The organism is Pseudomonas cichorii (assembly GCF_003700275.1).
Taxonomy (GTDB): domain Bacteria; phylum Pseudomonadota; class Gammaproteobacteria; order Pseudomonadales; family Pseudomonadaceae; genus Aquipseudomonas; species Aquipseudomonas cichorii_B.
Map to the genome: position 1 here is coordinate 115,343 of NZ_RBRE01000014.1, position 45,495 is coordinate 160,837.

Here is a 45,495-nt window from a genome sequence, read left to right on the forward strand (position 1 = left end):
GGTGAAAGTTGAATACCCGCTGGGCCTTGTCCGGCACCACCAGGGCGCGTTGGCGCAAGGCATCCTGGGTCGCGACGCCGGTCGGGCATTTATTGGTGTGGCAGCTCTGCGACTGGATACAGCCGATGGCGAACATGAAGCCGCGTGCCGAGTTGGCCCAGTCGGCACCGATGGCCAGTACACTGGCGATGTCGAAGGCGCTGACGATCTTGCCACTGGCGCCGAGCTTGATCTTGTCCCGCAGATTCAGGCCCACCAGGGTGTTGTGCACGAACAGCAGGCCTTCGCGCATCGGCGAACCCATGTGGTCGGTGAACTCTACCGGTGCGGCACCTGTGCCACCTTCGGCGCCGTCAATGACTATGAAGTCGGGATAGATGCCGGTTTCCAGCATGGCCTTGGCGATGCCCATGAATTCCCAGGGATGACCCAGGCAGAACTTGAAGCCTACCGGCTTGCCGCCGGACAGCTCGCGCAGTTGAGCGATGAACTGCATCAATTCATACGGGGTCGAAAAGGCGCTGTGCCGCGACGGTGAAATGCAGTCCTCGCCCATCATGATCCCACGGGTTTCGGCGATTTCCTGAGTCACTTTGTGTTTGGGCAGGATCCCGCCATGGCCTGGCTTGGCGCCCTGGCTCATCTTGATTTCGATCATGCGCACCTGCGGATCCCGGGCTTGCACCGCGAAGCGCTCCGGGTCGAAGCGGCCATCGGCTGTGCGGCAGCCGAAGTAGCCGCTGCCCAGTTCCCAGGTCAGGTCGCCGCCGTGTTCGCGGTGATAAGGGCTGATGCTGCCTTCGCCGGTGTCATGGGCGAAATTGCCAAGTCTGGCACCCTGGTTCAAGGCGCGAATCGCATTGGCGCTGAGTGAACCAAAGCTCATGGCCGAGATATTGAAGATCGATGCCGAATACGGCTGGGTACATTGCGGGCCGCCGATCAACACACGAAACGAATTGGGATCGCTCAGCGGCGCCGGACGCATGGAATGGCCGATGAACTCGAAACCGGCTTGATAAACATCGATCAACGTGCCGAACGGTTTGTCAGCCGTTTCGTTCTTGGCCCGCGAATACACCAGCGAGCGCTGTGCCCGGGAAAAGGGCAGGGCGTCGCTGTCGGATTCCAGCAGGTACTGGCGAATTTCCGGGCGGATGGCTTCCACGGCGTAACGAATGTTGCCCAGGATCGGGTAATTGCGGCGTACCGAGTGTGGCGATTGCAGTAGATCGATGACACCGACCACGCTCAGCACAGCAGTCAGCAGGGTGAACGGCCATAGCCATTCGTGATGCCAGAACGGCAGGCTGAACAGGGTGAACAGCACACAACCAACGAAGACTGCATAGCGACTGAGTAGCGAGAGACTCATACGACATCCTTGGACTAATGGCGGTTTTCTACACAGGCGCCCTGTCTTTTTGCCGCATCGGGCCGCAGGGCTGCCTATACATCGATTGCCGGCTAACGAGCCGTTGCATGAGAAATGTAGCAGGCGGGCGATAAATGAATAAGGGCGAAGACCGCTATGTTGCGGTTCTTCGCCCTTGATCGGGGGGTATTGTCAGTTGGCAGGGTTGGTCGGCTGGTACTGGAAGGTCGGGCCGGTAAAGACTTTAGGGTCCGGTACTCCGGCCATCATTGCCTTGGCCTGGCCCTTCAGCGACATCATCAGGCCCATTGCGGTATTCATTCTGCTGGCACTCGAATCACCGTTGAACAAGGCATGCAGCGACTGCAACAGGCTGGTGTAGGTGTAGTTGAAATTGTCGTTGGCGAAGGATTGCACCGTGCCCGGCTTGTAAGGGCCCGGATCGGTGGCGACCGGGTAGACGCCCTTGTGGTCGAGGGTTATCGGGTCACCGGCATAGGCGTATTTATCCTCAGGCGTCGGGCCGCCATCAGGGGTTGGGACCAACCGCTTCCCTTTCTGGATCTGCATGAAACGATAGTAGTGCGCGTAGCCTGGACCGACTTTTTCGAGTGGTGAAAGCGAAGTGCCTTCACCCTGGTCGATGATGGTCCGAATGGCTTGTCTGGCTGTGGCCACATTATGGACCACCACCGACTCCCGCATCAGATCAGGGCCGACCTGATTGGGCGAGGGATTGAGAAAGACGTCTTCGCCAAGCTGTTCTATGGCGTCCGCGATGGCGGTATAGAACTGTCCGATGGTGAGATATTTTTGTGCGGCGAGCAGTTTGAAGTCGAGAGCATGTTCAGGCTCCTCGATCTGCAGGAAGGTCTTGAGTTGTTTCTGTGAGAACGGAGCCAGATGCACGGTCAGGTCCGATTGCACGCCACCGGGCAGCGGGCCCGGGTAGTTGGGGATAAAGCCCGGTGAGTCGATGACAGGCGAGCCGCCGAGGGCGTTCATCACATTGCTCGCCAGGGTCATGTGTAGCATTTCTTCGACGACCACCGAGGAAACGATGGCGGCGATTTCCGCATTCTTGCTGGCATCAAGCGAGTAGAGCGCATACAGGTAAGGCGGGATTGTCGAGTGCTCCAGCTCGATGGCCTGTTGAAGCGCTTCAAGCACCGCTTGTACCGTTACGGTCGGACCTTGCAGGCCCGCAATGGTCGAAAGTTGAAGACGAATCATGGGCATTACCCCCTTGGGGATTGGTTGATCAGACGACGAGCAACCGCTGCGGCTTTACCACCTCGAGCGGCGTTTACCGGGGCGGCTTCTTCCGGGGGCGTGGAGGAGGTTGTTTCACGGGTCAGGTGTGCCGCTTCGGGTTCTGTCCTTGTGCCCGGCAACGGGTTCTTGAGCCAGGCAAGAATCGCCTGACGCTTGGCGGGAGAAAGGTCCCGGGTTACGGGCATCGAGTTGGCGTCGTGGATATCCAGGCTGAACGCGAGGGTCAGCAATCCGGCTGTTTTCACGACCGAGTCGAAATCGGCCATGTTCAGGAAACGCAGCATGACCGGGTAGAGGTTGGCGTATTGCTGGAAGATCGGCTGGATATCGTCCCAGGTCGGTGCTGCGGGAATGCGGTAGCCGCTCCAGAGCAGAAAGCTGATGAAGTCCCACTGGTTGACAGGGCCTGCATTCATGCCTGCATCTGTGAAAGCCGGGCGAATGCCGTAGACCTGACCGTCGATTGCCGAGTTGCTGTTTTTGAAGCTGCGAGGGACGCCCGGATCGCTTGTGCCGAGTGACAGCACGGCTTTGCCGTTGACGTCTGTGACTGCCGTTTCGGCGAATTGCAGCGCGTTTTCCGGTTTCCCTACCGGCGGTGGCTTCATGACCAGGATTGGGTCGGGTGATGCTTGTAGCTGAGAAGGGTCAAGCGTGAATGACACCGAAATCCCTGCCAATGGCTGGCCATACTGCATTGCGTAGACAGGGATATCGACTTTTTCGTCAGGACTCAGGCGATAGACAAATTTGTCGGCACGTATGAATGCTGCATTGGCCCATTCGTTGATGACGATGCCCTTGTTACCCGACAAGACCAGCACATTGGTCCGGGCAATCTGAAGCTGCTGCGCCGACAGCGGCAATACCACGATGCCAGCGGTCTTTGCATACCAGTCGGCATTGCTCGAATAGCCATCAATGCCCTGCGACGCAACGGTGCCGAGAGGAATGATGGTGCCCGTCGGACGTGTCGGCGTCAGAAGCGGCTCATAAGCGCCGAGCTTCAGATCACCGAGGTCATTGAGGCCTGCACCCGGAGCTGTTGTGGAGAGCGCATTACCCAGATCGAGGTAAATGCAACTCGCTCCTGTGTCGATGACGGCGGGGAAGAAGTTGATACCGCCCACGGGGGTGAAGAAGTTTCCCTGAGGTGAGGCAGAGGCCATGAAGTGGCGGCCAATCACCAGATGTCGAGGCTCGTCGGCCAGATAAGGCCCTATCGTGCCTGCGATGCGACCGCACATGAAGTCCGGCGATGTATTGGTCATGTTCAGGCCGTCAACATTGAACTTGATTGACAGCAGTCCTGTAGTTTCGGTGGTTTGTTTCAACTGGCTCAGAAATGTTGAGCCTGAAACATCGCCCCATTGCAGGTTGTTCAACACCGATTGATACGTTGCACCCGCACCGATGTCTCCCGAGCCCGAGCCGGTTGCGCGATCCCATATATCGATGAAGGCAGCAGGCAGGAATTGCCCGCTAAGAAGCGTATCCCCATTGATATCCGCGATTCGCACCTCCAGGCCCCATATTTCCGATACCAGTTGCTGTTCGGGGTCAAGGTCGACCATCTTTGCCGGCACCCGGCTGTTGGCGTCGGCGATGATGTAGCGCAGTACGGGATCTGACTGATTCACTGCTCCCGCCGGGGTCCATGCCGAGTTTATGGTGCAGCCCAGTAAACGGAAGGCTGCATCACCCTGCGGATTGAACCACCCGTTAGGTGGCTTCATGTGCGGGCCTTCCAGTTGTTGATAGCTGGATTTGAACGCAGCATTGTCATAGTGGCCGGCATCGTTGTTTACCGTCGATACATTCGCCTGGAATTTCCCGGCAAAGTGCAGCCTGAGGGAGTTCAGATAACTCACGTCGAATACCTCCTTGTTGCGTCCATGTTGCGAAAGGTTGTGTCCGTACTGCGTCCTGCTAAAAAGCGTGCTCAGGTGTTGAAGTGTTCAATCAAGCCGACCGGATTGCCTTCCGGGTCCTTGAACATCGCGAAGCGGTAGCCATCGATAGCGGTGGGCGACATCAACGCCGATCCGCCAGCAGCAAGCGCAGCTTCGAGTACCGGTTCCAGTGCATCGACCAGCAGGTAGAAGTTATGTCCGGGTTCAAAACCGGGAAGGTCAGGGTCAGCCTGTCCGATGCCGCCGAGCAGCGGCGGAGTGCCGGCCGGGAAGTGGATATAGGAAAAGCCGCCTGTTCCGCTCTGATACTGCCAGCCGAACACCTGTTGATAGAAAGCCCTGGCGGCTGCGGAGTCCTTTGCGATGATTTCAAACATCACCGCTGGATGCCGGTTGCCGACTTCATCCGCAGCTCCTTGAACATTGCGTCCGGCGAAACCGGCCAGCGTGTCGAGAAACTGCACGGTGGTGTAGGGCTTGCCATTGGCCGACACAAAGCAGTGGCCGTGCTGCGCCACAAAATTGCTGAAGAGAGGGCCGTTCACATGGGCGAGAAATGCATCGGGGCTGGCATAGCTCTCGAAGAACAGAACCAGTAACGGCTCTGCGGGCGGCAGCGATTGCAATCGGTCATCGGCGCCGAAAGGCGTATGCACCAGATAAGTGAGAGTTCCGGGTTCGTTGGCTTGCACATCGAGAGCCAGTTGCATCAGCGCCTGGCGTGCTTCGATTTCCTGGCCTGGCAGGATGAACCAGTGCGAAGTCAGACTGATCGGCATATTTCCTCCTTGGCTTTGTGCGAAAAGTGACTGTGCTCGGTGATGCTGTGTTAAAAACAGGCTCGGAATGCTCATTTACAATTCGTAAAGTCGAGCGCGACTTCGACCGTTCCTAGCCTGTTTTTGCCTTGCCTGACCTTCGCTCGCCGACTTTTCGTAAAGAGCCTTGGGTACGAACGTAGAAAGCAGCCACGGCAATACAGAACGCACCACTTCATCGGTACAGAATGACAATTAACTTGCCCGATAGAATGCGCGCGCGACAAGGACTGCAGCCCAATGCAGTGCGGGGTATCTTCAATGATCAAACAGTGTCAGGTGGATAAAGGCCAAATGCCAAGCAGTTGTGCGGCTTATGAAATTTTCTGTTGTTTACGGTGCGTGAAGGCAGTTTCAACATAGATGACTTCATGTTTAATTCCATGCCGATAATGAAAAATATATTTATCGGAAATGGCATGCCGATATAAAAAACACTATCCTACTCAATGGAATGTTTCTCATTTCCAATGAGGGGTTTTAATTCGGCCACACTGTTTTATGACGCGCGTCGTGGTGAGATTCATATCAATTATTCAAGAGGCTGATAACTATCAGATTGTCAGCACACGTCTTAACTTTCCAACACCCAAGGCTTGAGATGCCGCAGCCGTTCGGCCATTGCATAAATATCATCCCGTCCCTCCAGGTTGGTCCAGCGCAGATGCTGAATCAATGCCTGTTCTTTCGGATTGAGCGCGACAAAGCCCAGTTCATCTGCCTTGCGCATGAAGCTATCGCGTGGCTCACCCGGGCTGCTGGCGGTAATCACGTCCTGCAAGGCGTTTTGCAGCATCGAGACGTAACCGACCAGCATCGAAGGGTTGCAGAGCACATCGGTCTTGTTGACGTAACCATCGAGCAGACGCAACGAATCACGGGCTTCGATCAGGCGCTCGTAGGCAGATTGAGGAAGGTCATAGTGGGTGATATCAGGCATGAGAAATCCTACTGACTTGTTATTTCGTCCGCAGCTCAAGACCCGTCGAAGGATAGATCCGTGCGGTTGTGAGTAGTAGGCGCTGGCGTGCCCACGGCTCGCCCTTGACTGGCTACCAGTAAGCCGGGAGACCCACCCGGGCCGCTGATTTGGCAGAGGCGGGGCGAACCATAGCTTCAAGCGCCTGCCCGATCAAGTTCAGGTGCTGGCCGTCAAACCGCATTGATTATCATTAATCAAAAGTATTATGTTATTGTATAACAATATTGTGACGACTCACCTGGAGGCCCCATGAAACCTGATATCCATCCTGCCTATCGCACCGTGCTGTTTCACGACACGGCTGCCGACGTGTATTTCCTGATCGGCTCCACGGTCGATACGGATCGCACGCACCAACACACCGACGGCAATACCTATCCTTATGTGGCGCTCGACGTCTCCAGCGCTTCGCACCCGATGTACACCGGCCAGCAGCGCAAGACCACCACCGAAGGTCGCATCGCGGGCTTCAACAAGCGTTTCGCAGGCTTCGGTTCCGCCAGCAAGCCCGGCACTCCGGCTGCCTGACGCACTGCCGTATTCCCCGATTCAGGACGATCTGTGCAGGATTGTTCTGAGCCGGGGATTTTTTTTGCCTGCTTTTCAGACCTGCGACCTCTCATCCTCTGGACTAATGCCAGGCATTGCTTTTATCTTCGCGGCCTGAAAAACAGGAGTACCCGCGTTGAAAAAATCAGTCGCCATCGTTTTCGGTGGGCAATCCAGCGAGCATGAGGTTTCGTTGCAGTCAGCACGCAACGTAATCAATGCAATCGATCGTGAAAGCTACGAGCTGACCTTGATCGGTATCGACAAGCTGGGCCGTTGGCTGCGCTTCGAGGAAAGCGATTACCTGCTCAATGCGAACGACCCTGCAAGCATCAGCCTGAGTCCTTCGGGCACGCTGCTGGCCTTGCTGCCCGGCAGTGCGGGTGGCCAGTTCGTCGAAGTCGAGTCCGGCGAGCGACTCAATCGTATCGACGTCGTGTTCCCGCTGATCCACGGTGCCTATGGCGAAGACGGTTCGCTGCAAGGCCTGCTGCGCCTGCTGGCAATTCCTTTTGTCGGACCTGATGTGCTGAGTTCTGCGGCCTGCATGGACAAGGACGTGACCAAGCGCCTGCTGCGCGATGCCGACATCAGCGTGGCACCGTTCGTGGTGCTGATGCGCGGCCAGACTGCACAGTTCAGTGAGGTGGCCGGGCAACTGGGCCTGCCGATGTTCGTCAAGCCGGCAAGCCAGGGATCTTCGGTGGGCGTCAGCAAGGTGAATGACGAAGCCGGTTTTGTCGCGGCACTGGCACTGGCTTTCGAGTTCGATCACAAGGTTCTGATCGAGCAGGGCATTGTCGGCCGTGAAGTGGAGTGTGCGGTGCTGGGCAACCGCGAGCCGCAGGTCAGTGTCTGTGGTGAAGTCATCGCCAATGACGAGTTCTACGCCTACGACACCAAATACCTCAACGGCGATCAGGCGCGCATCGCCATTCCGGCCGAGCTGGCGCCGGACCTCGGCGAGCAGGTCCGCGAAGTTGCGCTGCAGGCTTATCGGGTTCTGGGTTGTGCGGGGCTGGCGCGGGTCGATTTCTTCGTCACCGAGTCGCGGGAGATCATCATCAACGAGATCAACACAATCCCGGGTTTCACCTCCATCAGCATGTACCCCAAGCTCTGGCAGGCCAGCGGTCTGTCCTATGCCGGTTTGATCGATCGCTTGATCGGACTGGCGCTGGAGCGCGATGATGAAGCTCGTTTGCTGAAGACGGATATCTTTGCATGAAGATCATCAGTATCGCCGCAGCCCTGTTGATTGCCCCGGATGGCCAGACGTTGCTGGTTCGCAAGCGCGGTACTGAGGCTTTCATGCAACCGGGCGGCAAGATTGAAGCCGGCGAGCCAGCGGCGAATGCCCTGGTTCGCGAGCTGCAAGAAGAACTGGGGCTGGTGATTGATCCGCAGCAGGCCATTTTCCTTGGTGAGTTCAGCGCACCTGCGGCCAACGAACCGGGCTTTGAAGTGCACTGCCAGTTGTTCGGGGTACGTACCGATGCTCAGGTAGTGCCAGCGGCCGAGATCGAGGAAGTCATCTGGATCGGGCCTGAAGAGCGTCCCGATCTGCTGCTGGCGCCGCTGACCCGCGATCTGATTCTGCCGCTGTATCGCGAGATGCGCGAAGAAGCCTGATCTGGCATTTTCCGGTGGGAGGATTCATCCGCGAAGGCAGCCGGTTCGCGAATGAATTCGCTCCCCCAGAGTTGAACTGCCCCCAGGAAACTGGACTTGGGGGGAGTCCGATTCAGCGCACTGCACTGACCCCGTCCAGCGTCGAGAACGACGTATCCTTGGCCGTCAGCAGGAAGTCCCGCATGTAGGGCGCATCCAGCATGTCGGCGCGAATTCCTGCATAGAGAGTCGCGAACAAACCCTTTTCTCCCAGACGCTTGGCTTTCACGTAGCCCCGCGAACTGTATTCATGCAGCGCCCAGTGCGGCATACCGCACACGCCGCGTCCGCTGGCTACCAGTTGCATCATCATCACCGTCAACTCGGAGGTCCGGACCTGCGCCGGTTCGATGTCGGCCGGCTCCAGGAAACGGGTGAAAATGTCCAGTCGGTCCCGCTCCACGGGATAAGTGATCAGCGTTTCAGTGACCAGGTCTTCCGGCACGATATACGGCTTGCTCGCCAGCGCATGCTGGTTGGCCACGGCCAGCATCGCCTCGTAGGTGAACAGCGGCACATAGGTGATGCCGGGAATTTCCAGCGGGTCCGAAGTGACCACCAGATCCAGATCGCCACGGGCCAATGCCGGTAATGGCGCAAACGAAAACCCCGAAGACAGGTCCAGCTCGACCTCCGGCCATGAGTCACGGAACTGATCGATGGTCGGCATCAGCCACTGGAAGCAACTGTGGCATTCGATGGCCATATGCAGGCGGCCAGCGGTCCCGCCTGCCAGTCGAGCGATATCACGTTCGGCACTGCGCAATTGCGGCAGTACTGAGTCGGCCAGTTGCAGCAAGCGCAGGCCCGCGCTGGTGAAGCGCACCGGTTTGGTCTTGCGCACAAACAATTGCATGCCCATGCGCTCCTCCAGCTCCTTGAACTGGTGGGAGAGGGCGGACTGGGTCAGGTGCAGGCGCTCGGCAGCCTCCACAAGGCTATCGGCCTCACGCAAGGCGTGCAGGGTTTTGAGATGGCGTATTTCAAGCACCTGGGCGCTCCATGAATAAAATTTGTGACCAACAAGAAAACAATGAGTTTGTCTCATGTTTGCCTGGCTGTCGACAATAGCGCCATCTTTTAGGGAGAACGCAGCATGGCTTTGGCACACAACCTCGGGTTTCCGCGCATTGGCGCGGATCGTGAATTGAAGAAAGCTCTGGAAGCCTACTGGAAGGGCGATCTGGATCAGGACGGGCTGCGTGCCGTGGGCCGTGAATTGCGGGCGGCGCATTGGCAACTGCAGAAAGAGGCCGGAATCGAACTGCTGCCGGTTGGCGACTTTGCCTGGTACGACCAGGTCCTGACTCACTCGCTGACCTTCGGTGTGATTCCCGAACGCTTTGCCGAGGTGAAAAGCCCGGCAGGCCTGCCGACCCTCGATACGCTGTTTGCCATGGCCCGTGGCGCCAGTGCTTGCTGTGGCGCCCAGGCGAAAACCCGATATGCCCAGGAACTGACCAAGTGGTTCGATACCAACTATCACTATCTGGTCCCGGAGTTCTCACGGGAGCAACGCTTCAGCTTGAGCTGGGAACAACTGTTTGAAGAGGTCGACGAAGCTCTGGCTCTGGGCCACAAGGTCAAGCCGGTGCTGATTGGCCCGCTGACCTATCTGTGGCTGGGCAAGGCCAAGGGCGACAGTTTCGACAAGCTCGACCTGCTGGAGCGTTTGCTGCCGCTGTATGGCGAAATCTTCGGGCGTCTGGCCGCGCAAGGCGTCGAGTGGGTGCAGATCGACGAGCCGATCCTGACCCTCGACCTGCCGCAGGACTGGAAGAACGCTTTCGAGCGGACCTATCACAGCCTGCAATATTCCCCGCTGAAAAAACTGATCGCCACCTACTTCAGTGGCCTGGAAGACAACCTCGGGCTGGCGGTTTCCCTGCCGGTCGATGGCCTGCATATCGATCTGGTGCGGGCCCCGGAACAACTGGCGATAGTGCTTGACCGCCTGCCGAGCTACAAAGTGTTGTCGCTGGGCGTGGTCAACGGGCGTAACGTCTGGCGCTGCGATCTGGACAAGGCCCTGGAAAGCCTGCAGCAGGCGCAGGCGCGCTTTGGCGACAACCTGTGGGTCGCGGCTTCGTCTTCACTGCTGCACAGCCCGGTCAATCTGGATCGTGAAGAGCAACTGGATGCCGAGTTGAAAAGCTGGCTGGCGTTTGCCGTGCAGAAGTGCGGGGAAATCGCTGTGCTCAGTCAGGCGCTGAATGATCCACAACATCCCGAAGTGCTTGCCGCACTGACGCAAAGCCGTGCAGTACAGGCCAGTCGCGCGCAATCGCCGCGTATTCATAAACCTGCGGTGCAGGCGCGCCTGGCATCGATCACGGCTGCCGATAGCCAGCGTCAGTCAGCCTTCGCCAAGCGTATTGAAGCGCAACGCGCCCGTTTGCAATTGCCGGCCTTTCCGACAACAACCATTGGTTCATTCCCGCAGACTTCTTCGATCCGTCTGGCGCGTCAGTCTTACAGACAAGGCAAGCTGACGATCAATGACTACACCGATGCCATGCGCCATGAAATCCGCCATGCCGTGCAGATCCAGGAACGTCTGGGGCTGGACGTGCTGGTGCACGGCGAGGCCGAGCGCAACGACATGGTCGAGTACTTTGCCGAGCAACTGGATGGTTACGTGTTCAGCCGTTTTGGCTGGGTGCAGAGCTACGGCTCGCGTTGCGTTAAACCGGCGGTGATCGTGGGCGACCTGAGCCGTCCCGAAGCGATGACGGTGGAATGGATTCGTTATGCCCAGAGCCTGACCGGCAAGGTCATGAAGGGCATGCTGACTGGCCCGGTGACCATGCTGATGTGGTCGTTCCCGCGCGAAGATGTGTCGCGCAAGGTGCAGGCCCGGCAGTTGGCCCTGGCGCTTCGTGATGAAGTGGTGGATCTGGAGCGGGCCGGGATCAGGATCGTGCAGATCGACGAAGCTGCTTTCCGCGAAGGTCTGCCGCTGCGCAAGGCACAATGGCAGGAATATCTGGACTGGGCCGTGGAAGCGTTTCGCCTGTGTGCCTCGGGCGTGCGCGACGAAACCCAGATCCACACTCACATGTGCTACAGCGAATTCAACGACGTGATCGAGTCGATCGCCGCCATGGACGCCGATGTGATCACCATTGAAACCTCGCGTTCGGACATGGAATTGCTGCAAGCGTTCGAGGCCTTCGACTACCCGAACGATATCGGGCCGGGTGTCTACGACATCCACTCGCCACGGGTTCCGGATACTGCCGAGATGGTCAAGCTGATGACCAAGGCCGTGCAGCGGATTCCGGCCGAACGCTTGTGGATCAACCCGGACTGCGGACTCAAGACCCGAGGCTGGCCGGAAACCGAAGCGGCGCTGGTGAATATGGTCGCGGCGGCCCGGCAACTGAGAGCAGAGCTGCTGTAAACCTGCCGTTGATCCCGATTCATCAAATTGTCACGCAACTGTGGCAGCGCGCCCGGAAAAACATCATCAGACTGATTGCCTACTGGGGATCTGTTTTTTGGTGTTTTTCATGCGGGTTTTACTTTTTCTGGCCGCGCTTCTGTGCGGCTTGCCGTCTTTTGCGGCCTCGATATGTGATGTCAGCGTTCCTGTACAAGTTACCGAACTCAAGGAAGTACGGATTGCCTATCAAAGCATCGGCAATGAGTCCGACCCTGCCTTGCTGCTGGTCATGGGCCTTGGCGGACAATTGATCCACTGGCCGGATGAAGTGGTGGTCGCCCTTTGTCAGCAAGGCTATCGGGTGATTCGCTACGACAACCGCGATGTCGGTCTGTCGAGTTGGGTCCAGCCGCCGGCCGAGGCCAACCTCACCTATGAAGTGCTGCGCTACAAGCTCGGCTTGCCGGTGTCTGCGCCTTATTCCCTGACCGACATGGCCGACGATGCGCTGGGCCTGATGGATGCCCTGCACGTTCAGCAATTTCATGTGCTGGGCGCGAGCATGGGCGGGATGATCGCTCAGCATCTGGCCGATCTGGCCCCGCAACGCATCGAAAGCCTGACCCTGATCATGACCAGTTCCGGTGCCCAGGGCTTGCCGATGCCCAATGCTGCCTTGCTGCAATTACTGGCCCGCCGTGGCGCCCCGAACCGCGAGATTGCCATCGAGCAACAGGCGGATCTGCTGGCCGCACTGGGCAGCCCGCAGATCAAGGATGATCGGGCCATGCTCCTGCAGCAGGCAGCTGCCTCTTATGACCGGGCCTTCAATCCCGAGGGCGTGAAACGGCAGATCACCGCGATCCTCGCCGAACCCAGCCGGGTCGAACTGCTCAATCGCTTGCGCCTGCCGGTGCTAGTGGTACACGGCACGGCTGATCCGCTGTTGCCGGTCATGCATGGCGTGCATGTCGCCGCGCACATTCAGGGCAGCAAGCTGCGTCTGATCCCGGGCCTGGCGCATCGTTTTCAGGAAGCGTTCAAGGCGCCGTTACTGGCAGCGGTGTTGCCTTATCTCAAGGCGCAGCACGAAGACGGGCGGCATGTGGCGCAGTTGTAAGCCGGGCGTGTATGGTGATGGTTTTCTGCCAAGTGCGAGCGTCACCATGACCACTCCCCTGAAAATCGATTTCGTTTCCGATGTTTCCTGCCCGTGGTGCGTGATTGGCCTGCGTGCGCTGGAGCAGGCCCTTGAGGCGCTGGGCGATGAAGTGCAGGCGCAGATTCACTTCCAGCCTTTCGAGCTGAACCCGAACATGGTTGCCGAAGGCCAGGAAATTCAGGAACACATTGCCGAGAAATACGGCTCGACGCCCGAGCAGGTGAAGGACATTCACGAGAATATCCGCGCCCGTGGCGCCGAGCTGGGGTTTGTCTTCACCCAAGGCGAGCGGCGCATCTACAACACCTTCGACGCCCATCGCCTGTTGCACTGGGCCGGACTGGAAGGCAAGCAGCAGGCACTGAAGCAAGCCCTGTTTGACGCCTATTTCACTGACCTTGCCGATCCTTCCAGCCAGCAGACACTGGCCAGTGTCGCGCAAAAGGTCGGCCTGGACCGCCTGCGCGCCGAAGCCATCCTGGCTTCGGGCGATTATGCGGCCGAGGTTCGCGAGGCCGAACAGCTCTGGATTTCACGAGGCGTCAGCTCGGTGCCGACCATCGTCTTCAACGATGAGTACGCCGTGTCCGGCGGTCAGCCGGTCGATGTATTTGTCGGTGCCATTCGCCAGATTCTCAATGAGCGCACGGCGTAGATTCTGTGACTCCCGTCGCGGGCAAGCCTCCTTCCACAACTCAATGGCTGTGGGAGGCAGGCTGATTCACAGCTTGAACGTACCGACAACGCTCCTGAGTCGCCCGGCTTCAGAACTCAGTTCGCCACAGGCCTTGAGGGTGGCGCTGAGGTTGTCGGTGGTCTGCTGGTTCAACTGGCTGATTTCATGCACATCCCGGGTCAGTTGATCGACGGCGGTGGTCTGTTCCTCGGTGGCGGCAGCGACTGTCAGGCACACCTCGTCGATTTCGCTGATGCGCGACACCACGCTTAACAGGCTTTCCCCCGCCTCGGACGCTACCCGTACGCTCTGGCTGCCCATTTCATGGCTGAGCAACATGGTCCGGGCTGCCTGGGTAGCGCCTTCCTGCAACGCCTCGATCACTGCCCGGATTTCCTCTGTCGCATTCTGGGTGTGATGGGCAAGGCTGCGGACTTCATCCGCTACCACCGCGAACCCGCGCCCGGCTTCTCCAGCTCTGGCGGCTTCGATGGCTGCGTTCAGGGCCAGCAGGTTGGTCTTGCCGGAAATCGTCGAGATGACTTCCAGGACCTTGCCGATATTGGCGCTTTTGGCGTTGAGTTCTTCGATCTGCGAACGGGTGGTTTCGATATTTTCCTGCAGATGACTCATGGTAATGACCGTTTTTTCGACCAGGGTGCTGGTCCAGTCGATCTGAGCCCTGGCGCTGGATGCACCTCTTGACGCCGCCGAAGCGCTTGAAGCGATTTCCTGAGCAGCGGCTCCCAGCTCTTCGATGGCCGCTGCGACCGTGGTCGTGTAGCCCGATTGATGCTCCGATTTCTCCACCGAGGAGTTGGACGCCGACAGGACTCGACGGGTGGCCTGGTTCAAGGCATTGGTGGTCGATGAAACTTCGCTGATGGAGGCATGGATCCGGTCACCGAAGCGATTGAAACTCTCGGCCAGGTGCCCGAACTCATCGTTCGAGACAATCGACAGACGTCGGGTCAGGTCGCCATCGCCCAGGGCAATGTCTTCCATGGCGTTATTGATCTGGTGCAGGGGTTTCATCAACACCCGAATCAGCAGGCCGAGCAGCAGCAGGGTGATCAGGCCAGCCACGATGGTGGCGATGATCGCCGAATTGCGGAACGCCGCGATACTTGCCAGGGCTGCCTGTTTGTCCAGCACGATGCCGATATACCAGTTCTGCGAAGGCAGGCCCTTGATCGGGGAGAACAGGGTGAATTTGCGGCCATCGACCGATGCGGCCTCGACCAGTCTGTCGCTCAGCGCCAGCGTCTCGCCGGGAAACAGGTCGGCCAGGGTCTTGCCGATGAACGCCTTGTCGGGGTGAACCAGGATCTTGCCCTCCTTGCTGACCAGCAGGGCGTAACCGCCGCCATCGAACTCCTGCGCATTGATGGTTCGGGAAATTGTCTCGATGTTCAGGCTGGCGCCAAGCACGCCCAGTGTTTGCCCGCCGGAACGGATGGCGACTGCCTGAGTGATGATCCGGTAGTCGATACCGGCCCCGACGTAGGGTTCGGTCATTGCCGTGCCGGATTCGATGGCGTCCTTGTACCACTGCCGCTCGCGGCTGTCGTATCCGGCCGGCATCTGTCGTGGCGGATAGATCTGGAAGCCGCCATCACGGGTACCGACATAGGCCGCAATGAACTGCTCCATCAATACCTGGCCCTGCAACTTGGCCAGTATGTTTTCAGCCGAGGGATTCTGGCCGATGAACTCGGCAACGTTCTTGATCAGTACCAGCCGCCCGTCCAGCCAGCTCTGAATGTCATGCGCCATCGAACCTGCCAGTGCGCGGGTGCTTTGTTCGATTCGCTGAGTGTTGTCGTCGCGCAAGCGAACGTCATTCAACACGGAGAACGCGCAAAACACGGTCATGATCACTAACGCAGCGATCAGTAATATCTTCTGGTTGAACCTGAGACGTCTCATCACGGTTTTCTCGGTGTATGAATCGGTTGCACAACAGTTCGTTTGCCTTGTCACTCACGGCTAAAAGCATCCCTGCTATCGATAAACTTCAGGCGTACGAAGTCCTGCACCTGTAAAGACTTACAGATGAAGTTATAACCAGGTAACAGCCTTTATTGATCGAGCCTTGTTGCAACGGTTACCACAGGGCGAGGGTGTAACTCAGGATCAAGCGGGTTTCATCCAGGTCATTGCCGAAGGTCGAACGAACCGTGGCGTTTCTGAGTTTGATGCCAAGGTTCTTCAGCGAACCGCTCTGGATTACATAACCGATATCGGTATTGCGTTCCCACTCCTTGCCCGAGTTGCTGCCGGCTATACGCACATTGTCACCGCTGATATAGCGACTCATGAACGTCAGCCCGGGAATCCCCAGCGCGGCGAAGTTGTAGTCATAGCGCACTTGCCACGAACGTTCGTCGATGTTCGCGAAGTCGTTGATCTGGACGAAGTTGACCAGGTACGGATCGGTGTTGGCGATGTACGGGAACGGGTCTTCACCGCTCATGCGCTGGTAGGCGGCGCTGAACATGCTGGAACCCAGGGTATAGGAAACCATGCCGTTGGCTGCCCGGTTGTCGAGGTTGCGGAAGTTGCCGTCCTCGGTGCTTTTCGAGTAGCGAAGATCAAACTTCAGCGACTGCTGTGCCGCCAGTGGAATCTCGTAGACCACACCACCAAAGTACTGGCGGTAGACGTTTTCCAGATTGCCGTAGTACAGGCTGGTGCTCAGGGTCTTGCTGAAGTTGTAGGTGCCGCCGGCGAAACGGAAGTCGTCACTGACGCCACCGATGCGGTTGCCGGTGAAGTCCTGATAGTTCGAGGAACTGTTGAATTTGATCTGCTCCAGCTTGCCGCCCTGCAACACCAGCCGGTCGATATCCCTGGAGGTCAGCATTGCGCCCTCGAAGGTTGCTGGCAGCAGGCGCGTGTCATTGCTCGACACCACCGGCGTGCGGAAGGCCAGCGAGCCGACCTTGAGCACGGTTTCGGACAGCTTCGCCTTGGCTGTCAGCTCCAGTTTGGAATACTCGCTCTGTGAACCTCGACCATTTCTCGAACTCAGGTCGGCAGGAAGCAGATTGCTGCCACCGGAACCGTCACCGCCGTCAAGCTTGAGGCCGAGCATGCCGGTGGCATCGAGGCCCAGACCGAGGGTGCCGGCGGTATAACCCGACTCGACCCGGAGTATCGCGCCTTGTGCCCATTCCTGAACCGAGTCGCGTCTTGCAGTGGGTGGTCCGTTGCGAAAGTCACGGTTGAAGTAGAAGTTGCGCAGTTCGACGCTGGACTTGCTGTCGGCAATAAAGTCCGCCGAGGCCGTCATGGGAAAAACCAGCGCGCAGGTACTGACCATTGCAAAAGTCTTGTTGATCGACATTTCCGTTATGCTCCGAGTAATGGCAGGTTTAATCGATACAGTTTGTTTTTATAGGTATTGCAACTATTGGCTGAAACATTCCTGCGGGCAGCACGCAGCAACCGGTTGATTAACCGGTTGTGCGTAACGTGTGGACAGTAGAACTATTTAATCAACTTGCAGTTTCGATGCGTGCCACTTTGCTTTTTGCTTCAAAGTAACGACCCGGCTGTTCGGCAATCTGCAGTTGGCCGGCACAAGGCGCCAGAATCGAAGTTTCCATCTTCATCGCTTCCATCACCGCTATGACTTGCCCGGCCTGCACGGATTCGCCGTCAGCCACGACCCAGGCGTGCAGGTTGCCTGCCACCGGGGTGAGAACCGCCTGCGGATCGGCTGCTTCGCTGGCCGTCACACTTTCAGTGCCGGGAGCCGCCGCGTTGAGGCTGACGCCGCGCAGCAGCGCTGCTGGCAGGCCCAGCTCATGGCGCTTGCCGTCGATCTCGACGAAGGTGCGCAAGACACCCGGATCAGCCGCAGCAGCACTACGCGGGGCGATGGTCACGTGTTCGGCGAAATCGGTTTCGATCCAGCGGGTATGCACGGCGAAGGTATCGGCGGCGGTGAAATCGTCATGGTCCATCACCGCACGGTGGAACGGCAGCACTGTGGCCACACCGTCCACATTGAACTCGGCCAGGGCGCGGCGCGCGCGGCGAATGGCTTGTTCGCGGGTCGCGCCAGTGACGATCAGCTTGGCGATCATCGAATCGAAGTTCGGCGACACGCGCGAGCCTTCGACCACGCCGGTGTCCAGCCGGACACCCGGACCGGAAGGTGCCTGGAACCGCTCGATGAGGCCGGGCGTTGGCAGGAAGCCATTGCCGGCATCTTCGGCGTTGATGCGGAACTCAAAGCTGTGGCCGCGAGGCGTCGGTGTGCCCTCGAACGACAGCGGCAAGCCGTCGGCTACCCGCAATTGCTCGATGACCAGGTCGATGCCGCTGGTTTCTTCGGTGACCGGGTGCTCTACCTGCAAGCGGGTGTTGACCTCCAGGAACGACAGGGTGCCATCGCCGCTCAGCAGGAATTCCACAGTGCCCGCACCGACATAGCCTGCTTCGGCGCAGATGTCGCGTGCCGAATCGTGAATGCGCTGGCGCAGGGCATCGTCCAGATAAGGCGCTGGAGCTTCTTCGATCAGTTTCTGGTTGCGCCGCTGCAGCGAACAGTCACGGGTCCCGACCACCACCACCCGACCATGGCGATCAGCGATGATCTGCGCTTCGATATGCCGAGGGCGGTCAAGGAAGCGTTCGACGAAACATTCGCCACGGCCAAAGGCCGAGATCGCTTCACGCACTGCCGACTCGTACAGCTCGGCGACTTCATCGAGTTTCCAGGCCACTTTCAGACCGCGGCCACCACCGCCGAAGGCTGCCTTGATGGCAATCGGCAAGCCATGCTGCTCGGCAAAGGCAATCACTTCGCTGGCATCGTTGACCGGGTCTTCGGTGCCGGCCACCAGTGGCGCGCCGACCTTCAGGGCAATGCGACGGGCCTGGACCTTGTCGCCCAGGGCATCGATGGTGCTCGGGTCCGGGCCGATCCAGGTCAGGCCGGCATCGATCACCGCCCGGGCGAAATCGGCTCGCTCCGAGAGAAACCCGTAACCTGGGTGAACGGCGTCGGCACCGGCACGGGCTGCCACGGCCAGCAGCTTTTCGATATTCAGGTAGCTATCGGCGGGCCGTTCGCCATGCAGCGCATAGGCCTCGTCGGCCTGACGCACATGCAAGGCATCGATATCGGCATCGGCATACACCGCGACCGAGGCGATGCCATAGTCGCGGCAGGCACGGGCGATACGGACGGCAATTTCACCACGGTTGGCAATCAGAACCTTTTTCATTGCTTGTTGGTCTCGTCTGAAAGGGCAGGCCGCACGGGCTCAAAGGCGCCCAGCGGTTTGAAGCGAATACGGGAATTGACCGGAATCTGACCGGCCAGGTCCAGGTGATAAGGTGCAACCACGCCGATCACCGGGTAGCCGCCGGTCAACGGGTGATCGGCCAGAAACAGTACCGGCTGGCCGCTGGGCGGGACCTGGATAGAGCCGACGGTGGTGCCTTCGCTGGGCAACTCACCTGCAATTGCACGTTCCAGTGCCTGATCGCCCGCCAGGCGAATGCCGATACGGTTCGATTGCGGCGTGACCAGCCAGGTCTGCTCGGCCAGCAGCGCCTGAGCTTCTGGTGTAAACCAGTCACTGCGCGGGCCCATGACTACATCCAGAGTGATGATCTGATCGGCGCGCGGCATATCGAACGCCGCTTGCTCATCGACTGATACTGCACGCCCGCCCTGTCTCGGCTGGAAGCCAAGACGGTCGCCGGCCGCCAATGGCGCAGGCCCGACCTGGGCCAGTGTGTCGGTGGACAGGCTGCCCAGCACCGGCGCATGGGTGAAACCGCCACGGATCGCCAGATAATTGCGCAACCCGGCGCGTGGTGCATCGATGCTGACGCGGTCACCTTCCTGCAAGGCGAACGGCGTGTAGAGCGCCGGACGCAGCACCTGACCTTCAGTGCTGTGCACTTCGATTGCGGCGTCAGCGCCCGTAATGGCGATGACTGCATGACCACGACAAATGAACGTCAGGCCGCCCATGAGGATTTCCAGGCAGGCGCTCGCCGGATCGTTACCCACCGCACGGTTGGCGGCACGCAACGCGCCGCGGTCCATGGCGCCGGACGCCGATACGCCTTGTCCGGCGCGGCCAGGACGGCCGAGGTCCTGCAACAGGGTCTGCAGGCCGGGTGAAACAATCTCCAGAGTGTCCCCGGTGACAGGCGACGCCGGTTGGCGATCCGCTACGCTCACCGTGACATTACGGGCAGGCAATGGCCCTGCATCGCAAAAGCGCACGCGATAACCCGGTTGCAGCAAGGCCGGTTCGTCACGCTGCAGATCCCACATTTTGGCTTCGGTCACGCCGATGATCTGCCAGCCGCCAGGGCTGGCTTGCGGATAGACGCCACTGAAACCGCCGGCCAATGCCACGGCACCTGCCGGAATGCGGGTGCGCGGCGTACTGCGGCGCGGCACCACGAATTCGGCGCCGCCGCTGAGGTAAGCGAAGCCCGGTGCAAAACCACAGAAGGCCACGTTGTAATCGCTACCGGTATGGCGGCGGATCACTTCCTCGACACTGATGTCCAGCTCACGGGCGACATCGGCCAGGTCTTCGCCGTTGTAATGCACGGCGATCTCGACCAGCTTGCCGGCTTCGCGAACCGTGCCGTGTACGTTGCGCACGGCAATCCGCGCAGCCAGTGCCTCACGGCTGATGGCAGAGGGACGAAAGTGCACGAGCACCGTGCGCGCGGCAGGAATGATTTCCTGCACGCCGACGATGGGTTCCTGCTGTAGCGAGTCGAACAGGGCAAGAGTCTCGTCCAGGTTCGCCAATTCAACCAGGAGCGCGTCCAGGCTGACCGGATAGAAACGCATGATCCACTCCTATACGTGGTAGTAGCTGTCGGGAATGTCGGTAATGAACATATGGCCCGGTGCATGGGAAATGGCAAACGGTACGCGAGAGGCCATGACCACCGACTGTGGAGTCACGCCACAGGCCCAGAACACCGGAATCTCACCGGGCTTGATGCTGACTGCATCGCCGAAGTCCGGACGCGCAATGTCCTTGATGCCGAGCAGTGCCGGTTCGCCGACATGCACCGGTGCACCATGTACGCCGGGATAGCGCGCGGTAATCTTCGCGGCATCGGCGACCCGGTCGGCAGCGATGGGGCGCATCGACACCACCATTTCGCCTTGCAGACGCCCGGCAGGACGACAGACACGATTGGTGCGATACATCGGCACGTTGCAGCCTTCGCTGATGTGGCGTACATCGATGCCAGCATTCAGCAGGTCGCTTTCAAAGCTGAAGCTGCAGCCGATCAGGAAACTGACCAGATCGGTGTGTTCTGCCCAGAGGTCAGTGACATCGGTCACTTCCTCGGCCAGCTTGCCGTCACGCCAGACCCGATACAGCGGTAAGTCGGTGCGCAGGTCGGCCTGCTCGGCGAGGAACGTGCTGTGGCTGCCTGGCTCGGTAACATCGAGCACCGGACAGGCCTGTGGATTGCGTTGGGCGAACAACAGAAAATCGTAGGCCCATTCCCGGGGCAGGGAAATCATGTTGGCCTGGGTCAGTCCGGGCGCCAGGCCTGCTGTCGGAGCAACAGCGCCAGCACGATAACGGGCGCGGGCGGCAACGGCAGCCTCGCGGGCTTGCTGGAGTGCGTTCATGGTCAGCCTCAGGCGAATGAGCGGATAGTGACGCCTGCATCGAGCAGGCAGGCTTTGAGGTTACGGGCGATGGCGACCGCGTCGTGGTTGTCGCCATGCACACAGATCGAATCGGCCTCCAGCCTGATCAGACTGCCGTCCTCGGCCTCGATGACGCCATCGCGTACCAGGCGCAGCATGCGCTCGGCGATCAGTTGCGGATCGTGCAACACCGCCCCCGGACGCGAACGCGACACCAATGTGCCCGCGGCGGTATAGGCGCGGTCGGCGAAGGCTTCGGCGACACAGGACAGGCCCGCCTCACGGGCCCAGTCGATCAATGGCGAATTGGCCAGGCATACCAGTTTCAACTGAGGATCGATGCGCAGCAGCGCCTGGATAACTGCCGCGGCCTGGCGTGGGTCGCCGGCAATGGTGTTGTACAGCGCGCCATGGGGTTTGACGTAACTCACCCGGGTCCCGACGCTGCGCGCCAGCCCTTGCAAGGCACCGATCTGGTAGATCACATCGGCAGTCAGTTGCTCGGAAGGCACGTCCATGTTTCTCCGCCCGAACCCGACCAGGTCCGGGTAGGCCACATGAGCGCCGATGGCCACGCCACGGGCTGCCGCAGCTTCCAGGGTGCGCAGGATTCCGGCCGGGTCACCGGCGTGAAAGCCGCAGGCGACGTTGGCGCTGCTGACGATTTCGAGAACCGCCGCGTCGTCACCCATGCTCCATGCTCCGAAGCTCTCGCCCAGGTCGCTGTTCAGGTCAATGCTACGCATCTATAGAGTCTCCGTTGAATCAGGCTGCGGTAATGAAGGCAAAGATGGCACCGGCCGACTTGTAGGCCATGAACCACGACAGCAAGCAGGTCAGCACGCCCAGCACCAACAACCAGCGTGGGTAGTGATAGCCCTCCATCAGATCGGAACGGCGCCAGCCAACGTACATGAAAATGCTCAGGCCGAGCGGCAGAATCAGGCCGTTGAAGCCGCCGGCGAAGATCAGCAACGCCGCAGGTGGTTTGCCTATCACCATATACACCGTCAGGGTTATGACAATAAAACCGACCGTGGCCAGGTTACGTACACGCTCGGTAATCTTTTTCGAGAACACGGTCGTGAAGGACATGGTCGTGTAAGACGCACCGATTACACTGCTGATACCGGCAGCCCACAGCACCAGGCCGAACATCATCATGCCGATATCGCCGGCAGCGGCATGGAAGGCCTGGGCAGCAGGGTTTGCGCCTTTGCCGGACACGTCGATGACGACGCCGCTGGCGACCACTCCGAGGATCGCCAGAAACAGAACATAGCGAGCAATGCCGGTGACCAGAATGCCTGTCAGCGCAGCCTTGGATACCGCCTCGATATTTTCCACTCCGACGGTGCCGCGATCGAGCAGGCGATGAGCACCTGCATAAGTGATGTAGCCCCCGACGGTGCCGCCGACGATGGTGGTGATGGAAGCAAAGTCGATCAAATCGGGCAATACCGTTTGCCGCAATGCTTCACCCAGTGGCGGATGGGTCGCGAAGGCCGCGAACAGGATCAGTCCGACTTTCAGAAGACCCAGCACAATCATGATGCGGTCCATGGCAACGCCCGCGCGATGGGACGAGAAGATCCCGATGGCGAGCAGCGCGCTTAACAGTCCTCCCCATTTGGGATCAAGGCCGGTCAAGGCATTCAATCCCAGTCCCGCACCGGCAATGTTACCCAGCATGAAAACCAGACCGCCGCAAATGACCAATACCGACAGCAGGTAACCGCTGCCCGGAATTGCAGCGTTAGCCAGATCTGCCGCACGCATCCTGGTCAGGGTGACGATACGCCAGACATTCAGTTGAACGACAAAGTCGATCAGGATCGAGGCCAGGATGCCAAAGGCAAACGCGGCACCCAGTGTCGCGGTGAAGGTGGCGGTCTGGGTCAGGAAACCCGGGCCGATGGCGGAGGTCGCCATCATGAAGATCGCGGCGATCAGAGAGGAGCGGCGCGCCTTGGTGAAGTCATGAGCGGTCTGTGTCACGGCATCAATCCTACGGTTAGAGGTTCCTTGCTTGAGCAATGAGCGTGCCAAGGATCATTCAGTACCGCTGCAATGTAGATATATCAAGTCTGCATTGTTGAACAATCATATCGTCTTGAGTGAGTCATTTGCACCAGATTGTTACTCTTTCACTCATGGACGCTACTTAATGAAGCACACGGCATGCTTGTGCCTTGCCACGCACTAAGCTCTCAGGGAACATCTGCCGGTTTTTATCATTCTGGATTGCTCATGAACGACGCTTCTCCCTCCCTTCCTCGTACCCTGGGAGAAACCATCACCCAGGAAATCCGCAGAATGCTGGTCGAAGGCGAACTGGTGCCTGGCCAACGGCTGTCCGAAGCCGCATTGGCCGAGAGCCTGCAGATTTCCCGTAACACCTTGAGAGAAGCGTTCAGGGTCCTGACCCGCGAAGGATTGCTCAAGCACGAACCCAACCGCGGAGTGACCGTCGCCGAGCCGGATATGGCGTCGATCATCGACATTTACCGGGTGCGTCGCTTCATTGAATGCAAGGCCATTGCCCAGGCTTTCCCGCTGCATCCCGGGGCGCTGAAGATGCGCGAAGCGGTCGAGGCCGGCATGCGCGCCCGTGAAGCCAGGGATTGGGTGGCGGTGGGTACTGCCAACATGATGTTCCACAAGGCAATCGTCGAACTGGCCGACAGCCCGCGGCTGGTGGTGTTCTACGGGCAGATATCGGCCGAACTGCGCCTGGCCTTCGGCGTGCTCGACGACCCCGAATTCCTGCACCTGCCGTACCTGGACATGAACGCCGCGATCCTGCGTTGCGTCGAAGAGGGGCGGGTAGACGAAGCGACCGTCATGCTCGAAACCTACCTGGTGCAATCCGAGCGGACCGTGCTGGCAGCGTATGAGCGCAGCATGAAGCGCTAGCTATCCTGGCCGCATGGCGGCGATAAACATGCGGTACTAGGAGCGAATTCATTCGCGAAGAGGCCAGTGAATTCGCAGGAAATGCAGTATCTGAAATCAAGTCTTCGCGGATCAATCCGCGCCTGCGGCGTCAGCCGTGAAAACGCACCCAGACGGTCACCAGCAAACTGGCCGCAACCAGCCAGGCCAGTGCTGCCAGCGCCAGGGACACTTCCAGCCGCCAGCGGTCCACCAGCAGATACAAGGCCGCCAGGTAAACGAAGTAGGGAATGATCGACCACATGCCAAACAGGATGGTGGTCTTCAGGTCATCGAGCGAGCGACCCTTGCCGACGATGTAATGCGCAATCAATGCAAAGGTCGGAAACAGCGGCACCAGCCCTGCGATGTAGTAATTGCGTGTCTTGGCCAGCGCGGCCAGGATGACGACAACCGCTGCGCCCAACAGGGCCTTGAGTAGCAGATCCACTATTTCTTCCTGTGCAATGTCAGGCCTGCAGCCCGTATTTCTTGACCTTGTCGAACAACGTGGTCTTGGCCATGCTCAGCTCCTGGCTGGCCTGGCTGAGATTCCCGCCGCTACGTTGCAAGGCTTCGCGCAGCAGGCTGCGCTCAAAGGCTTCCACCGCTTCGGCAAAGCCCAGACTCTGGCTTTCGGCACTGTCGGACTTCTTGAAGACCGGCAGCCCCAGCGCATAGCGTTCGGCCACGTTGCGCAGTTCACGCACGTTACCCGGCCAGTCGTGGCTCATCAAGGCCGATGCCGTTTGCCGGTCCAGTTGCGGCGGTTCACGGTCGAAGCGCAACGAGGACAACTGCAGGAAATGCTCGAACAACTGCAGAATGTCTTCGCGCCGCTCGCGCAGTGGCGGCAATTCCAGAGTCACCACATTGAGGCGGTAATACAGGTCGCTGCGGAACTGGTTGGCCTTGCTCAGTTCATTGAGGTCGGACTTGGTCGCCGCGATGACCCGGCAATCCACCTCGACGTTCTGGTTCGAGCCCAGGCGTTCCAGAGTGCGCTCCTGCAAGACACGCAACAGCTTGATCTGCAGGTTGATCGGCATGCTCTCCACTTCATCGAGAAACAGCGTGCCGTTGTGCGCATGTTCGATCTTGCCGATCCGGCGCTTGCCTGCGCCGGTGAAGGCATTGGCTTCGTGGCCGAAGATTTCCGACTCGAACAGGCTTTCCGCCAGCCCGCCGCAGTTCAGGGCGACGAACTGATTCTTGGTGCGTCGGCTGAAATCATGCAGGCAGCGAGCGACCAGCTCCTTGCCGGTGCCGGTTTCGCCCTCGATCAACACATTGGCCGAGGTATCGGCAATGTTGGCGATCAGCGCCCGCAGATTCTGCATGGCCGGTGAGCGGCCGATGATCTGGCCTTCCAGCGAATTGCGCTCGGCCAGTTGCTTGCGCAGCGCCCAGACTTCCCGGGCCAGCCCGCGTTGCTCCAGAGCGCGACGCGCGACATCCACCAGCCGTTCCGGCGAGAAGGGTTTTTCCATGAAGTCATAGGCGCCGTCACGCATGGCATTGACCGCCATGGAGATATCGCCGTGCCCGGTAATCAGCACTACCGGCAGGCTGCCGTCGCGGGCCTTGAGACGGCTCAGCAGTTCCAGCCCGTCGATGCCCGGCAGGCGAATGTCACTGATGACGATTCCGGCAAAGTTGTCGCCGATGCGCGCCAGGGCTTCTTCGGCGCTGGATACGCCTTCGCTGGCAATGTCTTCCAGCGCCAGGGCCTGTTGGCAGCCGAGCAACACATGCGGGTCGTCTTCGACGATGAGTACAGTCAGATCAGTGGTCATTTTGGAATTACTCATGGTGATCGCTCAGGTCCTTTGAGGTCGACTGATTCTCTTCACGCCCACAACCCTGTGGGAGCGAATTCATTCGCGAACGGTATTTGAAGTGCGAAAGACACAGGGAAACCCTCATGAATCCGCCTCCGCATCCTTGACCCGCGGCAGCCACAACACGAAGGTTGTCGCGCCTGCCGGATACTCCGCGCTCAGACTGCCGCCAGCCGCTGCTGCGAGGCTGGCGGAAAGGGTCAGGCCGAGGCCCAGGCCCTGTTCACCGGGTTTGGTGGTGAAAAACGGTTCAAACAAATGCTTGCGGGCTTCGTCGTCGATGCCATGACCGTTGTCGCGTACCCGCAAGCGATAGCGATCATCGACCATCTCACCTTCGAGCCACAGCTCGGGCAATGGCTGGGCATGCATTGCGTCCAGGGCATTGCCGATCAGGTTGACCAGAATCTGCTCCAGGCGTGTCTGGTCGATCATCAACTCGGCGTCGATGAAGTCCTGATGCAGGGTCAGGGAAAAGTTTTCGAGCCGCACGCTCAGCAACTGCAAGGCGGCGTCGACCGCCTTGCGCAGTTGTGCCTGGCCCTGATCGTTGCCGCGTCGGGCAAAGGAGCGCAGGCTGGCCGTGATGCGACCCATGCGGTCGACAAGATCGTTGATGGTGCGCAGGTTGGTACTGGCGGTGTCCAGTGCGCCACGTTCGAGAAAGCGCACGGTATTGCCGGACAGGGTACGCAAGGCCGCCAGCGGCTGGTTCAGTTCGTGGGCAATGCTGGTGGACATCTGGCCGATGGCAGCCAGCTTGCCGGCCTGGACCAGTTCGTCCTGAGCCTTGCGCAGAGTGTCTTCGGCTTGCCTGCGTTCGCGGATCTGCGCCTTGAGGCGTTCGTTGCTGGCGCGCAGGTGTTCGGTGCGTTCCGCGATCTTGCGTTCCAGTTCGTCGTTGGCGGCCTGCAGGGCTTCACGGGCGGCAAGCCGGGTGGAAATCACCTTGCGCCGCTCGTTCCAGGCGATCAGCAGAAAGGCCACCAGCGCGCAGGCCACGGCGACCAGCATGCCCTGGCTGGCCGCTTCGCGGCGCAGGTCTTCGAGAGGCGTCAACAGGGTCAGATGCCAGGGCGTATCGCTCAACTGGCGGGTCTGGGCCAGATAGCTGACCTGGGTATGCTCCCGGTCGACACTGACGTTGGCCGGGAAGGTGAGCTTCTCGACACCTTCGGCGAGGGTTTCGCGTTCCAGTGGCACCAGCTCGTTCAGCGGCCACCAGTAATATTGCAGGCTGCGCGCCAGGCGCTCCTTGATGTTCGGGGTCAGCGGGCGCACCGACTTCAGGCGGCGGGCCGGGTCGCTGGATAGAATGATGATGCCGTTTTCATCGCTGACAAAGGCTTCCATCCGCGCCCGTTGCCAGCGCTCTTCCAGGGCTTCGAGCCGTACCTTGATCACCGCGACGCCAATGATCCGGCCTCTTTCTTCCAGTCCATGGGCCAGGTAATAGCCGGACTCGCCGACGGTGGTGCCGATGCCATAGAAACGTCCGGGCAAGCCACGGACGGCATCCTGAAAGTAGGCGCGGAAGGACAGGTCTTCACCCTGATAGCTGTCGGCATCACGCCAGTTGCTGGTGGCCAGTACGCGGCCAGTGGTGTCCATCACATAAATGGCGCGGCTGCGGCTGCGGCGGTTGAGGCCTTCCAGATAGCTGTTGACCTTGCCTTGCAGGTCCGGGGTCGGGTTTCTCAGCAGTTGCGAAACGCTGGACTCAAGCTCCAGGACACTGGGCAGGTAGGTGTACTTGTTGATTTCGCTTTCGACCGTACGGGCATGCAGCTCCAGCTGGCGTTCGCCATTTTCGCTGAGGCTCTTGATGCCGTGGGTCTCGCTGAACAAATAGGCGATATAGCCCAGGCCGATCATCAGCATGAGGATCAGCGGAGGCAGAAACAGTTGGCGTATCAGACGGGGTTTCACGGCGAGTGATGGCGGCGCAGCGCTATAAGTAATGGGGTCGCATTTCATCACAGTCGTCCTGAGCCGAACAGCTACCCATGCCCCGATGGGTGGGGGCAGGGTAGCGAACGGTATTGCTTAGTGCTGGAGGATCTTGGCGAGGAACTGCTGGGCGCGTTCGGAACGCGCGCTGACATCACCGAAAAACTCTTCCTTGGCGCAGTCTTCGACGATCTGCCCCTTGTCCATGAAGATCACCCGGTTGGCCACTTTGCGGGCAAAACCCATTTCATGGGTCACGCACATCATGGTCATGCCTTCGTTGGCCAGTTGCACCATCACGTCGAGTACTTCGTTGACCATTTCCGGATCGAGCGCGGAGGTCGGTTCGTCGAACAGCATGACGATCGGGTCCATCGCCAGGGCGCGGGCAATCGCGACACGCTGTTGCTGACCACCGGAAAGCTGGCCCGGATGCTTGTGGGCGTGAGCGGAAAGGCCAACCCGTTCCAGCAGCTTCAGGCCTTTCTCGGTGGCTTCGGCCTTGCTGCGGCCCAGCACCTTGATCTGCGCGATGGTCAGGTTTTCCACGATGCTCAGATGCGGGAACAACTCGAAATGCTGAAACACCATGCCGACTCGCGAACGGAGTTTCGGCAGGTTGGTCTTCGGATCGGAGATCGAGGTGCCATCGACCTCGATATCGCCTTCCTGGAACGGTTCCAGAGCGTTCACGCACTTGATCAGGGTCGATTTGCCGGAGCCGGACGGGCCGCAGACCACCACCACTTCACCCTTGCTGACCTCGGTGCTGCAATTGGTCAGTACCTGGAAGTCCCCATACCACTTGTTGACGTTCTTGATGGAAATCATATGGCAAACCTTTTTTGCAGACGCTTCACCAGCAACGAGGCGGCAAAGCTGATCGTGAAATACACCAGACCGGCGATGATCAGGAATTCATTGGCGCGACCGATGATGTCGCCACTGGCGCGCGAGGCATTGAGGAAGTCCACCAGGCCGACCGTGTACACCAGAGAGGTATCCTGGAACAGGATGATGCTCTGCTGCAGCAACAGTGGCGTCATCTTGCGGAACGCCTGCGGCAGGATGATCAGGCGCATCATTTGCCCGTAGCTCATGCCCAGGGCCTTGGCGGCACCCATTTGTCCCTTGGAGATGGACTGCACACCGGCGCGCACGATTTCACAGAAGTACGCTGCCTCGAACATCATGAACGCCACGACGCAGGAGGTGAACGCACCGATCGGCGTGTCTTCGCCGGTGATCCAGCGCAGCACGAACGGCACCGCCAGATAGAACCAGGTGATGACCAGCAGCAGCGGGATCGAACGGAAGTAGTTCACGTAGGCGCCGGCCACATTGGCCAGCAGCTTGTTCGATGACAGGCGCATCAAGGCCAGGATGGTACCGATGACCAGGCCGCCGACGATGCCCAGGGCCATCAGTTGCAGCGTCATGACCATGCCGTTCCACAGGCCGGGAATGGCTGGAATGATTCCACTGAAGTCCATTATTTACCCCCCAGGGAGATCAGGCCCGGCACTGCGACTTTCTTCTCGACCAGACGCATCAGCAACATCAGGCTCATGTTCAGGGTGAAGTAGATCAGGGTCGCCAGAGTGAACGCCTCGAACAGGTTCGCGGAAAATTCGGCGGTCTGCTTGGTTTGCGCCAGCAGTTCCATCAGGCCGATCAGCGAGGCCACCGACGAGTTCTTGAACACGTTCAGGAATTCGGAGGTAAGTGGCGGAATGATGATCCGGTAAGCCTGCGGCAGCAGCACGTTCCAGTAGATCTGCGGCAGCCTGAAGCCCATGGCCCGGGCAGCGGATTCCTGGCCTTTTGGCAGCGCTTCGATACCGGTGCGCACTTGTTCGCAGACCCGTGCAGCGGTGAACAGACCCAGGCAGACCACAACACTCAGGAACGCCGAGGTCGTCGGGTTGAGGTCCTGCTTGTACCACTCCTGCAGGTTTTCAGGCAGCAGGTCGGGCACCAGGAAGTACCAGATGAACAACTGCACCAGCAGTGGCACATTACGAAAGATTTCCACGTAGATCGTGGCGATGCCAGCCACAATACGGCTTGGCACAGTGCGCATGACACCGAGGATGGACCCCAGTATCAAGGCGATGATCCAGGCGACGACGGCAATGGCGATGGTCCAGCCCAGACCGGAAATGAACCAGTCCAGATAGGTTTCGCTGCCGACACCGGTGGACTTGAAGAATACGCCCCAGTCCCAGTTGTAATTCATCAGGGTCTCCCCCTCTTGTTGTCGAAATACACGCACACGTCTCGCATGAGTCCGTTCGAGCCCTTGTGTATCCGGACACGCCTTCAGACTCCGTCCCGGCGTTTATTGTCTGGATACAGTGAGTGATGAGCGGTTTTCCGAACCGGCTCCGGCCCGTTCGGAAAACCGTGGGTTCACGGTGAAACGCTGACTCAGGCTTTTGGTTCGGCAGCTTTGTCGTTCGGCTCGGCGATCAGCTTTTTCAGCTCGTCGCTCATCGGGAACTGCAGATTCAGGCCTTTTGGCGGGATCGGCGACTGGAACCACTTGTTGTAGATGGTGTTGATTTCGCCAGACTTGTAAGTGGCGACGATGGCGTCATCGACAGCCTTCTTGAATGGCGCATCGCCCTTGCGAACCATGCAGCCGTAGATTTCATAGGATTGTGCTGTGCCGGTCACAGCCCAGTCGGTCGGCTTCTTGGCCTTGGCCATTTCGCCTGCCAGCAGCGCGTCGTCCATCATGAACGCAACGGCACGACCCGATTCCAGCATCTGGAAGGATTCACCGTGGTCCTTGGCGGAAATCACGTTCATGCCCATCTGCTTGTCGGCGTTCATCGCCTTGAGGATGCGCTCGGAGGTTGTACCGGCGGTGGTCACGACGTTCTTGCCTTTCAGGTCGTCGAAATCCTTGTAGGACGAGTCAACCTTGGACAGCAGGCGGGTACCGATCTCGAAGATGCCGACCGAGAAGTCCACTTGTTGCTGACGCTCGACGTTGTTGGTGGTGGAACCGCATTCCACGTCAACGGTGCCGTTCTGTACCAGCGGGATACGGGTCTGGGAAGTCACCAGGTTGTACTTGACCTTCAGATCCGGAATATCCAGTTCTTTCTTGATCGCTTCAACGATTTTCAGCTGGATATCGTGGGAGTAGCCAACCGGGATACCGGAAGCATCAGCGATATAGGAAAACGGGATGGAAGCGTCACGGTGACCGAGGGTGATGGTGCCCGATTCTTTGATCTTCTTCAGTGTGCCGGTCAGTTCGGCTGCGAAAACTGGAGTGCTAATCAGAGCGGCAGTAATTGCTGCGCCTAACAACTGGGGGACGATACGCATCAATGAATCCTCGAATTTCGTTTTTATTAATTGGGCCGTTGGCAGACCCGATTCTTCAGTGAGTGAATGCTTCGACAAGACCCTAGCCAGACAAGCTAGCGTCGAAGCTATCGACAGGAAGTGTAGAGCACGACTCATGCCAACGACTGGTGACTATGGCAAGTAATTGAATTTATTGAGTTTTAATGGGTTTTTGGTGTGCGATTCATGGGGCGGGCATCCGGGTTACCGAACGGCTGTCGATAGCGTGTTCGGAAAACCGAATGAAGAGGCGGGGCGAAGAAATATGAAAACCGTTGCTGTCATGCAACGGTTTCAGGATTTACTTCAGGGCAGAGCGTTGCACTGCTTAGAAGTCATAACGTGCCGTCATGCCCAGGGTGCGTGGGGTGCCCAGCAAACCGCCATAGCCACCGTTGGGTTCGCTCCACAAGGTCGTGTAATAGGTCTTGTCGAAGGCATTCTTCAGCCACAGCGAGACATCCCACTGACCCTGGCCAAGATCGCCGCGCAAGCCGGTGCCGAGATTGACCACGGCGTAGCTGGGGATCTGCGAGTAATCGGAGTCCTCAACTGCGCCCACGGCCTTGGAACGGAAGGCATAGCTGGCCGTGACGTACTCTTGCAGGCCGTTGTCCAGATCCCATTTGTACTCGCCGTTGACGTTGGCAATGTATTTGGAGGCGCCGACCACTTGATGACCGCTCAAATCGCATGAGGCAGGCGCGCCGGCTTGCAGGCTGACCTCCGGCGGGCAAGGGGCATCTTTATAAGAGGTGTAACGCACATCGTTGTAGGAGCCGTTGATGTTCAGCGTCAGTCCGCGGATCGGCAGAATGATGCTTTCCAGTTCCAGGCCACGAGAGCGCACCGTGCCGGCATTGGTCAGGTATTGCACGCGGTTGGCGTTGTCATAGGCGTTGGTCTGGTAGCCGTTGACCTGAGTCCAGAACAGGTTGGCGTTGAGTTGCAGGCGTCGATCCCACAAGGTGCTTTTCAAGCCCAGCTCGGCGTTGTTGGCGCGTTCGGTGCCGATCAGCAGCGAGTCGGCACCGGCAGTGGGCGCCGTACCGACCGCCAGGTTGACCCCGCCGGATTTCTCGCCATGGGACAGCGTGGCATAGCCCAGCAAGTCATCGCTGAAGTGGTAACTCAGATTGAGCAGGCCCGAAGGACTGGCGGTGTACTGGCTCAGGTCGCCCGAGTCATAGGCGCCGGTGCGGGCATTGCGCGCGGTCAGCGCCGCGCCGGTTACGGCCGCGCCGCCTTGCGGGGCGTCACGCTGCACCCAGGCATTCTTTTCTTCGTAAGTGCCACGCACCCCGGCGGTGAAATCCAGCCTGGGCGTGAGGTGCCAGGTGCCTTGAGCGAAGAGGGCGAAGCTGTTGGTTTCGATATGCCCCTTGCCCAGCGTGTTGACGTCGGCAAGTGCGCCGGCCGGTGTGCCGTTCCAGATATCGGCCTGCGGCCCGTAATTGGTGAACGACTTGTTATCCAGATCGGAGCCGAAGTAATAGGCGCCGACCACGTAATCGAAGAAACCGCCGGTTGGGGACGCCAGGCGCAACTCCTGGGACCACTGTTTATCTTCCACCGACACACCGCCGTTATAGGACGCCGAAGCATTCAGGCCGTCATCGTTGCGCGGGGTGAAGTTCCACCAGCGATAGGAGCTCACCGAGGTCAGCGTGAAGTCGTTGGCCAGCTTCCAGTTGGCTTCCAGCGAGGTACCGCCCTGATGCACGGTGACCCGCTGATCGCTGTTGAGATTGACCTTGCGGTGCGAACCATCCACCAGGGTTGCGCCAGCTGCGGCGGCGCGGCTTTCATAGCGGTTGACGCCGTTGATGGTCGGGCCGGTGCTGAACAGCGCGCGGGTGCCGGCGCTGGAGCTTTCCTCGTTGTAGTCGGCAATCCAGCGCAGGCTGAAATCTTCGTTGGGCTTGAACAGCAACTGTCCGCGAAAGCCTTCGCGTGAGCCACCGCCAAGTTTGTTGCCGTCGTACTCGTTATCCAGATCGCCATCGCTGCGGCTGCGGTAGGCTGAAAAGCGCCCGGCCAACTGGTCATTGAGCGGGCCGGAAATCGTGCCCTTGGTCTGGAAGTAGCCACGTTCGCCGATGGACGTCTCGATGCTGCGCTCCGGTGTGAAACTCGGTGCACGGGTATTGATATTCAGGACGCCGGCCGTGGTGTTCTTGCCGAACAGCGTTCCCTGCGGGCCGCGCAGCACTTCCAGCTGTTCGATGTCCATCAGGTCGAACACCGCCATGCCGGGACGGCCCAGATAAACGTTGTCGATGTACAGCCCCACACTGCCTTCCAGGCCGTCACTGGCCGGGTTATTACCCAGGCCGCGAATGGAAACGCTCGACTGCCTGGCGTGCATGTAGGCGACGTTCAGGCTCGGCACCAGTTGTTGCAGGTCCTGGATCTGATAGACCCGCTGGCTTTCCAGTGCCGCACCATCGAGCACGCTGATCGGAGTCGGCACGTTCTGCGAGCTTTCCTCGCGGCGGCGGGTGGTGACCGTTACCGTCTTGAGCCTTGTGTCATCCGCCGCTGGACCGTTAGCGGGAGTGGCGCTGCTGCTCGTCACAGGGGCTTGGTCTGCATGGGCAAGCGAGAAGCCTGCACAACCCGCCAGCAACAGAGCGAGCGGCAGGCGCTTGAGCTGACCGGCAGCGATGGGGATGGCGGATTGACGGATATTCATGGCACGGCTCCTGTGACGCAATATTCTTTTTGGTTATTTGAATATGTATTTATAAGGTTTTACTGAATAAGAGATTGCCTTTATAAGGAGTGCTACCGAGGCAGAGCAAATGCATTTGCCCGATACTTTTTATGTGAAAAATGCATATCGACCTTCGCCAACTCCGTCACCTGATCGCTCTGGCCGAGCACCGCAGCTTTGTCGGTGCTGCAGTGGCGGTGAACCTGTCGCAATCCGCTTTCAGCCGCAGTATTCAGGCCCTGGAGCACAGCGTCGGTTGCCAGCTGGTTGATCGGGTGAGCAAGGACCTGACGCCGACCCAGCAAGGCCAGGTGGTGCTGGAACATGCGCGGCGGCTGGTCAGCGGTGCCCGGCAACTGACCAGCGAAATCAGTCAGTTCAATGCGCTGGAAGCAGGCGAGCTGCGTTTTGGTTGCGGCCCGGCACCCGCGTCGGGCCTGGTGCCGCGTGCAATAGGCAGCTTTATCAGCCGTCTACCCAAGGCCCGGGTGCATTTTCAGGTGGATGACTGGCAAAGCCTGGGCAAGCGTTTGCTTAATGAAGAGTTTGAATTCTTTGTGGCCGACACCCGCCAGTTCGAGGCGGATCCTGCCTATGTCACCCACAAGCTCCAGCCGCGCAAATGGCATTTCTGCTGCCGCGCCGGGCATCCGCTGGCTCAGCAGGAGAGTGTGACTGCCAGCGAGCTGTTGAGCTTCCCGCTGGCTGCGACCCTGCGCCCGCCCAACCTGCGCAAGGTGATGGCCGACCTGAGCGGCCAACCGGATTTCGCCCCCAACGTCGAATGTGAAAACACCTTCAGCCTGCTGGCCGTGGTGATGAGTTCTGACGCTATCGGTATCACCGGTTCCTACAGTGATGCGCTGTATTACGCGAAACAGGAACTGGTGCGCCTGCGTATCGAGGGCCTCGATGAACACTGCGAGGAACTGTATACGCGCTATGGCATCGTCAGCCGCACGGGATATCGATTGTCGCCGCTGGCGCAGGAGATGATCGAGGAGATCAAAAGGGTCGACCGGAAAAGCGATAGCGCCCACGAACCGTTGCTGACCAATCTGGCGGTGTGATCACAGCCGCGTATGCACGCCCTGCATCGTGACTATTCAACAAATGCACTTGCTGAATACCTGCCTGGATCGCGAAATACCTGCCATTAGCCTGTACCTCAATGGACCGAACCATGAACAAAACCCTGCGACATTTCTTCAAGCCCCTGCTGGGCGTTTTTCTTGCCGGCCTGCTTGGCCATGCCCAGGCCAGCGACGAGGGCGTAACCATCCGCATCGGTTCGCCTGATCAGGGTGCCGGTAGCCTGCCGTTCGTGCAGGGCGTGGTGGGCCTGGCGCATATCCAGCAACAGCTTGAGCAGGAATTCGCCAGCTCCGGCGTGAAAGTGCAGTGGCACTTTTTCAAGGGGGCCGGGCCTGCGGTCAACGAAGCACTGGCCAACCAGCAACTGGATTTCGCCTGGCTGGGCGATCTGGCGGCAATCATTGGCCGCTCCAGCGGCTTGCAGACTCGCCTGCTGCTCGGCGCACGCGGTGCCAACATGTATCTGGCAGTGACGCCGCAATCCGGTATCACCCAACTGGCCGATCTCAAGGGCAAGCGTGTCGCGGTCTATCGTGGCACTGCGGATCAGCTTTCCTTTGCGCGGGCGCTGGAAAGTCAGGGCCTCAAAGAGCGTGACCTGCAAATCATCAGCCTGGACTGGGCCGCCGCCAGAGCCGCGCTGGCCAGCGGGCAGATTGATGCCACCTGGTCGGGCATGGGCGTGCTCGGGCTTGAGAGCAAGGGCATTCAGTTTCCGCTGAGCACCAAGCAGCTTTCCCGTCAGTCGACGACACAGGCCGGACTTGTCGGCACTCAGGCCTTTATCGAACAGCATCCGGAACTGACCCAGCGCCTGATCAAGGTGCTGGTCAAGAACGCCTTCTGGCTGAGCGATCCATACAGCCTGCCTGAGTACAGCAAGCTGATGGGCGAAAGAAGCTCCACACCAGCCGCCTTGTTCGAGCGTGAGCTGAAAGACGATGACCTGAAATTCCGCAACTCGCCGCGCATCGATCCGTTTTTGAAATCGGCCTTGCAAGACAGCGTCGAGCAAGCCAGGAAACTGGGCCTGATCCGCCGCACGTTTTCTGTCGATGAATGGGTCGAGCCCCGCTTTGTCGAGGCGGCTGTGCAAGAGCGAAAACTGACAGGCTTCTGGCCGCAATACGACGCCGCTGGCAATGCCCTCTGACCTGACAGGTAATCTCCCATGACTGCAATCAAGAACGTGCTGTACATCATGTGCGACCAACTGCGCCGTGATTACCTGTCGTGCTATGGCCATCCGCATTTGCACACGCCGAATATCGACCGTCTGGCGCAAGCGGGCGTGCGCTTCGCCCGTGCCTACACCCAGGGCACCATTTGCGGACCTTCGCGGATGTCGGCCTACACCGGTCGCTACGTCAGCAGCCATCAGGTGGCGTGGAACTCGGTGCCGTTGCCACTGGATGAGCTGACCATTGGCGATTATCTGCGTCCGGCCGGAATTCGTACTGCGCTGGTGGGCAAGACCCACGCCACGCCGAATCTGGATGCCCAGCAACGTCTGGCTCTTGTGCCCGACAGTGCCCAGGCCGAACACCTCAACGAAGTAGGCTTTGAAGCCTTTTTTCGGCACGATGGAATCTTTCCGGACGATCCGCTATTCGCTGACAAACGTGAAAGCGCGCCTTACACCCACCATTTGCGCAACCTGGGTTTTACCGGCCCCAATCCCTGGCATGACTGGGCCAATGCCGCCGAAGGCGAGAACGGCGAAATCCTCAGTGGCTGGAGAATGCGCCATGCGCATTTGCCTACACGCATTGCCGAGGAGCATTCGGAAACGGTCTACACCACCGATCGCGCCATTGATTTCATGGCCGAGCAGGGCGATCAGCCGTGGTGCCTGCACCTGTCGTACATCAAGCCGCACTGGCCGTACATCGCCCCGGCGCCTTACCACGCGCTGTATGGCAAGGAGCAGGTGATCCCGGCGATCCGTCCGCAAGCGGGTCAGGAGAGCGATCACCCGGTGTATGCCGCTTTCCGCGAACACGAGGAAAGCCGTAACTTTTCCCGCGATGAAGTGCGCCAGAACGTCATCCCTACCTACATGGGATTGATCAAGCAGATTGACGATCAACTCGGTCGGCTGTTCGATGTGATGCAAGGCACAGGTCGCTGGGACGACACTTTGATCGTGTTCACCAGCGACCATGGCGATTTTCTCGGCGATCACTACCTGGGCGAGAAAGAGTTCTTGCTTGAACCTGCCGTCGGTGTGCCGCTGATCGTGCGTGATCCGCGCCCGGCTGCTGACGTGACGCGTGGCAGTGTCGATCAGCGTCTGGTGGAAACCATCGATGCCTTGCCGACCTTTCTCGAAGCCTTGGGCCTGCCCGCAGCCGGACATCGTCTGGAGGGGCGTTCGCTGATTCCGCTGTTGCACGGCCAGCAACCCCAATGGCGCCAGTTCGCGATTGCGGAATACGACTATGCGTTCCAGGCTCCGGCCCGGGAGCGCCTCGGCCAGCCGATCGATCGTTGCCGGATGTACATGGTGCGTAGCGAACGCTTCAAATACCTGGCCTATGACGGCTTCCGCGCGCAATTGTTTGATCTGGAAAACGATCCTCAGGAGCTTCACGACCTGGGCGCTGATCCGGCGTTTGCACAGGTGCGCGAGCAGCATCAGGGCTATCTGTTCGAGTGGTTACGTGGGCTGAAGCGACGTACCACGATCAGCAACGAAGAGATCGATCTGCGCGGCAAGCGCTTCCGTTATGGCGAACCGGAGGAAGACAAACTGGTACTGATTGGCGTCTGGTGAAACCTCGCGGGCGTGTGAGCGCCCGCGAACGCTTCAGGCACCTTTGAGGGTGACGCTTTGCTGCCCGGCGACACCGAGCGGTACTTCGCCCTTGAGGGTCACCCGACGCACGATGCGCTCTTGCTGACCATAGTCGTCCACGGCGTAATGCTGGGTCGAACGGTTATCCCAGATAGCCACGTCGCCTGCCTTCCAGCGCCAGCGCACCGTGTTCTCCAGGCGGGTGACATGGCTCTGCAACAGATTGAAGAGATGGGCCGAGTCGCCGGTTGAATAACCCTTGATGCGTTTGACGAAGTGGCCGAGCAGCAGACTTCGTTCGCCGCTGATGGGATGAACACGCACGACCGGGTGTTCGGTTTCATACACGGTGGAGGCGAACACCTTGCGGTACTGCTCAAGCTTTTCCGAGGTCACGCCCGGCTTGATCCCGGCATAGTCATATTCGTTGCTGTGCACGGCCCACAGTTTGTCGGCCAGTTCGCGTATCTCGGCTGTCAGGTCGTTATAGGCCGCAGCAGTATTGGCCCATACCGTATCGCCGCCCGAGGCCGGGGCAATTACCGAGCGCAGGATCGAAGCCTTGGGGTAGGCATCCACGAAAGTGACATCCGTGTGCCAGGAATTGGCCCGCTGACCGTCGGCACCACTGAGTTGCATCAGGTAACGGGTGCCATCGCGAACCGGCACCGTCGGGTGTGCGACAGGGTCGCCCAGCAGTTTGGCAAAGGCTTCCTGACTCTGATCGTCGAGATGATTCTGATCGCGAAAGAACAACACCTTGTAATGCAGCAGGGCGTCTTGCAGGGCTTCCACAGTCGCGGCATCCAGATCGGCACCCAGGGCGATGCCATTGACCTGTGCGCCAATGCGGCCGGCGACAGGTTGAATCTCCAGTTTCAGGGCGGTGGGTTGTGCAGCAAATGCAGCGTTGCTCATGGCTGATCCTCTTTATCTATCGTTAGAACCAAAAGGTCTATTTGATGTTTATTTTGTTCGTTGACGGCATAAGAGCTTGCATTTAAAACCTCAATCCACTTGCCGGGCCAATACCTTTGGCCTCATTTTCAAATGCCTGGAATGCATATGGATCTGCGTCAATTACGCTACTTCGTCGCGCTCAACGAGCACCGCAGTTTCGTCCGTGCGGCAGACGCCATGGGGATTACCCAACCGGCGTTCAGCCGCAGTATTCAGGGCCTTGAGCAGGAATTCGGCTGTGTGCTGATCGAACGCGGCAACAAGGATCTGCGCCCGACGCCGGAGGGCCATGTGGTGTTGCAGCATGCATTGCGGCTGGTGCAAGGCGCGGCATTGCTGAGCAGCGAAGTGGCGCAGATGACCAAGCTGGATGCTGGCGAAATACGCTTCGGCTCCGGGCCTGCGCCTGCTGCGCGGCTGATCCCCGAGTCGATGTCCCGTTTCATTGAGGCCCATCCCAGGGTGCGCACCTATCTGGAAGTGAACAACTGGGAAAAGCTCGGACGCAGCCTGGGCCGCGAAGAAATCGAATTCTTCGTCGCCGACACCCGCCAGTTCGAGTCAGACCCGAACTTCGAGACCCGCCCGCTGAAGTCCCGTCGCGGCCTGTTCTTTTGCAGAGCCGGGCATCCTTTGCTGAGCAAGGAAAGCCTGTCCACCAACGACATGTTCGATTACCCGCTGGGCGCCACGCTGATTCCACCGGGCATCCGCAAGGGGCTGGCCAACCTCAGCGGCCGCTCCGACTTCACCCTGCACATCGAAACCGCACACTTTCCGGTGCTGATGAAGATCGTGCAGAACTCGAACGTCATCGGCATCGGCCCGCAAGAGGCCCTGGAGCAGGACATCGCCAACGGCACCCTGGCCAGCCTGCACTGGCGCAACCTGCCCAACCAACTCGACAGCCTGAGCGCCCGCTATGGCATCGTCAGCCGTGCGGGCTTCAGATTGTCCCCGGCGGCGCGGGCAATGATCGAGATGATTCTGGAGGTGGACGGGGCCTGACTCCCAACCGCGCAAGAGCCAATTCATTCGCGAAGGGGCCGGTGCATTCAGCAACAAATACATGCTGGAATGCGTTCGGTCCCGATGGTCATTTCTGCCAAACCCACTCACTCACCTTGAACGGCCTGCGAATCAGCCGCTCTTTGGCCGCGATATCCACCGAGGCCTGCAGGGCGGCTAGAAACTGCGGGTCGAGTTGCGAAGGGAAGAGGGCGCTCATTTTTTCCGTGCGCAGGTCTTTTTCCAGGATGGCCGCCGGGTAGTTGGCATAACTGGACACCAGTTCGATGTAGGCCTGTTTGTTGGCGTCGTCGGTCAGCCATCGTGTTGCCTGTTGCTGGGCCTTGAGCAGGCGGGCGATGACTTCGGGGTGGGCATCGACGAAGGCGCCGTCCGCGACCAGCACGCCCTGAATATTGCCTGCGCCGCCCAGGTCCTTGGAACTGAGAGGCAGTTCAGCTAGGCCCTTGGCTTCCAGAGCGGTCAGGCCCGAGAGCGCCCAGGTGGCATCGATCTGTCTGGCGGCCAGTGCTGCCAGTGCGGCATTGAAGTCCAGGTTGATGACTTTCAGGTCTTTCTCGCTCAGGCCCTGGCTGGCCAGCGCCGTGTCGAAAGACAGTTGGCTGGCCGTACCACGGAATATCGCGACCCGTTTGCCCTTGAGGTCTTGCAGGGTCTTGATCCCCGAGCCCGGCACTACCGCCAGATAATGCTTGATGCCGCGTGCTGAAGCGCTGAGCAGGCGGGTATCGAGGCCGCTGGATTTGCCGATGATGGCTGCCAGATCGCCCAGATAAGCCAGATCCACCTGGCGGTTGGCAAAGGCTTCATTGATCACCGGGCCTGCGCCCTTGAAGAATACCCACTGAATCCTGATGCCCTGATCGGCAAAGGCCTTTTCGTAGATCTGCTGACTGCGCAGCACGTCCACGACGCCGCCTCCGCTATTGCCGGTCCCGGCGCTGAGGTCCGGCACGGCGATGCGGATTTCCTTGAGGTCGGCGGCATGGCTGACGATGGAGGTCAGGGCAAGGGCGCAGCCAAAGGCCAGGGATTTGAAAATCTTTTTCATGGGCTGTCCTGATGATTCACGGTGAACTGCTACTCAGACACAGCTTCGCTCAATGCAATAAATAATATTAAGGCTGCTTTTAATCACTCGATTGCATAAGCCGCAAGATAACTGGGCTGCTGCATGACATGCATTGCATGCAATAAAAGTATTCTTTAAATGCATTGGATGTCTGGCCTGCATAGACCCTTAAATGGCGCTACTTATCTCCCAATGGAATTCGTATCTGCTTTTATAGATCAGATAAGAATATGGAGATAGCCTTTATGCAGCAGCCGACAGCGGAGTCCTGATATGGCGCGTGAGTCCCTCCTTTCCATTCCCGCACCCGTTACGGTTCCGCGCAGATGGGCGAGCGCAACGCTGTTCAAGCGATTGCTGCTGGCCTGGTATCTCCCGCTCGCACTGGCCTTGCTCTGGTGGGTTGCCAGCCGCAATCACTGGATGAGCGAGCAGATTCTGCCGGCTCCGACGCTGGTTTGGCAGAGCGCGCTGGAGCTGTTTGCCAGCGATCTTCCCGGCAATCTGTGGATCAGCCTGCAACGCCTGTTCTGGGGGCTGCTGGCCGGTATCTCGGCGGGTGCGCTGCTGGGCGCCTGGCTGGGTTTCAGTCGCCGTGCAGAACGGCTGGTCTTGCCGACCTTCAGTGCATTGGCGCAAGTGCCGACCCTGGCATGGATCCCGCTGTTCATGGTCCTGTTCGGCATTGGCGAGATGCTCAAGCTGGTGGTGCTGATCAAGGCGGTCATTGTGCCTGTGACCCTGCACACCCTGATTGGCGTTCGTGATGCCCAGCCCCGTCTGCGAGAAGCCGCAGCGGTCCTGCGCCTGCCTGTTCACTTGCTGATCCGGCGCTTGATACTGCCGGCGGCCTTGCCGTCGTTCATGGCCGGTGTGCGACTGGCGTTGGCCTCGGGCTGGTCTTCATTGCTGGCGGTTGAGCTTCTGGCTTCGAGTGAAGGCATCGGCTACCTGATGGTGTGGGCGCGGCAACTGTTCATGCTGGATATCGTGTTTGTCTGCATCGCGGTGATTGGTGTGATTGGCGTACTGATGGATCGCGGCATCGGCTTCGCGGATCGCAAATGGGTATTCTGGCCGCATGCCGCGACCGCCGAGTTTCGTGGTCGCGCACCGGCACAAGGACTTGACCGTGTCGTGCCGTGGATTCTGCCGTTTGCTTTGCTGGCACTCTGGCAAGCTGCCAGCCAGTGGGGCTGGGTCAATGCCAATATTCTCGTGTCACCGCTGCTGGTTCTGGAAAGCTTGTGGACCGGCCTGCTGGATGGCTCGCTTGTGCAAGCGATGGGCCTGAGCCTGAGTCGGGCACTGGGCGGACTTTTGCTGGGCGGTATGCTGGGTTTCTCGCTGGGATTGTTGCTGGGCCTGTCGCAACCGCTGGAGCGGTTTCTGGGGCCGAGCCTGGCGGCGTTCAGGCAGGTGGCGATTTTTGCCTGGGTGCCGTTGATCACCGCCTGGTTTGGCCTGGGCGAACCTGCCAAATGGGTGTTCGTTGGCCTTGCAGCATTTTTCCCGCTGTTCATTGCGACCCAGCGCAACGTTGCCAATCTGTCGCCACAACTCAAAGAGGCTGCTCAGGTCCTGCGCCTGAGTTTGTGGCAACGTCTGCGGAGTCTGGTATTGCCCGGCGCTGCGCCGGGGATTTTTGCCGGGCTGCGCCTGAGCCTTATCTATGCCTGGCTGGGCACCATTGGCGCCGAATACTTCATGCCGTCCAATGGCGGTATCGGCAGCCTGATGATTGGTGCGCAACAACTGCTGCGCATGGAGGTGATCATGAGCGGCATGCTGCTGGTGGGCGTGACCGGCGCGGCACTCAACGAAATCGGACAACGCATTGAAGCGCGTGCCACGCGCTGGAGGCATGCATGACAGCCCAGACCCAATCCATCGTCAATTTCAAGCATGTGGGCAAGGTGTTCCAGACCGGCCATGGCGATGTCGAGGCGATTCGCGAATTCAACCTGCAGGTCGCGGAAGGCGAATTCATTACCATCGTTGGCTCCAGCGGTTGCGGCAAGTCCACGTTACTGCGGCTGTTGATCGGGCTGGATACCGAGTTTCGCGGCGAGATTCTGGTCGACGCCAAACCGGTCAGCGGGATTGGTAGCGAACGCGGAATTGTCTTTCAGGAGCATCGTCTGTTTCCCTGGCTGACGGTCGAGGAAAACATCGAGCTGGGCCTGGTCAACGAAGGGCTTGAGCTGAAAGAGCGACGTCAGCGGGTGACGGATTTCATTCGACTGGTTGGCCTCAAGGACTTCACCCGGGCTTATCCGCATCAGCTTTCCGGTGGCATGGCCCAGCGTGTGGCGATTGCCCGCGGGCTGGTGGCGAGTCCGCGTATCCTGTTGCTGGATGAGCCGTTCGGCGCACTGGATGCGTTGACCCGTCAACAGATGCAGGAAGAACTTCTGGCCATCCGCGAGCGGGCCAGAATCACCACGGTATTGGTGACCCACGATGTGGAGGAGGCGATATTTCTTGCTGACCGGGTGGTGGTCATGGAGCCAAGACCGGGTCGTATCAAACGCATCGTCGACATAAAACTGCCGCATCCGCGCCAGCGCAGCAGCTTCGAGTTTCATCAGTTGCGGGAAGAACTGCTGCATGAGCTGACCAGCGACGACCATTACGTGCTGCGCGAGCCGGAGCAGATCCGTAATCTACCGGCGGCGTTTATTGCCTGTTGAGTGTTATGGGCAATTCGCGAATGAATTGGCTCCTGCACGGTGGGAGCCAATTCATCCGCGAAAAGGCTGGCGTATCAGGCCGCCTTGTTACGCACCACCGTTTCCAGATAACCCTGAACCCTGGCCTGTTCCTCAGGCGTGGTGAACAACCCCAGCTTGCTGCGCCGCCACAGAATGTCTTCGGCGTTGGTGGCCCATTCACTGGCGCACAGGTAGTCGACCTCGCGGGCATACAAGCCTGCACCCAGGTGTTCACCCATGTCTTCCAGACTGGTCGCGCCGTCCAGCAACTGCCAGCTGCGGCTGCCGTAGGTGATGGACCAGCGTTGCGCGACAGCAGCCGGCAACCATGGGAGACGTTTGCTCAATTCGCTGGCCAGTGCCTGCGGTGTGGTCATGTCTTCGGCGCCGGGCAATGCAGCCTTGGCGGTCCAGCCTGGTTTCATCTGGGTGAAGAACGGAGCCAGTTGCGCCATCGCCGATTCGGCCAGCTTGCGATAGGTGGTCAGCTTGCCACCGAACACCGACAGAATCGGTGCTTCGTTTTCACTGCCCGACAGCGACAGGGTGTAATCCCGGGTGATGGCCGACGGGTTATCCGACTCGTCGTTGCACAGTGGGCGCACGCCTGAATAAGTGTGCAGCACGTCGCTGCGGCTCAGTTGCTTCTTGAAGTGGTCGTTGGCCACTTTCAGCATGTAGTCCATTTCGCCATCGGTGATCTGCACCTTGGACGGGTCACCCTGATATTCACGGTCGGTGGTGCCGACGATGGTGAATTTGTCCAGGTACGGAATGGTGAACACAATGCGCTTGTCTTCGTTCTGCAGAATGAAGGCGTGCTCACCTTCATAAAGTCTTGGCACGATCAGGTGGCTACCCTGAATCAGACGAATGCCGTACGGCGAATCCAGTTTCAGATCTTCGCGAATGAACTTGGCGACCCACGGACCTGCCGCATTGACCAATGCCTTGGCGTGTATCGAAAACAGTGTGCCGTCGGCGCGCTCCATCTCCAGATGCCACATGCCGTTGACGCGACGGGCGTTCAGGCAGCGGGTACGAGTGTGGATGTGGGCGCCGTTTTCCCGGGCGGCCATTGCATTAAGGACTACCAGACGCGCGTCATCGACCCAGCAGTCCGAGTACTCGAAGCCGCGGCTGATGGACGCATTGAGCGGGCTGTCCGCGCCGAAACGCAGGCTGCGTGAGGCTGGCAGCTTTTCGCGCTTGCCCAGATGGTCATACAGGAACATGCCGGCGCGGATCATCCATGCCGGGCGCAGATGCGGGCGATGCGGCAATACGAAACGCATCGGCTTGACGATATGCGGCGCCTTGGCCAGCAGGACTTCACGCTCGGCCAGTGCTTCTCTCACCAGACGAAACTCGTAATGTTCCAAGTAGCGCAATCCACCGTGGATCAGCTTGCTGCTGGCCGACGAGGTATGGCTGGCCAGGTCGTCCTTTTCACACAGGAAAACCGACAGGCCACGGCCCGAGGCATCGGCTGCAATCCCGACACCATTGATGCCACCACCGATCACGGCAATGTCGTAGACCTCGGAAAGCG

At 59.4% G+C, this 45,495-nt stretch carries 37 protein-coding genes (1 of these 37 running past the window's edge); 13 read left to right on the plus strand and 24 right to left on the minus strand.

Annotation, left to right across the window (positions count from 1 at the left end; all coding sequences use genetic code 11):
* From ALQ04_RS03850 to ALQ04_RS03870, 5 genes are all read right to left on the minus strand, one after another.
* Positions 1 to 1,375: the 5' portion of an FMN-binding glutamate synthase family protein gene (locus ALQ04_RS03850; RefSeq protein ID WP_122314531.1), read on the minus strand. Its footprint begins 239 nt before the window's first position; the window shows 1,375 of its 1,614 coding nt (coding positions 1–1,375); the start codon lies at positions 1,373 to 1,375; its stop codon lies off the left edge, out of view.
* A 192-nt stretch (positions 1,376 to 1,567) separates the two neighbouring features.
* On the minus strand, positions 1,568 to 2,608 hold the full coding sequence (locus tag ALQ04_RS03855) for a ferritin-like protein (RefSeq protein ID WP_183142103.1): 1,041 nt from the start codon (positions 2,606 to 2,608) through the stop codon (positions 1,568 to 1,570).
* A gap of 5 nt (positions 2,609 to 2,613) precedes the next feature.
* Positions 2,614 to 4,521 (minus strand): hypothetical protein, encoded by a 1,908-nt coding sequence (locus ALQ04_RS03860; RefSeq protein ID WP_122314533.1) that lies wholly within the window; start codon positions 4,519 to 4,521, stop codon positions 2,614 to 2,616.
* A gap of 71 nt (positions 4,522 to 4,592) precedes the next feature.
* Positions 4,593 to 5,342, minus strand: a complete 750-nt coding sequence (locus tag ALQ04_RS03865; protein ID WP_183142104.1) for an antibiotic biosynthesis monooxygenase — start codon at positions 5,340 to 5,342, stop codon at positions 4,593 to 4,595.
* Between the two features lie 613 nt (positions 5,343 to 5,955).
* The gene (locus ALQ04_RS03870) at positions 5,956 to 6,321 is read right to left on the minus strand and encodes a hypothetical protein (RefSeq protein WP_122314535.1); all 366 of its coding nucleotides are present in this window, start codon (positions 6,319 to 6,321) and stop codon (positions 5,956 to 5,958) included.
* Positions 6,322 to 6,612: 291 nt separating this feature from the next.
* On the opposite strand from ALQ04_RS03870, the gene ALQ04_RS03875 reads away from it, so the two are divergent.
* The 3 genes from ALQ04_RS03875 (at position 6,613) to ALQ04_RS03885 (ending at position 8,544) form a co-directional block, all read left to right on the plus strand.
* Positions 6,613 to 6,891: a type B 50S ribosomal protein L31 gene (locus ALQ04_RS03875; RefSeq protein WP_122314536.1), complete on the plus strand. Its 279-nt coding sequence runs from the start codon at positions 6,613 to 6,615 to the stop codon at positions 6,889 to 6,891.
* Positions 6,892 to 7,048: 157 nt separating this feature from the next.
* Complete coding sequence (ddlA, locus tag ALQ04_RS03880; protein WP_122314537.1) at positions 7,049 to 8,140, plus strand: D-alanine--D-alanine ligase; 1,092 nt, start codon at positions 7,049 to 7,051, stop codon at positions 8,138 to 8,140.
* On the plus strand, positions 8,137 to 8,544 hold the full coding sequence (locus tag ALQ04_RS03885) for an NUDIX domain-containing protein (protein WP_122314538.1): 408 nt from the start codon (positions 8,137 to 8,139) through the stop codon (positions 8,542 to 8,544). Before ddlA ends, ALQ04_RS03885 begins: the two co-directional genes overlap by 4 nt.
* Positions 8,545 to 8,656: 112 nt before the next feature.
* Here ALQ04_RS03885 and metR read toward each other — a convergent pair whose 3' ends face one another.
* Complete coding sequence (gene metR, locus ALQ04_RS03890) at positions 8,657 to 9,574, minus strand: transcriptional regulator MetR (protein WP_122314539.1); 918 nt, start codon at positions 9,572 to 9,574, stop codon at positions 8,657 to 8,659.
* Between the two features lie 105 nt (positions 9,575 to 9,679).
* Here metR and metE point away from each other — a divergent pair, with 105 nt between their 5' ends.
* The 3 genes from metE to ALQ04_RS03905 all read left to right on the plus strand — a co-directional run bounded on the left by metE (position 9,680) and on the right by ALQ04_RS03905 (position 13,785).
* Positions 9,680 to 11,986: a 5-methyltetrahydropteroyltriglutamate--homocysteine S-methyltransferase gene (metE, locus tag ALQ04_RS03895; protein WP_122314540.1), complete on the plus strand. Its 2,307-nt coding sequence runs from the start codon at positions 9,680 to 9,682 to the stop codon at positions 11,984 to 11,986.
* Between the two features lie 109 nt (positions 11,987 to 12,095).
* Positions 12,096 to 13,088, plus strand: a complete 993-nt coding sequence (locus ALQ04_RS03900; RefSeq protein ID WP_122314541.1) for an alpha/beta fold hydrolase — start codon at positions 12,096 to 12,098, stop codon at positions 13,086 to 13,088.
* A gap of 46 nt (positions 13,089 to 13,134) precedes the next feature.
* A complete protein-coding gene (locus ALQ04_RS03905) occupies positions 13,135 to 13,785 on the plus strand; it encodes a DsbA family oxidoreductase (RefSeq protein WP_122314574.1) in 651 nt (216 codons plus the stop codon).
* A 66-nt stretch (positions 13,786 to 13,851) separates the two neighbouring features.
* On the opposite strand, the gene ALQ04_RS03910 is transcribed toward ALQ04_RS03905, so the two are convergent.
* The 7 genes from ALQ04_RS03910 to ALQ04_RS03940 form a co-directional block, all read right to left on the minus strand.
* Positions 13,852 to 15,735: a methyl-accepting chemotaxis protein gene (locus tag ALQ04_RS03910; protein WP_122314542.1), complete on the minus strand. Its 1,884-nt coding sequence runs from the start codon at positions 15,733 to 15,735 to the stop codon at positions 13,852 to 13,854.
* 178 nt (positions 15,736 to 15,913) lie between these two features.
* Complete coding sequence (locus ALQ04_RS03915) at positions 15,914 to 17,155, minus strand: OprD family porin (RefSeq protein WP_122314543.1); 1,242 nt, start codon at positions 17,153 to 17,155, stop codon at positions 15,914 to 15,916.
* A 151-nt stretch (positions 17,156 to 17,306) separates the two neighbouring features.
* Positions 17,307 to 19,046: a biotin carboxylase N-terminal domain-containing protein gene (locus tag ALQ04_RS03920; RefSeq protein ID WP_122314544.1), complete on the minus strand. Its 1,740-nt coding sequence runs from the start codon at positions 19,044 to 19,046 to the stop codon at positions 17,307 to 17,309.
* Complete coding sequence (locus ALQ04_RS03925) at positions 19,043 to 20,647, minus strand: 5-oxoprolinase/urea amidolyase family protein (protein WP_122314545.1); 1,605 nt, start codon at positions 20,645 to 20,647, stop codon at positions 19,043 to 19,045. The genes ALQ04_RS03920 and ALQ04_RS03925 overlap by 4 nt, the downstream gene beginning before the upstream one ends.
* A 9-nt stretch (positions 20,648 to 20,656) precedes the next feature.
* On the minus strand, positions 20,657 to 21,451 hold the full coding sequence (locus tag ALQ04_RS03930; protein WP_122314546.1) for a putative hydro-lyase: 795 nt from the start codon (positions 21,449 to 21,451) through the stop codon (positions 20,657 to 20,659).
* A gap of 8 nt (positions 21,452 to 21,459) precedes the next feature.
* Positions 21,460 to 22,218 (minus strand): LamB/YcsF family protein, encoded by a 759-nt coding sequence (locus ALQ04_RS03935; RefSeq protein ID WP_122314547.1) that lies wholly within the window; start codon positions 22,216 to 22,218, stop codon positions 21,460 to 21,462.
* Between the two features lie 19 nt (positions 22,219 to 22,237).
* The gene (locus ALQ04_RS03940; RefSeq protein ID WP_122314548.1) at positions 22,238 to 23,470 is read right to left on the minus strand and encodes an NRAMP family divalent metal transporter; all 1,233 of its coding nucleotides are present in this window, start codon (positions 23,468 to 23,470) and stop codon (positions 22,238 to 22,240) included.
* A 252-nt stretch (positions 23,471 to 23,722) separates the two neighbouring features.
* On the opposite strand from ALQ04_RS03940, the gene ALQ04_RS03945 reads away from it, so the two are divergent.
* The gene (locus ALQ04_RS03945; RefSeq protein ID WP_122314549.1) at positions 23,723 to 24,388 is read left to right on the plus strand and encodes a GntR family transcriptional regulator; all 666 of its coding nucleotides are present in this window, start codon (positions 23,723 to 23,725) and stop codon (positions 24,386 to 24,388) included.
* Positions 24,389 to 24,518: 130 nt separating this feature from the next.
* Here ALQ04_RS03945 and ALQ04_RS03950 read toward each other — a convergent pair whose 3' ends face one another.
* From ALQ04_RS03950 to ALQ04_RS03985, 8 genes are all read right to left on the minus strand, one after another.
* Positions 24,519 to 24,857, minus strand: a complete 339-nt coding sequence (locus ALQ04_RS03950) for a GlpM family protein (protein ID WP_122314550.1) — start codon at positions 24,855 to 24,857, stop codon at positions 24,519 to 24,521.
* A 19-nt stretch (positions 24,858 to 24,876) separates the two neighbouring features.
* Positions 24,877 to 26,202 (minus strand): sigma-54 dependent transcriptional regulator, encoded by a 1,326-nt coding sequence (locus tag ALQ04_RS03955; protein WP_122314551.1) that lies wholly within the window; start codon positions 26,200 to 26,202, stop codon positions 24,877 to 24,879.
* A 126-nt stretch (positions 26,203 to 26,328) separates the two neighbouring features.
* Positions 26,329 to 28,224 carry an ATP-binding protein gene (locus tag ALQ04_RS03960; RefSeq protein ID WP_122314552.1) on the minus strand — a complete coding sequence of 632 codons (1,896 nt, stop codon included), beginning with the start codon at positions 28,222 to 28,224 and terminating at the stop codon, positions 26,329 to 26,331.
* A gap of 69 nt (positions 28,225 to 28,293) precedes the next feature.
* Positions 28,294 to 29,028 carry an amino acid ABC transporter ATP-binding protein gene (locus ALQ04_RS03965; protein ID WP_122314553.1) on the minus strand — a complete coding sequence of 245 codons (735 nt, stop codon included), beginning with the start codon at positions 29,026 to 29,028 and terminating at the stop codon, positions 28,294 to 28,296.
* The gene (locus ALQ04_RS03970; RefSeq protein WP_183142108.1) at positions 29,025 to 29,693 is read right to left on the minus strand and encodes an amino acid ABC transporter permease; all 669 of its coding nucleotides are present in this window, start codon (positions 29,691 to 29,693) and stop codon (positions 29,025 to 29,027) included. Before ALQ04_RS03970 ends, ALQ04_RS03965 begins: the two co-directional genes overlap by 4 nt.
* Positions 29,690 to 30,436: an amino acid ABC transporter permease gene (locus tag ALQ04_RS03975; protein ID WP_122314555.1), complete on the minus strand. Its 747-nt coding sequence runs from the start codon at positions 30,434 to 30,436 to the stop codon at positions 29,690 to 29,692. Before ALQ04_RS03975 ends, ALQ04_RS03970 begins: the two co-directional genes overlap by 4 nt.
* Positions 30,437 to 30,627: 191 nt before the next feature.
* The gene (locus ALQ04_RS03980; RefSeq protein WP_122314556.1) at positions 30,628 to 31,539 is read right to left on the minus strand and encodes a glutamate/aspartate ABC transporter substrate-binding protein; all 912 of its coding nucleotides are present in this window, start codon (positions 31,537 to 31,539) and stop codon (positions 30,628 to 30,630) included.
* A gap of 349 nt (positions 31,540 to 31,888) precedes the next feature.
* Positions 31,889 to 34,255 (minus strand): TonB-dependent receptor, encoded by a 2,367-nt coding sequence (locus ALQ04_RS03985; RefSeq protein ID WP_122314557.1) that lies wholly within the window; start codon positions 34,253 to 34,255, stop codon positions 31,889 to 31,891.
* Between the two features lie 140 nt (positions 34,256 to 34,395).
* On the opposite strand from ALQ04_RS03985, the gene ALQ04_RS03990 reads away from it, so the two are divergent.
* The 3 genes from ALQ04_RS03990 to ALQ04_RS04000 all read left to right on the plus strand — a co-directional run bounded on the left by ALQ04_RS03990 (position 34,396) and on the right by ALQ04_RS04000 (position 38,147).
* A complete protein-coding gene (locus ALQ04_RS03990; protein ID WP_122314558.1) occupies positions 34,396 to 35,346 on the plus strand; it encodes a LysR family transcriptional regulator in 951 nt (316 codons plus the stop codon).
* A 113-nt stretch (positions 35,347 to 35,459) separates the two neighbouring features.
* Positions 35,460 to 36,524, plus strand: a complete 1,065-nt coding sequence (locus ALQ04_RS03995; RefSeq protein WP_122314559.1) for an ABC transporter substrate-binding protein — start codon at positions 35,460 to 35,462, stop codon at positions 36,522 to 36,524.
* 18 nt (positions 36,525 to 36,542) lie between these two features.
* Positions 36,543 to 38,147 (plus strand): alkaline phosphatase family protein, encoded by a 1,605-nt coding sequence (locus ALQ04_RS04000; RefSeq protein ID WP_122314560.1) that lies wholly within the window; start codon positions 36,543 to 36,545, stop codon positions 38,145 to 38,147.
* 33 nt (positions 38,148 to 38,180) lie between these two features.
* On the opposite strand, the gene ALQ04_RS04005 is transcribed toward ALQ04_RS04000, so the two are convergent.
* Entirely contained in the window at positions 38,181 to 39,086 is a 906-nt protein-coding gene (locus tag ALQ04_RS04005) for a TauD/TfdA family dioxygenase (protein ID WP_122314561.1), read from the minus strand.
* A gap of 147 nt (positions 39,087 to 39,233) precedes the next feature.
* Between ALQ04_RS04005 and ALQ04_RS04010 the strand changes: the two genes are divergently transcribed.
* Positions 39,234 to 40,136 (plus strand): LysR family transcriptional regulator, encoded by a 903-nt coding sequence (locus ALQ04_RS04010; RefSeq protein WP_122314562.1) that lies wholly within the window; start codon positions 39,234 to 39,236, stop codon positions 40,134 to 40,136.
* Positions 40,137 to 40,224: 88 nt separating this feature from the next.
* On the opposite strand, the gene ALQ04_RS04015 is transcribed toward ALQ04_RS04010, so the two are convergent.
* Complete coding sequence (locus tag ALQ04_RS04015; RefSeq protein ID WP_122314563.1) at positions 40,225 to 41,208, minus strand: ABC transporter substrate-binding protein; 984 nt, start codon at positions 41,206 to 41,208, stop codon at positions 40,225 to 40,227.
* A 294-nt stretch (positions 41,209 to 41,502) separates the two neighbouring features.
* Here ALQ04_RS04015 and ALQ04_RS04020 point away from each other — a divergent pair, with 294 nt between their 5' ends.
* Positions 41,503 to 43,101, plus strand: a complete 1,599-nt coding sequence (locus ALQ04_RS04020; RefSeq protein ID WP_122314564.1) for an ABC transporter permease — start codon at positions 41,503 to 41,505, stop codon at positions 43,099 to 43,101.
* Complete coding sequence (locus ALQ04_RS04025; RefSeq protein WP_122314565.1) at positions 43,098 to 43,922, plus strand: ABC transporter ATP-binding protein; 825 nt, start codon at positions 43,098 to 43,100, stop codon at positions 43,920 to 43,922. Before ALQ04_RS04020 ends, ALQ04_RS04025 begins: the two co-directional genes overlap by 4 nt.
* A gap of 74 nt (positions 43,923 to 43,996) precedes the next feature.
* Here ALQ04_RS04025 and glpD read toward each other — a convergent pair.
* Positions 43,997 to 45,495: glycerol-3-phosphate dehydrogenase (gene glpD / locus ALQ04_RS04030; protein ID WP_122314566.1), on the minus strand; the 1,499-nt coding region annotated here is incomplete at its 5' end.

Bases quoted from the DNA above. Each gene is read 5' to 3' on its own strand.
- ALQ04_RS03855 (WP_183142103.1), bottom strand. From the start codon at position 2,608: ATGATTCGTCTTCAACTTTCGACCATTGCGGGCCTGCAAGGTCCGACC.
- ALQ04_RS03865 (WP_183142104.1), bottom strand. From the start codon at position 5,342: ATGCCGATCAGTCTGACTTCGCACTGGTTCATCCTGCCAGGCCAGGAA.
- ALQ04_RS03870 (WP_122314535.1), bottom strand. From the start codon at position 6,321: ATGCCTGATATCACCCACTATGACCTTCCTCAATCTGCCTACGAGCGC.
- ALQ04_RS03875 (WP_122314536.1), top strand. From the start codon at position 6,613: ATGAAACCTGATATCCATCCTGCCTATCGCACCGTGCTGTTTCACGAC.
- ALQ04_RS03885 (WP_122314538.1), top strand. From the start codon at position 8,137: ATGAAGATCATCAGTATCGCCGCAGCCCTGTTGATTGCCCCGGATGGC.
- metE (WP_122314540.1), top strand. From the start codon at position 9,680: ATGGCTTTGGCACACAACCTCGGGTTTCCGCGCATTGGCGCGGATCGT.
- ALQ04_RS03900 (WP_122314541.1), top strand. From the start codon at position 12,096: ATGCGGGTTTTACTTTTTCTGGCCGCGCTTCTGTGCGGCTTGCCGTCT.
- ALQ04_RS03905 (WP_122314574.1), top strand. From the start codon at position 13,135: ATGACCACTCCCCTGAAAATCGATTTCGTTTCCGATGTTTCCTGCCCG.
- ALQ04_RS03910 (WP_122314542.1), bottom strand. From the start codon at position 15,735: ATGAGACGTCTCAGGTTCAACCAGAAGATATTACTGATCGCTGCGTTA.
- ALQ04_RS03915 (WP_122314543.1), bottom strand. From the start codon at position 17,155: ATGTCGATCAACAAGACTTTTGCAATGGTCAGTACCTGCGCGCTGGTT.
- ALQ04_RS03920 (WP_122314544.1), bottom strand. From the start codon at position 19,046: ATGAAAAAGGTTCTGATTGCCAACCGTGGTGAAATTGCCGTCCGTATC.
- ALQ04_RS03925 (WP_122314545.1), bottom strand. From the start codon at position 20,647: ATGCGTTTCTATCCGGTCAGCCTGGACGCGCTCCTGGTTGAATTGGCG.
- ALQ04_RS03930 (WP_122314546.1), bottom strand. From the start codon at position 21,451: ATGAACGCACTCCAGCAAGCCCGCGAGGCTGCCGTTGCCGCCCGCGCC.
- ALQ04_RS03935 (WP_122314547.1), bottom strand. From the start codon at position 22,218: ATGCGTAGCATTGACCTGAACAGCGACCTGGGCGAGAGCTTCGGAGCA.
- ALQ04_RS03945 (WP_122314549.1), top strand. From the start codon at position 23,723: ATGAACGACGCTTCTCCCTCCCTTCCTCGTACCCTGGGAGAAACCATC.
- ALQ04_RS03955 (WP_122314551.1), bottom strand. From the start codon at position 26,202: ATGACCACTGATCTGACTGTACTCATCGTCGAAGACGACCCGCATGTG.
- ALQ04_RS03960 (WP_122314552.1), bottom strand. From the start codon at position 28,224: ATGAAATGCGACCCCATTACTTATAGCGCTGCGCCGCCATCACTCGCC.
- ALQ04_RS03965 (WP_122314553.1), bottom strand. From the start codon at position 29,028: ATGATTTCCATCAAGAACGTCAACAAGTGGTATGGGGACTTCCAGGTA.
- ALQ04_RS03975 (WP_122314555.1), bottom strand. From the start codon at position 30,436: ATGAATTACAACTGGGACTGGGGCGTATTCTTCAAGTCCACCGGTGTC.
- ALQ04_RS03980 (WP_122314556.1), bottom strand. From the start codon at position 31,539: ATGCGTATCGTCCCCCAGTTGTTAGGCGCAGCAATTACTGCCGCTCTG.
- ALQ04_RS03985 (WP_122314557.1), bottom strand. From the start codon at position 34,255: ATGAATATCCGTCAATCCGCCATCCCCATCGCTGCCGGTCAGCTCAAG.
- ALQ04_RS03990 (WP_122314558.1), top strand. From the start codon at position 34,396: ATGCATATCGACCTTCGCCAACTCCGTCACCTGATCGCTCTGGCCGAG.
- ALQ04_RS03995 (WP_122314559.1), top strand. From the start codon at position 35,460: ATGAACAAAACCCTGCGACATTTCTTCAAGCCCCTGCTGGGCGTTTTT.
- ALQ04_RS04000 (WP_122314560.1), top strand. From the start codon at position 36,543: ATGACTGCAATCAAGAACGTGCTGTACATCATGTGCGACCAACTGCGC.
- ALQ04_RS04005 (WP_122314561.1), bottom strand. From the start codon at position 39,086: ATGAGCAACGCTGCATTTGCTGCACAACCCACCGCCCTGAAACTGGAG.
- ALQ04_RS04010 (WP_122314562.1), top strand. From the start codon at position 39,234: ATGGATCTGCGTCAATTACGCTACTTCGTCGCGCTCAACGAGCACCGC.
- ALQ04_RS04015 (WP_122314563.1), bottom strand. From the start codon at position 41,208: ATGAAAAAGATTTTCAAATCCCTGGCCTTTGGCTGCGCCCTTGCCCTG.
- ALQ04_RS04020 (WP_122314564.1), top strand. From the start codon at position 41,503: ATGGCGCGTGAGTCCCTCCTTTCCATTCCCGCACCCGTTACGGTTCCG.
- ALQ04_RS04025 (WP_122314565.1), top strand. From the start codon at position 43,098: ATGACAGCCCAGACCCAATCCATCGTCAATTTCAAGCATGTGGGCAAG.